Origin of the sequence: Amycolatopsis sp. WAC 01376, from assembly GCF_003947415.1 — a bacterium.
GTDB lineage: Bacteria > Actinomycetota > Actinomycetes > Mycobacteriales > Pseudonocardiaceae > Amycolatopsis.
This window is the reverse complement of record NZ_QHKL01000005.1, coordinates 57,093-110,399: the sequence shown is the minus strand read 5'-3', so window position 1 is coordinate 110,399 and position 53,307 is coordinate 57,093. Positions and strand designations below refer to the sequence as shown.

Here is a 53,307-nt window from a genome sequence, read left to right as displayed (position 1 = left end):
CGAGGCCGCCGTGGCCAGCGCGACCCACGGGTCCAGCGTGCGCAGGTAGCGGTCGTCGGGCAGCGACGAGTCGCCGGTGCGCGGATGCGGCGCTTCCCGTTTGACCGGGATGTGCGTGTGCTCGGGTACGTGGAAGGCGTCGAAGCCCGCGGCTTCCGCCGCCCGTGCGGCGGCCGCCGGGGTGATGCCCCGGTCGCTGGTGAACAGCACTATCCCGTGTCTCACAGGCGGTCACGTTATTAGAACGTGTTTCAGTTTGCAACCGTCGCCTGTAGCTTGACCGGCAGGGCGTTCAGTCGCCAGGTGCCCGGGTCCGGGACCCGCAGCGGGTCGCCGTCGAGCGTGAGATCGGGGAACCGGCGCAGCAGGGCGGTGAGTGCGATTTCCGTTTGCGCTCTGGCCAGCGAAGCGCCGAGGCAGAAATGCGGCCCGTGGGCGAACGCCAGATGCCAGGCCGGCCCCGCCGCGCGGCGGATGTCGAAGACGTCCGGATCGGGGAACGCTCGCGGATCCCGGTTCGCCGCGGCGATCGCGACGGTAACAGGTTCTCCTTCGGGGATCAGGACGTCGCCGATCCGCACGTTCGTGGTGGTGAACCGGGGGATGGTCAGCAACTGCGGGCTCTGCCAGCGCATCACTTCCTCGACGGCGCCGGGCATGAGCGCCGGTTCCTCGCGCAGCTCGGCCAGTTGATCGGGGTGCGAGAGCAGGATTTCGACGGCGTTGGCGATGAGATTGCCGGGCACCTGGCCGCCGAGGACGAGCTGCCAGACCAGGGCGACCAGTTCGGTTTCGCTGAGCCTGTCGCCGTCTTCGGCCTGGATCCGGAGCAGCTGTGAGACGACGTCGTCGGCGGGCCGGAGCTTCCGGTCTTCGATGGCGGCGAGGGCGCCCTCGACGATTCCCGGGACCGCCTTCGCGAGCCCCGCCCCGTCGCCCGCCGAGATCAAGGCGCCGTACTCGCGCCATCGGGGGCGATCGGCGGCGGGAATGCCGACCAGCGCGCAGATCACGTCGACCGGCAGCGGGCGCGCGAAGGCGCTGACCAGGTCGATCTCGGTTTTGCCGTCGAGGCCGTCGAGGAGGTCGTCCACGAGCCGCTCGATTCCCGGGCGGAGCGCGGCGGCCTTGCGCGGGGTGAACGCGGGGGCGACCAGTCGCCGGAGCCGGAGGTGTTCCGGGCCCTCGACCTCCTGCATCGTCCGCAGGTAGGGACGGCAGTGGCCGGGGACGTCCATTCGCTGGTAGCTGTCCGGGCTCAAGGCGAACCGAGCGTCGCTCAGCATCTTCCGCGCCTCTTCGTGGCGCAGGACCGCCCACATCGCGAACCCCGGCGCGACCAGCTTGGCGACCGGGGAGCGCTCGCGGACCGGGCCGTAGGCGGTGAACGGGTCGCGCAGGAGCTCGGAGTCGGTCAGGAGGATCTCGGGAACGTCGGACAAGGCGGGTCTCCCAGTTCGAATGTTGGCGCCATCTGAATGATGACGGTATCTCGATTTGAGGCCGAGAGCAATCGTGCTGGGTGACAGGAGGTTTGATGGCCCGGCTGAGCGGGGGCCTCGGGTGGAGTGTCCCGCGTGGACGGTGCTAGACCGTTGGTGTCGCGTTCCCGGTGGGAGGGTGTGTGGATATAGGGACGTTGAGTGTCCCTATATCCACACACCTCTCACTCGCTGTCAGGGCCGTCGCTGACTGTGTGGATTTGGTGCGTTGGATGACCAGAAATCCACACGGTCACCGCGCGGGGGAGCAAGGGACCTTTGCTCTTGCCTCCGGGTCAGTCCGCCCGGCCCGTCCAGGACACGGCCTAGACGATGTCCGTGTGGCGGATCCGGTACACCTGCAGGCGAAGCCCGTAGTATTTGTCGGTTTCCCCGACCCAGCTCATCCCGAGCCGTTTCGCGGTCGCGATGGCACGGGTGTTGTTCGGCCGCGCGACGGCGAAGAGTTCGTCCGTGTCCTGGGTGAACGCCCAGCCGATCAGCGCGCGGGCCGCCTCGGAGGCGTACCCCTCGCCCCAGGCGTCCGGATGCAGCTGCCAGCTGATCTCCAGGTCCTCTTCGTACGGTGGCAGCAGGTGGATGCCCAGCCCGCCGACGACCGCGCCGTCCTCCTTGCGCCGCACCGCCCATCTTCCCCGCGGGGGTACGAGATTCGGCTGCGCCTGTTGCCAGGCCTGCAGCACCGAACGCATGGCCGCCGTGTCGGTCACCCGGTCCATCGCCGGGGTGAGCCACCGGGTCACGTCGGTGGTGCCGTAAATCGCCAGTGCGGCTTCGGCGTCGTCCTCGGACCACTCGCGGACGACGAGCCTTTCGGTGGTCAAGTCCATAACAGAACGTTACGCGCACAGATGGGTTCATGGGGTGTCCGGATCATGACAAGTCGGCAACCCGCGTACCTTGGCTTCATGCGCGCCGACGCCACGACGACCCCCGTCCAGGCCTGCCCGATCGCCCCGGTGGTCGACCTCGTCTTCAGCCGCTGGACCACGCCGATCCTGTGGGCGCTCAACGAATTCGGCAGGCAGCGGTTCGTCGAACTCGAGCGGCGGATCGGCTCGATCACGCCGAAGGTGCTGACGCAACGCCTGCGGCAACTGGAACGCGACGGCCTCCTCACCCGGACCTATCACGCCGAGGTGCCGCCCCGGGTCGAGTACGAGATCAGTGATCTGGGCCGGAGTCTCGCGCCGCTGTTCGCGACGCTCGCGGAGTGGTCGACGGAGAACCTGCCGAAGGTGGAGAAGGCCCGGACGACTTACGACTCCGCTTCCTGAGCTTCCACCCCTCGCAAGTAGGTGACTACTCGCGGGGAGTGCTTTCTTGACCGATCGGTCCAGATGTGGCTAAGCTTCCTTCATGTCCCGGGTGAAGGAATTCGACGTCGACGCGGCCTGCGACGCCGCGCTGGAACTGTTCTGGCGGCAGGGGTATGAGGCCACCTCGGTCAGCGACCTCGTCGCCGAGCTCGGCATCGGCAAGGCAAGTCTCTACGCGACGTTCGGCACCAAGCATGAGCTGTATCTGACCGTCTTGAACCGCTACATCGCCAGGGGTAACGAGCGGTTCGTCGAGGACTTCGCCGGGCCGGGGCCCGCGCTCGCCGGGGTGCGGCGGCTCATCGACCGCTATCTTGCCGAAATACTCGGCGAATCGGCGCGCAAAGGCTGTTTCGTGGTCAACGCCGCTATGGAGATGATGCCGAGGGATCCCGAGGTCGCGAGGGTCGTCGAGCGCAGCTGGGACGCGCTCGAGCTGGCCTTGCGGATGGCGTTGAGCCGGGCCAAGGCGCAAGGCGAGCTCGGCGGCGACGCCGACCCCGAAGCGCTGGCCGGCTTCCTGCTCACCGTCCTGCAGGGGATGCGGGTGCTGGGCAAGGGGCCGGATCCCGCGGCGCGGGCCCGTGCGACGGCGGGGCAGGCCATCGCGGTTCTCGAAGCCGCTCGCAAGCACTGATACTAGAACGATCGGACCAGAAAGTTGGCTACTGTGGGTACTGCAGGGAAGCGATTCAGCGGCAAGGTCGTCTTGGTCACCGGAGGAGGGTCCGGGATCGGCCGCGCCACGGCGACGGCTTTCGCGCGTGAAGGCGCTCAAGTCGTCGTTTCCGGCCGGGACGGCGAGAAACTGCGTCAGACGGTGAAGGAGATCGAGGTCGAGGGTGGCACCGCCGACGCGGTGACCGCGGACGTGGGCGTCGGTGCCGACGTCGAGCGTCTCGTCGCCGAAACCGTGCGGCGGCACGGCAAACTCGACATCGCGTTCAACAACGCCGGTGTCCTCGGCAGTCCCGCGCCGACGGCGGATCTCGACGAGGACGGTTTCGACGCCGTCGTGCGGACGAACCTCACGGGCACTTGGCTGTCCATGAAGCACGAGATCGCCCAGATGCGGGCGAGCGGCGGCGGAGTCATCGTCAACATGTCGTCCAACATCGGCTCGCACCAACGCTTGCCGGGAATGGCCGCCTACGCGGCTTCGAAGGCCGCCGTGGACGTGCTGACCCGCACCGCCGCCCGCGACCACATCGCCGAGGGCATCCGGATCAACGCGGTCAGCCCCGGCGCCACCGACACCGGCATGTCGTTCCGGCCCGGTGAGACCGAGGCCGACCGCGCCGAACGGCTCGGCGCGGTCATCCCGATCGGCCGGATCGGCGCGGTCGAAGAGATCGCCGCGGCGGTCCTCTGGCTGGCTTCCGACGACTCCGCGTACGTCGTGGGGCACGACATCGTCCTCGACGGCGGCTCGAGCGCCTGAGGCTTGCCGAGGTCGTCCCGGATGTCATGAAAGGGTCGTTCAGGACGAAAAATGTCCTGAACGACCCTTTCATGACATCTCTCAGCGGCGCGAAGGCAGCAGTTCCTGCATCTTCGTCTTGATCCCCTGCGTCACCATGTGCCAGGCGTCGGGTTCGCCCTTGAGGACCGCTTCGGTCATCGACTTCATCTGCTCGATGGTGGCGTGCGGCGGGATCGGCGGCACTTCGGGATCGCAGCGGACGTCGAGCACGGTCGGCACATTGGCCGACAGCGCGACGTCCCACGCTTCGCCGAGCATGGCGGGATCGTCGACGGCGATCCCGCCGAGGCCGACCTCGAGGGCGAAGTCCGAATAGGACACTTCCGGCAGGCTCTGCGACGGCTCGAACTTCGGCGAGCCGCCCATGGCCCGCAGTTCCCACGTGACCTGGTTCAGATCGCCGTTGTGGAACACGCAGATGACGCATCGCTGATCGGACCACAGTTCGCGGTACCGGGCGATGGTCAGCAGTTCCGCCATCCCGTTCATCTGCATCGCGCCGTCGCCGACCAAGGCGATCACCGGCCGGTCGGGATGGGCGAACTTCGCGCCGATCGCGTAGGGGACGCCGGATCCCATCGTCGCGAGGGTCCCGGAAAGCGTGCCCCGCATCCGGCCGCGCATCCGGAGATTCCTGGCGTACCAGTTGGTGGCCGAACCGGAGTCGGCGGTGACGATGGCGTCTTCGGGAATCCGCTCGGACAGTTCGTGCACGATCCGCATCGGGTTGACCGGATCCGCCTCCAGCATCGCCTGGCGGGTCACCGTCTCGTGCCAGTCGCCGGCGTTCTTCTCGATCTTTTCCCGCCAGCCACGGCCGGTTTTGCGCTCCAGCAACGGAATCAGCTGTTGCAGGGTGCCCTTCGCGTCGCCGAGCAGGTTGACCTCGGTCGGGTAGCGCAGCCCGAGGAACCGGGGATCGATGTCGATCTGGACGGCGCGGGCCTGGCCGAATTCCGGCAGGAACTGGGCGTACGGCATATTCGAGCCGACGATCAGCAACGTGTCGCAGTCCCGCATCATCTCGTACGTCGGCCGCGTGCCGAGCAGGCCGATCGAGCCGGTGACGTACGGCAGATCGTCGGGCAGGACATCCTTGCCCAGCAACGCTTTCGCCACCCCGGCGCCGGTGAGTCCGGCGACTTCGCGGAGTTCGGTGACGGCGTTGCGCGCGCCCTGCCCGACCAGGATCGCGACCTTCTCACCCGCGTTCAGCACCTCCGCGGCGCGGGCGACCTCCTCCGAAGGCGGGATGACGCTGGCCCGCGGATGGTCGGGCGGTGAGGACGGCACGTGCTTGAACTCGTGCTGCGGCGGGTGGTAGGGCTCCTCCTGCAGATCCGCCGGGATGATCAGCGCCGTGGGCGCGCGCTGCGCGATGGCCGTGCGGAGGGCGCGGTCGAGCGCGTTCGGCAGCTGTTCGGGGACGTTCACCTCGACGAGGTACTCACTCGCGACGTCCTTGAACAGTGCCTGGAGATCCACCTCCTGCTGGTAACTGCCGCCCATCGCGCTGCGCGCCGTCTGCCCGACGATCGCCACCACCGGCACGTGGTCGAGTTTGGCGTCGTAGAGACCGTTGAGCAGGTGGATCGCCCCCGGGCCGGACGTCGCCATGCAGACACCGGGCCGCCCGCTGAGTTTCGCGTACCCGACGGCCGCGAACGCCGCCATCTCTTCGTGGCGCGTCTGCACGAAGCGAGGTTCGTTCTTCGCCGCGCCGAACGCGCTCACCAGCCCGTTGATCCCGTCCCCGGGATAGGCGAAGACCTGCTCCACGTCCCATTCGCGCAGCCTGGTCAGAACATGGTCCGCAACGGTTTCGCTCATGGTCGCCGGATACCGCCGCCCTCCGGCGGCTAAACGTCCTCGAGGATCTTGCTGATCCCCGCGACGACGTCCGGATGCCCGAGGGGCAGCGGCGGCGGCACCCGGTTGTACGGCTCACCGGTGCTGTGGGGGAGGACGGCCACCGCGGTGCCGGCGGACCGCACCCGCTCGGCCAGTTCGGAGGACTCGTCCGGCACCGGGTCGATCAGCAGGACATGGGACGCGGCGCCCGGGTGCCGCTCGGCCAGCCGGAGCGCGTCTCCCGCTGCCTCGCCGGAGGCCACGACGTCGATCGGAGGGCCGCCGGGTTCCGCGTCCCCGAGTACGTCTTCGGCCTGGGTGAGCGCGCCGTCGACAGGCAGCCTGCACCAGATCACCTGACGCTGGGCCGCGAGCGGCCGCCACGTCGCGGGGAGCTCGCCGTTCTTGCCCTCGCCCGCAGGATCGAGGACCAGGAGCTTCGCCCCGTCGTCGCCATCGGTGACCACCGAGGGGCCTTCGGCGCGGACGGGATCGGTTTCGGCGGTCATGGTCGTCTCTCCTCTAGCAGTTCGTGCGGGGGAGTTCGGGGGAATCGGTGTCCAGCGGCACCGAACCCGATCGTACGAGTCCTAATTGGACTGTCTGCCGCTTCGTCACCGCGTCGAGCGCCCAGTCGGTGGCGGTGCGCAGCCGGTTGCCCGGCATGGCCAGCAGATGGTAGCCGCGGGTGACCGCCTTGGCGGCGAATCCGGAAAGCGGGATGTGCAAGGGATTCGCCGCGGCCTGGCGGGCGCCGAGGTCGACGACGAAACCGAGATCGTGGTGCCGGTAGGTGCCGTGCGAACCGTGCCCGAGCGACGCGGCCACGTTCCGCCCGGCGAGTTTGCCCTGCCGTTCGGCGTGTTGTGCCGTCATCGGCGTGTATTCCCCGGGCCTGGTCAGGTCGGGGACGGCGGCCGCGTCTCCGCACGCGTAGACGTCACGTCGTCCGGGGACGTTCAGCTGCGCTGTCACGACGAGCCTGCCCTTGGCCGTCTTCAACCCCAGATCCTCGATCAGCGGATCCGGCCGGACCCCGACGCACCATACGAGGGTGTGCGTCGGCACGGATTCACCGGAGGTCAGCGTGACCCCGTTTTCGCCGGCATTGTCGATCGAGGTCTTCATCAGCACCTCGACGTCGCGTTCCCGCAGCACCTGGTCGGCGGTGTCGCCGAGGCGCCGGTCGAGTTCCGGCAGGACACGTTCGGCGAGGTCCAGCAGCAGCCAGCGGATCTTCTGATCCTTCAGTTCGGGGTGCCTGGCGGCGAGCGCGGCGGTGAACGCCGGCCCCTGCGCGGCGACCTCCGTGCCGGTGTAGCCGGCGCCGACCACGACGAACGTGCAGCGCGCGTCGCGTTCTGCCGGATCTTTCGCGGAAGCGGCGAGTTCTATCTGGCGGGTGATGTGGTCCCGCAGATAGAGAGCCTCGGGCAGACCACGGAAGCCGTGGGCGTACTCGGGCACGCCGGGGATCGGCAGCAGCTTGTTGACGCTGCCCGCGGCGAGCACGAGACGGTCGTAGCCGAGGGAGTGTTCGCGGTCCTCGGGGTCGACGTAACTCACGCTGCGGCCGTCGAAGTCGACGGATTTGGCGGTGCCGAGCACCAGCCGCACACCGCGCAACGTGCCGGGGATGGACACCGAAATCCGTCGTGGCTCAAGGATTCCGGCGGCGACTTCGGGCAGGAGGGGGAGATAGAGGAAATAGTCGGTCGGGTTCAGCACGACGATCTCCGTGTCGTCGCCGACCGACTTGAGGAGGGTTTTGGCCGCGTTGTAGCCGGCGAACCCGCCTCCGATGACCACCACGCGCATCGTCAGTCCTCCGTGGGCCAGTCGCCGGTCGCCTTGCGGTAGCCGACCGCGCCCGCCCGTTCGGTGGCGGCCTTGACCGCGCCGAAGATCGCGCCCTGCGCGGCGGCCGCGACGATCACCTGTGTCCAGGTGAAGTCGCGGTCCGTGGCGTCCGGCGCTTCTTCCTCGCCGCTCACGCGTTTCCAGATCTGCCTGAACGCGATCCCGGCGAGTATCCCGCCCGCGGCGCTGACGACCATGCTCAACGGCTTGTAGAGAACCTTGTTCACGACGAAGACCTCTTTCGCATGATCAGCCGGATCGTCACGAGCAGTGCGAGAACGCCCGCGAAGATCGGCAGGGGATTCGCGCGGACGACTTCGGTGCCCTGACGGAACTTCTCCGCCGCGGGCTCGGAGACCTTGTCGGAGATGGCGGCGCTCGCCTCGTCGACCTTGGTGTCGAGGTTGTCGTTCACCCTCGATTTGACGTCCAGTTTCCGGCCGAGCGCGTCGAGCGTCTCGGTGAGCTCCTCGCGGGTCACGTCGCGATCCGCGCGGGCTTCTTCCGCGTTCTTGGGGAAATCGTTCATGAGCGCACTCCTTGCTTGACGGTGTCGACGTCCTCGCGGACACCCGCGATGGCCTCTTCCGGCACCGGCGGGGTCCCGCTCGTGACCTCCTTCTTGCCGATGAGGGCGGAAATGCCGCCGATCAGCAGCAGCGCCGCACCGGTCACCACGGCCGCCAGCCACGCGGGCATGACCAGGGCGAGCGCGAGCACGGCAGCGGCGATCAGGGTCGCGAGGCCGAAGAGCGCGAAAATGCCGGCGGCACCGAACAATCCGGCGCCTGTCCCCATTTTCTTCCCTTTCTTCTGCAACTCGAAAACGGCGAGTCGCATTTCGTCGCGGACCAGGTGCTTGACCTCGTCGCTCAGGTCGGAAACCAGTTCGCCGACCGACTTCTCCCCGGACGGCTTCCGGTGGGTTTCTTCGATCATGGAGCACCTCCTCGGAGCGTTCTGCCAGCCGGGTACCCGGGCTACCGGTCGGTCAATCACGGCGTGTTTCGCCCCGCTGAGCGCCGGGTAGCCGGGGAGTGCCGGCTCGAAAAGACCGAACCGACAGGAGGATGCATGAGCACGATCACCGAAATGGTGGACGTCCAAGTCCCGGTGAAGACCGCGTACAACCAGTGGACCCAGTTCGAGAGCTTCCCCCAGTTCATGGAAGGTGTCGAGGAGATCCGCCAGATCGACGCCACGCATACCCACTGGGTGACCAAGTTCGGTGGGGTGAGCCGGGAATTCGACGCGACCATCACCGAACAACATCCCGACGAGCGCGTCGCGTGGACGTCGGACTCCGGTCCCGACCACGCGGGCGTCATCACCTTCCATCGCCTTGACGACAACAAGACCCGTGTCACGGCTCAGATGGAGATCGACCCGGAGGGCTTCGCCGAGAACGTCGCCGACAAACTCGGCGTGCTCGACCGCCGGGTCAAGGGCGACATGAAGCGGTTCAAGGAGTTCATCGAGAGCCGCGGCCGCGAGTCCGGCGCGTGGCGCGGCGACGTGGACCGCCCCGGCAGCTGACGACGACCCGGGACCTCCCCTGGAAGACGGCGTTTTCGCGGGGGAGGTCCCGGGTATCTCATGGGCGAGTCCATTACGAAGGGAGCGTTCCGGCATGACTACCAACGCATACGTGGCCTTCCTCGTCATCGGGGTGGCTCTGGTCATGCTCGACGGTCTGATCATCTACCAGAGCGGTAAGCGCTACCTGCGAGGTTCCCACGGCGACCCGGCCGCGGGCGCGTCCATGACGTGGCTCGTCACGGTGTTGTTCCATCTCGCGACCTTGGGTGTTCTGGCGCTGCTGTCGACCGTCGACATCGGGGGCAGCGACCTTCCGGGTGTGGTGGGCAGGCTGGGCGTTCTGCTGCTGGTCCTGGCCGTCGCGCACGCGATCACGCTCAGCGTGCTTTCGCGGATCCGTGGTGAGCAGGAGGCCGAAGCGGTCATCAACCGGCCGAAGCGCGTCGAGCCCGAGCAACAGGGCACGACGGTGACGCCGGTGCCCGGCCAGGACGGCCGTTACCCGGCCGCGAGCCCGTCCATCGAACAGCGGGCGCCGTACACGACGTAGTAGAAAGTCGAGTGCTGGCAGGAGGTTTCGCCGTGCACGAGATCGAAGACGAACTGTGGGAAGAATTCCACCGCGTGGTCAACATGACTTCGCGGGAACTGGCCGACTGGTTGCGCACGCGGTCGGCCGACCCCGAGGACGAAGCACTGCCGGACCAGGCGGGCACCCCGACCGGACGGCATGTGCTCGGCATCCTCGGCAAGCGCAGGACCGACCTCACCGCCGACGACGAACGGGTGATGCGCTCGGTCGTCCAGCGGGTCACGGACGAGCGACGCGACGATCTGGAACCGGTCGCGGGCGAGGCGCACTGGCGGCACAAGCTGATGTCGATCGGGCACGATCCGCTCAAGCCGGCTTGAGGGTTGAGTACGCGACAGGGGTCGTGAGTGTTATGTGTCGTTCTAACGACCCGAAACACTCACGACCACCCAGCGGGCGGCTCGTACAGTGCTTCCGGCGGTCCGGCGTCGCGCTCCTATGTCGTGAAGGGCCCCTTTGAGACCTTCAACGTCTCAAAGGGGCCCTTCACGACATACCCACGACCGCCTTGGCCCTAACCCGAATCGCCACTCACGACCCCCTTCACCGGCGCACCCGATAGCGCAAGTGAAGCACCCGGCCGCCCTGGATCACCACGTCGGGATCCTCCAGCAGATGCTGGGCGTCGACCGACCCGAAGTAGCGCTTTCCGGACCCGAACACCACGGGTACGACGTCCATGCGCACCTCGTCGACCAGGCCCGCGGCAAGTGCCTGGCCACCGACGTCGCCGGCGGCGACCTCGACCAAGCGGTCACCCGCGAGTTCCCGCGCTTTGGCCACGGCCGCCTCGACGCCGTCGACGAAGTGAAACGGCGCCTCCGGGTCCCAGCCCTCGGGCGACGGCCGGTGCGTCACGACGACCACGTGATCGATCCCGCTCGGTGGCTTCCCGTCCCAGCCGTCCGTCAGGTCGAAGACGTGGCGGCCGGCGATCGTCACCCCGATCTGGTCCCAGTACGGGCGGGTGTGGTCGTAGGAGGCCTGCGACACCTTCAGCGCGCCGCTCTCGTCCAACGGGACGTCACCGCCGGACAACCAGTCGAACAGCGGCCCCGGCTGGTCGTTCTCGTCCGCGACGAAGCCGTCCACCGACACCGAGCCGTACATGACCACCTTGCCCACGGGGCGCTCCTCTGCTTGGGGAGCCTCAAATTAGCGTGTCGTGAGCTGTCGCTCTTGTAAGAAATCAATCGGCGGGCAGCGGCCAGCCGTCCAGCGTGTGGCCGGGGTGTTCGCGCAGGAACCGCCGCCGGACTTCGAGGTACCGGGTCGGGGTGAGCCCGGTGAACTCCCGGAACTCGTGGCCGAAGTGGGCCTGGTCGAAGTAGCCCGCGCCACCGGCGAGGTCGCCCCAGTCGACCGGTCCGGCGGGGTCGATCGCGAACACGGTGGCGGTGAAGCGGTACGTGCGGGCCAGCCGCTTCGGCGTGACGCCGATGAGCTCCTTGAACCGCCGTGCCAGATGAGTACTGCTGACACCGGCCGCCTCGCTCAGGTCGCCGATCGCCACCGCCCCGCCCGCCGCCGCGATGACGCTGCTCGTATGGCGGACCAGCCCCAGGCCGTCGGTTTCGCACAGCCGCCGCATCAGCTCCTCTTCGAGCAGCGTCAGCATCTCGTGCGGTCCGTCCGCGCCGGCCAGCCGATCTCGCAGCTCGGTGACGGCGGGCCTGCCCCAGACCTGCTCCACCGTCGCCGGCCGGTCACACAGCTCGGCCGCGGGCATCGGCAGGAACGGCGCCGGCCCCCACGGCTTGAAGTGCACGCCGACGGACCGGGTCCGGGGTGGGTAGCCGAACTCCCACGCGCGCGTGGGAGTGGTGACCACGCAGCCGTCGGCGTACTCGGTCGTCTCGATGTCGGTGACGGCACGGATGCGGAACGGCGCCCCGAGGTTGACGATGAGCAACGCCGACGGCGACGGCGGCAGCGTCAGCCGGGCATACGGCGGCGAACCCTCCAGGTAGTAGAGGTCGTCGATCAGCCCGTCCAGCGGCGGTCGCGGCACTCGGGACACGTACTTCACGCACACAGCATCGCCGATGCCCGGTCCGGCTACTCCGAGAGCTTGCCCCGCAGCTGGTCCAGCGTCTGCGCGAGAAGGCGCGACACGTGCATCTGCGAGATGCCGATCCGTTCCGCGATCTGCGTCTGCGTGTAGCCGCCGAAGAAGCGCATCACGAGGATCGCGCGTTCCCGTTTCGGGAGCTCCCGCAGCAGCGGTTGCAGCGCCTCGTGGGTCTCCACCAGAGCCATCTCGTGGTCCTCTTCGCCGATCGTGTCGGCGAGCGAAAGGGCCTCGGTGGCGTTGTCGTGGACCGGCTTGTCGACCGACAACGTCTGGTACGCCTGGCCTGCGAGCAGGCCTTCGCGCACTTCGTTGACTTCGAGCCCGAGGTATTCGGCGAGTTCGGTCGGGGTCGGCGCGCGGCCGAGCCGCTGCGACAGCGCGGCCGTGCCCTGGCTGAGGGAGACGTGGAGTTCCTTGAGCCGCCTCGGCACCCGGACCGACCAGCCGGTGTCCCGGAAATGCCGCCGGACCTCGCCCATGATGGTCGGGACGGCGAAGGAGAGGAAATCGTGCCCGCGGCCGGGATCGAAACGGTCGACCGCGTTGATCAGGCCGATCCGCGCCACCTGCACCAGATCTTCGCGAGGCTCGCCCCGGCCGGAGAACCGGGTGGCGATGTGCTCGGCGAGCGGCAGCAGTTCGGTGACGAGGCGGGCACGCAGATCCTGGCGGCGTCCGGAGTCCTCCGGCAACGAGGACATCTCGTCGAAGAGGGCTTCGCAATGGGCGTAGTCGTCCGCCTGACGCGTGAGGGTCTTGCGCTCGCCGCTCACCCGTCGCTCGTTCCCGGGGCCAGGACGAGGTCGATCGTCGTCGTACCCCCCACTCCGCCGGGAATCGGCTCGCATCGTGCGGCCACCGAGCCGGCCAAGGTCGTCAGGACGTGCCAGCCGAACGTCGTCTCGCTCGGCAAGAAGGGCTTCGCCGTCCGTGTCGAGATCGAGACGGCGATTCCTTCCGGTACCTCGTGAAACACACAACAAAGAACGGCTCCCAGTGCAGCGGGCTGGACAAGTTGGGAACAGGCTTCGTCGACGGCCATCTTCGCGTCTGAAATGGCGTCCAAGCCGAAGTCCGCACGGGACACCACACCGTGGGTGAGCGTGCGGACGAGGGGAATCTGCTCCGCCTCGGCAGGAAGGCGGAGTTCGACCCGGTCGGACAGTCCGTCCGACTGTGGCCGGGTTTGGGGAGTCAGGCCGCCCCGTCCGTGTGCATCCATTACGAAACCCATCCGTCCGTGGCCGTAAGGTGATCGCGGCGGGGACCCGCCGCGAGACGCGTGATCAACGGCCCAGGGCGCGCTGAAGCTCCTTTTTGGACATCTTCGACCTGCCCTCGACGTTGCGTTGCTTCGCTTCGTTGTAGAGCTGGTCCTTGGTCGGGCTGTTCGGGCCCAAGCGGTTCCCGGACCGTATGCCGCCCCGCCGCTGAGGTGACATGTCCTGGAGGGACGTCCGGCTCGCCTCGCGTGACTCGCCCGCCTGCGCGCGGTTCTTGTTGACCGTGCGCGCGGCGATCTCCTCGGCCCGGTCGGTGCTCGCCCCTCGATCCTCGGCCGAATCCTTGATGTGTTCGTACTGACGTTCTCGTTTGTCGCTCCAAGCCTGCTGCGGCATCGCGCCTCCTCTCTTCCCCGGGTCAGGTACCCCGTTCGATTCACCGGATAAACGTCCGGTTGACCTCGGGAACGGGCGGGTACGCGGAGGTCGGACGCGAAGGAGGCTTCGATGCGCATCGGCTACACACTCATGACCGAACAGGCCGGACCGAAGGACCTGGTGGGCTACGCCGCCGGGGCCGAGAAGGCGGGTTTCGACTTCGAGGTGATGAGCGACCACTTTTCGCCCTGGCTGGACGCGCAGGGACATTCGCCGTACGCGTGGAGCGTGCTGGGAGCGGTCACCCAGAGCACCGAACGGGTCGAACTGATGACCTTCGTGACGTGCCCGACCATGCGTTATCACCCGGCCGTGGTGGCGCAGAAGGCGGCGACCGTGCAAGCGCTGTCGGATGGCCGGTTCACGCTCGGGCTCGGTGCGGGGGAGAACCTCAACGAGCACGTCGTCGGCCGCGGCTGGCCGCCGGCGAACGTCCGCCACGAGATGCTCGCCGAGGCGATCCAGATCATCGGCGGGCTGTTCGACGGCGGGTACTTCAACTACGCGGGTGACCACTTCCGGGTGGACTCGGCGAAGCTCTGGGACCTCCCGGAGCAGCGTGTCCCGATCGCCGTCGCGGTGTCCGGGTCGCAGTCGGTGACGCGGTTCGCGCCGATCGCCGACGCGATGATCGCGGTGGAACCGGACGGATCGCTTGGCCGGGAGTGGGACGCCACCAAACTCGGCCCGCCCACCAGGAAGATCGCGCAGATGCCGGTGTCCTGGGGTGAAGACCGCGACGCCGCGATCCAGCGGGCGCACGAACAGTTCCGCTGGTTCGCCGGTGGCTGGAAGGTCAACGCCGAGCTGCCGGGGCCCGCGGGGTTCGCCGGGGCCACCCAGTTCGTCAAACCGGAGGACGTCGCCGCGGGCATCCCGTGCGGCTCCGACGTCGACCGGATCGTGAAGCAGGCGGGTGAATTCGAGGCGGCCGGGTTCACCGACCTCGCCCTGATCCAGATCGGCGGCGACCAGCAGGAAGGCTTTCTCCGGTTCGCCGAGGACACGCTGCTCCCGGCGTTGCGGGGGTGATTCACCCGGAACCGGAGTGTGCGAGCCCGCGGACGCGGGTACCAGTGCGGCACGTCATCCTTCACCCAAGGGGGAACTGATGAACAACGAACTCGGGCTTCATCCGGTACCCGACCTGTTGCCGGAAGGCCAGGACACGCCGGAGCAGGAGGCGATCCGCCGCAAGGCGGCCCTCGCCGTGGCTTCACAGGCGAGGAGTGCCGAAGACTGCGCGACCTTGCTGGACATGCTCGGCCTGCACGACGGCGGCGGCAGCAGCCGCAGCTCCGAAGTGGCTTGATTCAGCGACCGCGCGCCGTGACGAGGTCCGCGACGAAGGCCTGATAGGCCTCGTCGCGGTCCGGCGCGCGCAGCACCGCGGACGGGTGCACCGTGGCGACCGCGGTGAGGTCGAACTCCGCCAGCTCGATCCGCTCCCCGCGGCTCCGGGTGATGCGGAAGTCGTCGCCGAGCAGTGCCTTCGCCGCGGTCGCGCCGAGGAAGATCAGCAGCTCCGGATGGACCGCCGCCAGCTCGGCGTGCAACCACGGACGGCAGGCGACGATCTCGGTCTTCGACGGCGTCTTGTGGATACGCCGTTTGCCGCGTTCGTCGCGTTTGAACTTGAAGTGCTTGACCGCGTTGGTGACGTAGATCTTTTCGCGGTCGAAGCCCGCTTCGTCGAGAGCCCGGTCGAGCAGCCGCCCGGCGGGCCCGACGAACGGGGCGCCCGCCCGGTCCTCCTGGTCGCCGGGTTGTTCGCCGACCACCATGATCTCCGCTGTGCGCGGGCCTTCACCGAAGACGGTCTGGGTCGCGTCACGGTAGAGGTCGCATCCGCGGCAGCCGGATGCCGCCGAACGGAGCTTGCCGAGATCGGCGGTCTCCGGTGGGGCCGCCCCGGGTGCCTTGGTCGCCATGGGGCCCGGATTCCCCGCCCGGCCGTGGGACAAACCGGTTACGCGAACGCCGCGACGGGTAGTCCGTCGGTATGGCGACCAAGACCGAACCAGCCATCGCATCCGTCCAGGACACCGTGCGTGTCGCACTGCGGGTCGTGCTGCCCACGCTCGCGGGCGGCGTGATCAAACGGCGGCCGCTGGGGATGGCCGCTGCCCAGAAACTCCAGCTGGACCGCTCCGCCGTGCGCCTGTTGTGCGGGCTTCGCTCGCAGTACGGTCCGGGGCCGCTGCGCCTGCGAGTGCCCGGCCGCTCGATCGATCTCGCGTTGTCCGGCGAAGACGTCGGCGAGGTGCTCGCCGCCAGTCCGGTCCCGTTCAGTCCGTCGACCAAGGAGAAGCGGGCGGCGCTGGGACATTTCCAGCCACACGGCGTGCTGATCTCGGACGCGGTGGACCGGCCGCCGCGCCGCGAACTCAACGAGGAAGTCCTCGAACCGGGCAGGCCGCTGCACGACCTCGCCGTCCCATTCGCCTCGGCGATCGCCGAGGAAGCGGCGTCGCTCTGGAACGGCGGCACCCTCGACTGGGACACCTTCAACGTGGCCTGGTGGCGGATGGTCCGCCGGGTCACTCTCGGCGACTCCGCGGCGAGCGACGACGGCCTCACCGACGCGCTCGCCCGCTTGCGGAAGGACGCGAACTGGGCGTATGCGCACCCCCGGCGCGACCGGCTCCACGATCAGTTCCGCACCCGGCTCATCGGTCACCTGGAACGGGCGGAGCCGGGCAGTCTCGCCGAAGCCATCGCCTCGGCGGGCCCGTCGGGCGAGCGGACGACGGAGGTCGTCGCCGACCAGGTCGCCCACTGGCTCTTCGCGTTCGACGCCGCCGGGATCGTCACCTTCCGCGCGCTCGCGTTGCTGGCGACCCATCCCGCCGCGCTGGAACGCGCCGGCGAGGAGGTCGCCGCCGCCGACCTGACCGTGCCGAACCAGTTCACCTACCTGCGCGCGTGCGCCCTCGAATCGGTGCGGCTGTGGCCGACCACTCCGGCCCTGCTGCGCGAGAGCACGGCCGAGACCGCCTGGGGTCCCGCGGGGACGACGATCCTCATCTTCACCCCGTTCTTCCACCGCGACCCCGAATCCCTGCCCTACGCCGACCGGTTCGAACCCGGGATCTGGCTCGACGGCAGCGCGGCGGCGAATCCCGCCCTGGTCCCGTTCAGCGCCGGACCGGCCATCTGCCCCGGCCGGGATCTGGTGCTGTTCTGCGCGAGCACGATGCTGGCGCACCTGATCCGGGATCACCGCTTCGAGCTGGCCTCCGGCGCCGTACTCGGGCCGGAGCGGCCACTGCCCGCGACGCTGGACAACTTCCACCTGAAGTTCTCGACGGCTTAAGACTCGTCTTCGACCCACTCGAGCAGATCGCCGGGCTGGCATTCGAGCACCCGGCACATCGCTTCGAGCGTGCTGAACCGGACGGCCTTGGCACGCCCGTTCTTCAGCACCGCCACGTTCGCCGGGGTGAGCCCGACGAGTTCGGCGAACTCGCCGACACTCATCTTGCGCTTGGCCAGTTCGACGTCGATGCGGACGACGATCGGCATCAGATCACCTGTTCCAGATCGGACCGCAGGGTGGTGGCCTGGCGCAGCAGCGTGCGCATCACGACCATCAGGAGGCCCAGCACGGCGACGCCGATCAACGCCAGGAACAACAGCAGCGGCAGACCCGGGTCTTCGGCGTTGAAACCGACGTAGAGGAACACGCCCGCCAGCACCAGCCAGCCGGCGAGGATCGCCCACACGATGGCGTCCACCCACCGCAGGGACGCCTCGGTGAAGATCCGGTCCTTCTTGACCAGGGTGAGCAGTTGCCACGTGGCGACGACCACGACCTGCACGCACAGCACCCAGAAGATGGAGACCGCCGTCGCCGGCCAGCGTAGATACGCCATTTCGGGATCCTGCCGTGCCATGTGCGCGAACTGCCCCGGCAGGGACATGGTCTGGAAGAGGACCAGGATCCCGAACAGCAGCAGGAGGAACACTCTGAGCGGCGCGACTGCCCGTTGCCCTGTGATCATACATCGAGTTTCGCGCGTTATCTATCGAAAGTCAATCGGTTGGTATCGAGGCGCGGTGGTTCGGGGGCGGCTGGGGTGGCGTGGCGGCCCGGGTGGGGTCGGGATCGCGAGGTCGCGCCGGTCCTGAGCCGAGGTCACGCGTATTCGAAGTCCGGGCATACGCGGACACAAAACCAGCATTCACGACGAGTCCATGAGGGAATCGCTCACCGCATTCGGTGAAGGGTTGAATTTTCGTTGCGCGAAGGAATTCACCCGGCGGTTGCTCAGCCGTTGTCGCGCCAGGAGGGGTCTGCCAGGATGCTCGTGACCCGACCAGAAGGAGCGTTCCAGTGGCTTCCCGTCTCAATCCTTACATCAGCTTCGCCGGTGACGCCCGGCAGGCCATGGAGTTCTACAAGTCGGTGTTCGGCGGAGAACTGACGCTGAATACGTTCGGTGAATCCGGGATGGCCGGTTCGCCGGTGGAGGACCAGATCATGCACAGCCAGCTCGACACGCCGAGCGGCTACACGATCATGGCGTCGGACACGCCGCCGGGAATGGAGCACAAACCGGGCACCAACCTGTCGGTCAGCCTCAGTGGTGATGACAGCGGGGAATTGCGCGGATACTGGGAGAAACTGTCCGCCGACGGCACGGTTTCGGTCCCGTTCGAAAAGCAGATGTGGGGTGACGAATTCGGTGCCTGCACCGACAAGTTCGGCATCTCGTGGATGGTGAACGTCATCCAGTCCTAGGGCTTTCCGGCCCGATCCACCCCCTGCCGAAGCTCCCGACTTCCGGGGACTTCGGGCCTCGATCACGCGATTCTTGTCATGGCACCGGTGAAAACGCCGTTCTCCTCCGTAGAGGGTCCGGCGGTTTCATCGGGAGGCAAGGATATGAACAGGATTATCGCGGCACTGCTGGTTTCGGCGGGTGCCGTCGTTTCCGTCGTGGGACTGGGCGGTTGTGGGACACCGACCGCCGGTACACCGATCACCGTGGTGCGCGAGATCGCACCTCCCTCGACCACCACCGCTGTCGTCCTCGCGCCGCCGCCCACTTCGGTGGTCGTGGTGGAGCCACCGATGACGGTCACCCGGGCGCCCGCCGTCCAGCGCCTCACTTCGTGCCAGCGGCTTCTCGCCGAGGGCTACTCCTTCGAGTACGCGTTCAGCGCCTGGGTGAACGCGGGCCGTCCGCTGAGCTGGGACGCCGACCGTGACGGATACCCGTGCGAGCAGTCCTACGGGAACCGGAACTAGGCGGGCCGAGATCACCAGGCCGCGACGTCGGCGAGGCCGCGCAGGCCGCGTGGGTGGCGGGCGCGGACGCCGTCACCGTGGACGGGGCCGAGGGCGGCACCGGCCGGGCGCCGTCGGTGTTCCTCGACCAGGCGGGGTTGCCGCTGGTGGAATGCCTGCGCCGGATCGGCAAACACGACGCGTCGCTACTCGTGTCGGGGCGGATCTGGGAAGGGGCGCGTGCGCTGCCTCGAACTCGAACTGCGGTTCCTGGCCGGCGCGCTCGGGAAGTACGACCTCGCGGATCTCACCTCGGACGACCTGTGGTTCCCGACTCGACCGGAGCAGAACGGATGATCAACTCCGACGGGAAACGGTTCCGCAAGGTCAGCACCGACCCGGACGCGCCGGTCACCCTGTACCGGCAGAAGGACGACCTGGTGTGGGCCGAACTGACCGGCGGCGGGGTGCGGCTCGGGTCGCTCACCGGGAAGTGCGGCGAGGACGGGACCATCGACATGGCGTACTCGATCAAGTGATCGGGGGCACAGCACGAACACGCCGGAGATCCTGCCGGACGGGCGGATCCGGCTGAACGAGGTCTGGGATCGGTACGGAACTCCCGGCTCTCGCGGAACCTCCGCCATCGAAGAGGTCGCCGGGCGGGGTGGGACTCCGTGAGGGCCTCCTTCCCTACGCTCAAGGTAGGGAAGGAGGCCCTCACGGACTTACCGGCGGCGGAAGGCGTTCGGTACAGGAGTCGGCGAGGGGCCGAAAGCGTCCTTCACCGCATCAGACGCGGCGAAGGGAGCCTTCAGCCCACCGCTGGGCCCGCCCCCGAATCCAGGCACCCCGCCCCTTTTCTGTCGGCCGAATGGCGATTCACGCGACCGAAAAGGGCAGTCGAGGGGGCTGAACGGCGCACGCCGAAAGGAGGATTTCACCGCGGGTTCTTTTTCAGGTATTCCGCCCAGACCTTCTTGGGTACGCACATTCGCCACGAGTCGACGATCAGCTCTCGTAACTCCTCGTAATCGATCGCGGACAGCCGGACGCGAACCCACTGATAGCGCATATCGGAGGGAATCGGCATCATGAACTTGTCCGGCTCGCCTGCCACCAGCGCTTCCCGCTCCTCTTTGGGATAGCCGAATCCCATCACGGTTTCGTCGGGTGAGAGCGAAAGGAAGACGATTCGCCCCACGCGGAACTTCGCCCGGTCCCGGACCAGTGCCTCATAGGCGCGGGGAAGCTCCGAAGCGACCTTTCTGACGTCATCCCCGGTTACCATTTTTCCACCATTCTCCGCTGTCTGTTCCCCAGTCACCCTTGGCGCCCATGGTGAAGGCGACGTAGAGGTATTCGTCGAGGACCTTCGCCAGTGACACGGGCCTGCCCACCAGGGCGGGGATGTCCTCCCCGTCGTCTCCCGCCTCCGTGATCACCGCGGCGGCCCAGTCGCGGCCGAGCCGGAGGTGCCTGCCGAACGCGGCGCCGTCGCGGGCGCCGTGGAGGGCGGCCGCGATGGCGGCGTCCCACGGCATGACCGTGTTGGGCCGCAACGCATACAGTGCCTTGGCCGCGGCGGTCGGACCGAGTGTGCGCCGGGCCCGTCCGGCTGAGACGACGACGCCCGAGAGGTCCGCGTACGCCTTCGCGGCGGTGTCGATCCCCGCGTCGGTCAGGTCGGAGAGGGCGACGGACGGGAGAGTGGCGCCCCAGGTCTCCCACCAAGCCTGGACCCCCTCGTCGAAGGGGGCGGGTTCGCCGTCCCGAGGGTATCGGATCCGGCATCCCCACGAGTTCAACCAGCGAAGAAGAATTGTGCGATGTGCGGGCTGTGACAGGTCGATCGCGGAGAGCCCGTTTTGATCGGACACTTCCGCTAGGAGTCGAAGCCAAGAGGTGTCGGCATTCGCGAAGCCGTTGAACACTTCGGCGGCCCGCCGGAGTTCGGCGAGTGGCGGCAGGGCGTCAGACATGGGCGAACCCTATCCGGTGCCACCAAGGGGGTGAATTTCCGCGTCCAACTATTGGACTTTGTACATTGAGTCACCTATTTGTATCTGCTGCATGGTTGATTGGTCCTTTAGGGTTGTGGACAGGAAGGCCGCAGGGGTGGCGGTCACGCAGCGCGATTGCGTTACCCCATCCAGGGGAGGAGATGGCATGGGCAGACCCGAGCGACCGTTGGACGGTACAACCGGTCCGATCGCCGCATTCGCTCACGATCTGCGCGTTTTGAGGAACCGAGCGGGAAACCCGAGCTACCGGGAACTCGCGAGGACGGCACTGTTCGCACCTTCCGTGCTGTCCAGCGCGGCCAGCGGCCACCGGCTGCCCACTCTCGCCGTGACCTTGGCGTTCGTCTCCGCGTGCGGTGGGGATCGTGCGGCGTGGGAACGGCGTTGGCGGAGTCTCGCCGGGCAGACCGGGAGCGGCGCCGAGGTCCGGGAGGACCGTGCGCCCACGTCACCGCAGGCGGAAGTTCCGCCGCATGGCGCGCCCGCGATGGCATCCGGCGTCATCCGCCTCGCCCATCCGGCTCAGCTGCCCATGGGATCGAGGACTTTCGTCGGCAGGGAAAGGGATCTGGCCGACGCCGCCGGGATGATCGGGGCGACCGGGCCGGTCAAGGTGCCGTTGCTCGTCAGCGGGCCGATCGGCGTGGGGAAGACGGCTTTCGCCTTACGGCTGGCCGAAGAGGTGGCGGCGGACTTCCCGGACGGGCAGCTTTACGCCGATCTGGGGGACGGCGGAACCGGTGGCCGGTCGGCCAACGGGATCGTGCGGGGTTTCCTGCGCGCACTCGGCGTGCCGGCGCATCTCGTGCCCGACGACCCGATGCAGCGGATCGGGTTGTACCGATCCCTGCTCGCGGAACGCAGGTTGTTCGTGCTCCTCGCGGGCGTCAGCGACGAAGGACAGGTGCGGCCGCTGCTGGGCCGGGCCCCGCACAGCCAGGTCGTGGTGACCAGCCGCGCCCGGCTGCTCGGGCTGGAGGACACGAACCGGATCGAGCTGGACACGTTCTCCCGCAAGGAATCGCTGGCATTGATCGGCAGGATCGCCGGCCAGGGCCGGGTGCGGTCGGAACACGGCGCCACCGACATGATCGCCGAGTTGTGCGGGGATCTGCCGTTGGCGATCAACATCGTCGGCCGCAAGATCGCCGCACGTCCGGAATGGGCGATCGCGTACACAGCGGGCCAGCTCGCCGATCGCGAGCGGCTGATGGACAGTCTCGCCGTGGGAGACGTCAATGTCCGGGACCGGTTCACCTCGGCGTATGAACGGCTTTCGGCCGCCGAACGGGAGGCCATCCATCACTTCGGGCAGAGCGGGGCGGGCTGGACGACGTCGATCGGCATCGCGGCGGCGATGGGCATCATGATCGAGACCGCCGACGAACTCCTCGAATCCGTAGTGGACGCCGGACTTCTCCAGCGTGCCAACGTCGCCGGCCGGTACGCGGTCTCCCGGTTGGTCAGCGCGTTCGCCGCCGAGCGGCAACGCGAACCGAGCCCGTTCGCCGCCGCCGTCCCGATGGTGGGCCGCAGGGCAAGGAAGAACGCGTTCGAATCGCTGCGCCACGAGGCTGTGCGCACGCTGCCGGGTGGCTCGTCCGAAGGTTGATTGTTCTCCCCGTGCGGCGCTTCCGGTCAACGGGCCGCGGCGGTGTGAATGAGTCGATGAAAGATGGCGAGCGAAATCCGGTGACACAAGGCTGATTCTGTCGATTAAGGAGGGTCACGATGCCGGGATCGTGGCGATCGAGGACGGCAAGCTGCTGTTCGCGCTGGAGTCGGAAAAGGACACCTACCCGCGCTACGACCGGATCACCGGTGAGCTGATGGCACGTGCGGCGGGGCACTGAGGCTTCCGGACCACCTGTACCGAACGGACGACACGTGTGATCCGACGGACGACACCCGTGACTGGACGGACGACACGTGTGACTGGACGGACGACACGCGTGTCGTCCCTCTGATCACGGGTGTCGTCCATCTCGACACGAGTGCCGTCCGTCCAAGCACACGCGACCGCGCTTTCGCAACGCTTGACCTGGGGCGCCGCGGCGCGGGACGGGCATGTTCGAGAAAGCGGCCATCCGGGTAACCGTCGGCGAAAGCACCCGACGGGAGGATTCCGATGCCAGACAAGTTACGGCCACCGCAGCAGCAGGAACCGCCGGGCGTGACGTCGAAAATGGACCCGCCGCCGCGCGACTCCATGGAGGACTACGAGGGCCGCGGCCTGCTGAACGGTAAGCGTGCGCTCATCACCGGCGGTGACTCCGGGATCGGCCGCGCGGTCGCCATCGCCTTCGCGAAAGAGGGCGCCGACGTGGCGATCGCCTACCTCAACGAACACGAGGACGCGAAGTACACCGAAGAGCGCGTACGGGCCGAAGGGCGCGAGTGCCTCCTTCTTCCGGGTGACCTGGCCGAGGCGGCGCAGTGCCGCGAGATCGTCGACCGGACGGTGAACGAGCTCGGTGGCTTGGACATCCTGGTCAACAATGTCGCCACGCAGTGGCCGGTCGATTCCCCGGAAGAGCTCACCGACGAGCAGTGGACCCACACCTTCGACGTGAACATCCACAGTTTCTTCCGGGTCACCAACGCCGCCTTGCCCCACCTGGGTGAGGGCTCGGTGATCATCAACACCGGTTCGGTGAACGGCTTGCGGGGCAACAAGTCCCTGATCGACTATTCCGCCACCAAGGGTGCCGTGCACGCCTGGACGTACGCGATGGCGCAGGCACTGGCCGATCGCGGGGTGCGGATCAACTGTGTCGCGCCCGGTCCGGTGTGGACACCGCTGATCCCGTCGACGTTCCCGCCCGAGAAGGTGGAGAAGTTCGGCCTCCAGGTCCCGTACGAGCGCGCCGCCCACCCCGACGATCTCGCGCCGTCGTACGTCTTCCTGGCGTCCAACCGGCTTTCGTCGTACTACAGCGGCGAGGTCATCGCCGCGCTGGGCGGCGAGACGACACCCGGCTGAGGTTCGCGACCGCGTCAACGACGGCTTCAGGCGCGATACGGTCCAGGCACGGATGGCCGGGCACGGGGCAGACCCGGGCCCGGCTGTCCCTGCAGGCCGCGTGCTGGTCGCCGAGCACTTCGGACGGCACTCCGTACGGCGCCCAGCGCGACGACGGCACGACGGGGGCGAACAGGGAGACCACCGGAGTCCCGACGGCGGCCGCGAGATGGGCGGGGCCGGTGTTGGGTGCCACCACGACGTCCGCCCCGGCGAGCACGGCCGCCAATTCGGACAGTCCGGTGCGGCCGCCCAGATCGAGTGCGCCCCCGGCGACTTCCTTGGTCAGCGTGCTTTCCGACGGGGCCCCGGTCACAACCACGTGATGCCCGGCCTCCAGCAGCGCCCGCACGATCGCGGCCGACCGCTCGGCCGATGGTTGCCTGGCCGGGACCGACGCGGCCGGATGGACGACGACGTAGCCCTCATCGCCGACGAGCCCGACGAGCTCGTCCACCGGGGGCAGCGTTTCGCGGATCGCGAGACCGCCGTCGTCGCCGGGCGGCAGCGAGAATCCCGCTGCCTCGGCCAGGGAAAGCATCCGGACCGGCTCCGGCGGGTCACCGGAAACGCGGTGGCGCAGATCCAGCAGCGATCCGGGGTAGTCCTCGCTGATCGCGCCGATCCACGGCACGCCCGCCATCCGCAGCAGCAGCGCCAGCGGCAGCGGCGACTGGTGGAACGACGTCAGGATCAGGGCCGCGTCGAGGGAAAGCCCGCGGAAGTGCCGGACGAGCGCGTCGGTGTCCTCCTGGGTGACCGGCGGAGGTTCGGGGTCGATCCACGGCGCGCACCAGCTGATGACCTCGTCCACGCCGGGCAGCAGTTCGCCCGCGGCGCGGCCTCGCGGCCCGGTCAGCAGGATCACCCGTTCCGCGCCGGTCGCGACCGCGCGGACGCAAGGGCCCGCGAGCAGGACGTCGCCGAGGTTGTCCATCCTCGCGACCAGGACGTTCCCCCTCATCGAGAACCCGCGACGGCCAGGTGGACGGCTTCGGCCAGGTCGCGGGCGACGGTCGCGCGGCGGCGGGCGCGATCGACCTCTTCCGGCAGGGTCCGCGCGGTCGGGATGAGGATCCCGCGGGCTCCTGCGGCGAGGGCGGCATCGACGTCGGCACCCGTGTCGCCGATGACGACACAGCGGCGGACGTCCACGCCGAGTGCTTCCGCGGCCTGGCGCACGAGCCCCGGTGCGGGTTTCCGGCAGGCGCATCCGTCGCCGTCGTCGTGCACACAGACCTGCCACGTGCCGAACGGGCCGAGGACCTTCTCGACGCGGGCGTTCACCGCGGCCAGCCGGTCCGGCGTGATCAGTCCTTTCGCCACCCCGGACTGGTTGCTGACCACGCCGATCCTGATCCCCGCCGCCCGCACGCCGTGCAGGAGTTCCTTGGCGCCGGGAACGGGGCGGACGCCGTCGGGATCGTCGAGGTAGGGCACGTCGACGATGAGGGTGTCGTCCCGGTCGAACAGCAGCGCCTGCGGCCGCCGGGACAGCCGGTGCCGCAGCTCCCCGCGCAGCCGGTGATAGCAGGCCGCGGGCGGGATGAGTACGCTGGTCAGGAGCATCCGCGACACCTCGCCAGGGGTGAGCGGCCCCGGGACGATCCGGCGGGTGGCGAACTCGGCGGTCACTCCCGCCCACACCCCGGCCGCCGCGGCCGCGGCCTTACGCCGCCCCAGCGCGAACAGCGCCGCGGCACCCACCGCGCTCACCGTGGCCAGCGCGTGCCGTTCGAGCCGTCCGTGGCCGGCTCCGGTCTGCTGCCGCCAGAGGACACCGTGCTTGTGCCGCATGAGCGCGTCGTCGGCGTTGCCCCGCTGGGCGCGCAGGCTCGCGAGCGGGCCCGACCGTTTGGGCGGATGGACGGTGACGCGCTCGCCCCGCGCGATGAGGTAGCCCGCCTTGGCGACATGCAAGGCCAGATCCGAGTCTTCCCGGTAGGCACCGGGGAAACGCTCGTCGAAGCCGCCGACCTCGGCGAGCACCTCCCGGCGGTAGGCCATGTCCGCGGTGATCCACCGGGCCGTCTCCAGACCGGCGGTTCCGCGTTCGTCGTCGGTCGGACGGCGGTCCGGCGGCAACGGGACGACGAGCCGCGCCTGCGACGCCGCCGTCTCCGGACCGAGGGAGAGGAGGTCGTCGGCGAGTTTCCGCGGCCAGTCCGAGCCGATCACGACGTCGTCGTCGAGGAAGGCGATCCACTCGGTCCCGGCGCGCCGCCAGCCGGCGTTGCGGGCCGCGGCGGGACCGCGTCCGCCGGAGCGGACGACTTCGACCTCCGTACTGGACGGGGGGAGCCGCAGGTCGTCACCACCGGGCCGGTCGTCGGCCACGACGATCCGCGCGGGCCGGGGTTCGCCGGCGGCTTCGATCGCGGCCAGGAGGGTATGGAGATTCTCCCGGCCGGTCGTCGGAATCACGATCGTGTAGTCGAGGTCGCTCACCCTCTTCCGGTACCCGGGTGCCACGGCCGCAAACGCCGGTCACGCCGGGATCGCGTCGGTCTTCCGCTGCCACGAGCGATGTTCGCCCAGTTGCGCGAGGAACGAGGCGAGGAAGCCGTCGGGCAGGGTGGCCTCGGCCGCCGTGGTGGTCACCACGCCTTGGTCGACGAGGGTTTCGGTGTCGTCGGCCAGCTTCGAGGTCACCCCGGCCCGGCGCAGCAGGTCCAAACCGGAGCCGAAGGCGGCCACGGGCTTGGCGTGCTTGTAGGCCTCGGCGACGAAATGCACCGCGTACCCGTCGCGTTCGAGGAGGTTGATCGCGCCCGGGCCACACGGGACGACGACGGCGTCGTAAAGCACCGAAGCCATGGTGTTGAGCTGTTTGTCGGGCCGTAGGGGATCCCCTTCGCCACCCGGCCGGAGTTCGGCCTCGGTCGGCGCGAGGACCTCGGCGATCGCGCCCTGCTCGGTCAGCGCCTCGACCACGCGGCCGACGCCGATCGTGTCGACGCCATCGGCGGCGAGCACCGCGACCTTCCGGCCGGTCGGGGCGACCGGGGGCTGGTTGAGCTGGGAAAGCGCGGGGGAGGAGCGGTCGTGGTGCGGCGTGGCCGGGGCGGCGGGCACGCTCACCCCGATCCCCTCGGCCACCCGGGCCGCCAGGTCGTGGTCGACGTTGTTGAGCTCGGCGACCGTCCGCGCCCGGACCTCCCGGTCCTCGACCTTGCCGAGTTCGAACCGGAACGCGGCGACGATGTGCTCGCGTTCGACCGGGGACATGCTGTTCCAGAACAACGTCGCCTGACTGTAGAAGTCCTTGAAGCTCTCGCTGCGCTCCCGGATCTTGTGGCCCGCCACGGCTTCGGTGTAGTGGCGGAAGACGCCGGAATCGGCGATCGCCGGGCAGCCGCCGCCGAGCGAGTTCGGGAAGTAGCTCGTCCGTCCCTTGTGGACATTCTGCTGGCCGTACCCGTCGCGCTGGTTCGTGTGCACGTTCGCGATCGGCCGGTTCACCGGGAGCTGGGAGAAGTTCGGGCCGCCGAGCCGGATCAGCTGCGTGTCGAGGTACGAGAAGTTCCGTGCCTGCAACAGCGGGTCGTTGGTGAAGTCGATGCCGGGGACGATGTTCGCGGTGTGGAAGGCGATCTGCTCGGTCTCGGCGAAGAAGTCGTCGGGATTGCGGTCCAGTACCATCCGCCCGACCGGCCGCACGGGCACCTGTTCCTCGGGGATGATCTTCGTGGCGTCCAGCAGGTCGAAGTCGAAGTCGTGCTCGGAGCTCTCGTCCACCAGCTGGACGCCGAGTTCCCATTCCGGGTACTGCCCGGCCTCGATCGCGTCCCACAGGTCACGCCGGTTGAAGTCGGGGTCCTTGCCCGCGATCTTCTGGCATTCGTCCCACACCAGGGAATGCGTGCCGAGCACGGGCTTCCAGTGGAACTTCACGAAGGTGCCCTTGCCGTCGGCGTTGACGAGCCGGAAGGTGTGCACGCCGAAGCCCTGCATCATCCGGTAGCTGCGCGGCAGCGCGCGATCGGACATCAGCCAGAGCACCATGTGCAGGCTCTCCGGTTGCAGCGAAACGAAGTCCCAGAACGTGTCGTGCGCCGACTGCGCCTGCGGGATCTCGTTGTGCGGTTCGGGTTTAACCGCGTGCACGAAGTCGGGGAACTTGATGCCGTCCTGGATGAAGAACACTGGCATGTTGTTGCCGACGAGGTCGTAGTTGCCCTGCCGGGTGTAGAACTTGGTCGCGAAGCCGCGGACGTCGCGCACGGTGTCGGCGGAACCGCGTGAACCCGCGACGGTGGAGAACCGCACGAACACGGGGATCTTCTCGCCGCTGGTGAGGAATTCGGCGACCGTGTGGTCGGACAGCGCGTCGTCGTAGGCCTCGAAGAAACCGTAGGCGCCCGCGCCGCGCGCGTGCACGACCCGTTCAGGGATGCGCTCGTGGTCGAAATGCGTGATCTTCTCGCGGGCGTGGAAGTCCTCGAGCAGCGTCGGGCCACGGGCACCCGCCATCAGTGAATCGTTCGTGTGATCGACCCGGACACCCTGCTGGGTCGTCAGCGCGGACCCTTCCGGATCGACGCGGCTGCCGCCCAGTTGTTCGTCCTTCGCGTCCTCTCGATGCCGTGCCACAGCTCTCGCTCCTTCGTGGTGGTGGGTTCACTCGCGGCTACCCCGGCGCGGTTTTCGCAAAACCGCCACGTGTGCGAGGCGACGACACCGGGTAACCGGCGGGCGGGAACTTCGAGGAGGTGCGAATGACGACGGTGGACCGGCCTGCCGTACTGGAGATCCGCGACCCCGCCGACGACAGTCTCGTCGGCAGCGTCAAGACGGCGACACCCGATGGTGTGACGACGGCGATCGCGACGGCGAAACGGCGGGCCCCGGGCTGGGCCGCCACGCCTGCCGCCGAACGCGGGGTCGCGCTGAAGGACGCGGCGAGGTCGCTGCGGGGACGGGCGGGTGAACTCGCCGTCCTCATCGAAAGCGAGACCGGGAAGCCGCGCGACGAGGCCGAAGAAGGTGTCCTGGCCGGAGCCGGAACCCTGGAGCAGTACGCGGAACTGGGGCCGGTGCACCGTGGACGGTCATTGCTGGGCGATCCGTCGGCCACCGATCTGATGGTGCCGGAACCGCGGGGCGTGGTCGTCGCGCTGACGCCGTGGAACGACCCCGTCGCCGTGGCCTGCGGGCTGCTGGGCGCCGCGCTGGTCACCGGGAACACGGTGGTGCACAAGCCGAGCGAACGCTGTCCGCACACCGGAGCCTGGCTGGGGAGTGTGCTGTCGGAGGCGTTCCCCGAAGGTGTGCTGCAAACCGTGCAGGGTGACGGGAGCGTCGGCGCGGAACTGGCGGCCCACACCGGCGTCGACCTCATCGCGCACGTCGGCGGCACCGCTGCGGGCCGCTCGATCGCCGCGAGCGCGGCGCGGACGGGCGCCAAGGTGCTGCTGGAGAACGGCGGCAACGACCCGCTCGTCGTCGACGCCGGGGTGGATCCGGTCTGGGCGGCCGAGCAGGCGGCGACCGGGGCCTTCGCCAATTCCGGGCAGATCTGCGTCTCGGTCGAACGGATCCATGTGCACCAGGACGTCGCCGACGCCTTCCTCACCGCTCTGGTCGCCGAAGCGGGCAATCGCGACCTGGCCCCGCTCGTCGACCGGCGTCACCGCGAGGGCGTGCACGCGCAGGTCACGGAGGCGATCGCGCAGGGCGCCGATCCGCTCGTGGGCGGTGTGCTGCCGGACGGCCCCGGTGCCTTCTACCCGGCGACCGTCCTCGCGGGATGCACCCCGGGGATGCGGGTCCTCACCGAGGAGACCTTCGGCCCGGTCGCACCGGTGACGGTCGCCGCGGACTTCGAACAGGCACTCGAACAGGCCGCCGCCGGCGACTACGGTCTCGCGGCCACGGTGCTCACCCCTTCGATGGCGCACGCGCAGCGGGCCTGGCGCGAACTCCCGGCCGGCACCGTGAAGATCAACAACGTCTTCGGCGGCGCGCCCGGCGGGGCCGCCCAGCCACGAGGAGCCAGCGGCAGCGGCTACGGCTACGGGCCGGAACTGCTCGACGAGATGACCCAGACCAAGGTCGTCCACCTGGCGCCGCCTGGGCCGTGATGGACCTCCGGAGCCGATGGGCGGCGCCGTTCGCCTGGGCCGCCCGGGCTTTCCGGGTTCCGGGGGAAGAACGCCGGAGTCTCATCCAGACCACGAAAGCCACCGCGGCCGCGGTGATCGCGTGGATCATCGCGTCTTCGGTGCTACGGCTGCCCCAGCCCTTTCTGGCGCCGTATGCGGCGGTGTTCCTGGTGCAGGCCACCGTCTACCGCTCGTTGCGCGGCTGGGCGCAGCAGGTCGGCGCGGTCGGGGTGGGAGTGCTGCTCGCGGCGGGCGCCGGGCAGTTCATCCCCTCGATGACAGTGGCGCTCGGACTGGTCATCTTCATCGGGTTGCTGATCGGCGCGTGGCGCGGTTTCGGCGATTCGGGGGTCTGGGTCGGGATCACCGGCATGCTGCTGATCTCCTACGGCAACGCGACCGAACCCATCCTGCTCGCCGACAGGCTGCTGGAAACCGCGCTGGGCGCGGCGACCGGCGCGGTGCTGAACGCGGTGATCCTGCCCCCGCTGCACGGCGAACGCCTGCGGGCGGCGACTTCCCGGCTGGCTTCGGCGATCGCCGACGTCCTCGCCGAGACCGCGGCACTGGTCCGCGACGGCGAGCCGCCCGAGGCGACCGAAGTCCTGTACGACCGCGTGCGTGACGTCCGCAGCCTGGTCGCGGAGGCGGAGGACGCGATCGGCTGGACCAGGGAAGGCCGGTACTTGAACCTGCGGGGACGGCGTGAGGCGGGAGAGGAGCCCTTGTCGAACCTCATCTCCCTGTGGCAGCCGCTCGCCCAGCTGATCGACGCGGTGAGCGAAGCCGCCCGGAGCGAGCTGCCGTTCCGGCATCCCGGCGAATACGCGCGCGGGGTGGTCGGCGACCTGCTCGAAGCGCTCGCCGAGGTGGCCCGTTCGGGCGACGCGGACAAGCTCGACCGATGCCGCAAGCTGCTCGACGAGATCGACCACCTGCTCGTCACGCCGACGGAGGAGGTCACGACCTCGATCGGGCTGGGGGCGATGGCGTTGCCCGCCCGCCGTCTGGTCGAGCGCCTCCGCGCCGATTAAGCCGGGGCGACGGCGGGTAACCGTACCCATGACCAGCAGCGGTAAGCGGATCGTGGTCACCGGCGCCACCGGCAACGTCGGGACGGCGGTGGTCCGTGCATTGGGCGCGGACCCCGAGGTCGGCTCGATCGTCGGCGTGGCGAGGCGCCCGAGTCGCTGGGAGAGCCCGAAGACCGAGTTCGTCACCGCCGACGTCGCGCGTGACGACCTCCGCGCCGTGTTCGACGGGGCCGACGCGGTGATCCACCTGGCCTGGCTCTTCCAGCCGACGCACCGGCCCGAGATCACCTGGCGCTCCAACGTGCTGGGGTCGATCCGGGTCTTCGAAACCGTCCAGGCGATGAGGGTGCCGGCGCTGGTGTACGCGTCGTCGATCGGGGCGTACTCGCCGAGGGACGACGACCACCCGGTGACCGAGGACTGGCCGACCCACGGCTCGCCGAGTGCGGCGTACACCCGTGAAAAGGCTTATGTGGAAAGGGTTCTCGAGGCGTTCGACCGGAGTCATCCGCGGCTGCGGGTGGTGCGGGTGCGTCCGGGGTTCCTCTTCCAGAAGGCCGCCGCACCCGAACAGCGCCGTCTTTTCGGCGGACCGCTCGTACCGGGCAAGCTCGTGCGGCCGTCGCTGATCCCGGTGCTCCCGGACCTCCCGCAGCTGCGGATCCAGACCGCGCACACCGACGACGTGGCCGACGCGTACCGCCGCTGCGCGCTCCAGGACGTCAAGGGCGCCTTCAACATCGCCGCCGATCCGGTGCTGGACACCCGTGCGCTCGCGCGGATCTTCGGCGCCAAGCCGGTGAAGGTCCCGGCGATCTTCGTCCGGCGCGCGCTCGCCGCGGCCTGGTCGCTGCACCTGATCCCGGCCACGCCAGGACTTTTCGACGCAGTCCTGCACCTTCCGGTGATGGACTGCACGCGTGCCAGGGAAGAACTGGGCTGGACGCCGCGATACTCCTCGGAGGACGCGATCGAAGCGTTCCTCAAGGGGCTGCGGGAAGGCGAAGGATTCCCGACCGAACCGCTGAAAGCCGACGTCGGCAGGGGCCACGAACTGGCCACCGGAGTGGGGGAGCGGCCGTGAACGAGAAGGAACTGCTGCACACGCTGACCAAGGTGGTGTCCACTTTGGACAGGACGTCGGTGCGATTCGCCGTCGCGGGCGGACTCGCGGTGTACGCGCGGGGCGGCCCGCCGTCGGATCACGACGTCGACCTCTTCCTCAAGCACGAAGACATCCCCGAAGCGGCGAAAGCCCTGGAAGCCGCGGGGCTGAGACGGGTGTGCCCACCCGAGGACTGGCTCACCAAGGTCTACGACGGCGACTGCCTCGTCGACCTGATCTTCCGGCCCAACCATCGCCCGGTCACCGACGAGATGCTCGACCGCGCCTCGCTGATGCGGGTCGGGCCGACCGCCGCCCCCGTGCTCAACGGGACCGATCTGCTCGTCGACAAGGTTCTCGTTCTCAGCCCGCACCGCTGCGATTTCGGGCCGCTGCTGCGGATCGCCCGCGACCTCCGTGAACAGGTCGACTGGCACCGGGTGGCGGAAGAGACCGCCGAATCCCCGTACGCGTGGTCGTTCCTGACCCTGCTCGCGGCACTGTCCATCATCGACGGAAAGGAGCTCCCGATGCCCGCGGAAGCACCCCAGTACCTGGTCGCCAGGCTGACCAAGGCGCTGGCCGAAGATCCGAGGACCGCCGAACTCGGCGTGCACGTCACCGTGCGCGGCGACCAGGTCCGGCTCAGCGGCGAGGTCCCGTGCGCCAACCGCAAGGCCGACATCGAGGCGGTCGTCTGCGAACACATCGCGGCCGAACTGGTGCACAACGACGTCCGGCTGGCCGACGTCCGTGAACCGGCGCACGCCGAGGAGATCCGGTGATCCGGGTCGCCGCGGTCGGGGACGTCCACCTCGGGGAGGACAACCGAGGCCTGCTGCGGCCGGCACTGGACAACATCGCCGAACACGCCGACGTGCTGCTGCTCGCGGGTGACCTCACCCGGCACGGCAGCATCGAGGAGGCCAGGGTGGTCGCCGACGAGTTCGCCGGACTCGACGTCCCCGTGGTGTCGGTGCTCGGCAACCACGACTACCACTCGGACGAGGCGGAGGCGATCAGCGGACTGCTGGAGGAAAGCGGGATCACCGTTCTCGAAGGCTCGGCCACCACGGTGGAACTGGAAGGCGGGAAGCTCGGCGTCGCCGGGGTGAAGGGTTTCGGCGGCGGGTTCGCGGGCAAATGCGGGAGCCGGTTCGGCGAACGCGAGATGAAGGACTTCATCGAGCACACCATGGCGGCCGCCAAGCGGCTGCGCACCGCGCTGGAAGGGCTCGAACACGAGCAACCCGACATGATCGTCGCGCTGACGCACTACTCGCCGATCCCCGGCACACTGCACGGCGAACCGCCGGAGATCCACCCGTTCCTGGGGTCGTATCTGCTGTGCGAGCCGATCGACGACGCCAAGGTGGCGCTCGCGGTGCACGGGCACGCGCACTACGGCAGCGAGCAGGGCGTCAGCCCGGGCGGGGTCCCGGTGCGCAACGTCGCCCAGCCGGTGATCCGCGCGGCGTATGCGACATACGTCCTCGAACCCGCGAAGGTGCCGGCATGAGGGAGCGATTCCACGGGCAACTGAGCGGCCTCGGCGAACGCCTGTCGGGTATGTGCGGCATGGCGTGCGAGGAACTACGGCTCGCCAACCGGGTCTTCCTCGACGGGGACGCCGAGGCCGCCGCCGAGCTGGCGACGGTCGAGGCGAAGCTGAACGCGGCACGGACCGAATGCGAAGAGGCCGCGCAGAAACTGCTCGCCCTGCAGGCGCCCGTCGCGCGGGACCTGCCGGCCGTGCTCGCGGCGGTGTACTGCGCCGACCGGCTGGAGCGGATGGGCGACCTCGCCCAGCACATCGCCGAACAGGCCGCGCGAGCGCCCGAATTCGCCGTCCCCGACGCACTCGCCGGACGCTTCGGCGAGATGGCCGGGCTGGTCGTTTCGATGGCGGAAGATCTCGGTGTGGCGATCGAGGGACCGACGGCGGAGGTGTTCCCTTCGCTGGCCCGGTCCGATCAGCGCGTCGACGCGCTGTACGAGGAGCTGATGACGCTGGTGACCGCGCCGGACTGGGCCGACGGTGTCGCGCCCGCGATCTCGGTGGCGCTGCTGGCGCGGTTCTACGAGCGGTTCGCGGACCAGGTCGTGTCCGTGGCGCGACGGGTGGACTTCGCGCTCACCGGGGAACTGCCCGAATCTTCGGTGCGGGATGTTCCTGCGGGGCTCTGAGGTCGCTGGGTCTCCTGCGACAACGGAAAACGTTCCATGAGGGCCTCCTTCCCTACCTTGAGAGTAGGGAAGGAGGCCCTCACGGATTGGGGCACTCAGGTGGCGCGGTCTTCCAGCGCGTCCCGGATCTTGTCGATGAAAGCCGTTCCCGGCGCCAGTATCCGGTTCGCCGGCGGGCGGTCGGGTGCGGCGGGGTGCGGCCGGGTGGGGGCGATCTCCTTGGCCCGCACCACTTTCTCGCCCAGCTCCCGCAGGTCTTCCGGCGAGCAGGCGGCCTGCAGTTTCGGCAGCAGGTCGCTTTCCTCTTCGATGTGGTGCCGGACGTCCTCGATCAGCTTGCCGACCAGTTCGTCGAACCGCTTGTCCGTCGGTTCCAGGCCGATGAGGTCGTTCATCACCCGCTCGGCTTCGGCGTGCTCCTCGATCTCGTGGTCGGCGACCTTGTCACCGTCGGGGAGGTGCTTCCGCGCGGCGGGGTACATGTGCTGCTCTTCCGCGATCGAATGCCGGACGAGTTCGGCGATCACGTGGTCCGCGAGGTCCTTGCGGTGCTGATCACCGCCCTTACCGGACTCGAGTTCCTTGAAGATCCGCTCGAAGGCCCGGTGATCCTCCGTGATCACCGAGACGAGGTCGTGTTTCGTGGTGGTGGTCATGGACACTCCTGTCCGTGGTCGTCAGTCCGACGCCTCACGGATACCCGCCGTCCGCGGTTCAATCACCCGGATTCGTCGGTGACGTGATGGGGTGCGCCGACGGGTTTCGATTCCGGGGATCCGCGCTGGCGCAGGTACACGCTGAACACCGCCATCGAGCCGATGGCGAGGAATTCCGACTGCCAGTTCTGCAGGGTGCGGTTCCAGAAGTCGGACGACACCAGATAGCCGGACCACGACTCCGGATCGCCGAATTCGGTGAGCTGTTCGGCGTTGTAGGCGCTCATCCCGGCCACGGACTGCGCCAGCCACGACAGCAGGAACAGTCCCAGCATCACCAGGCCGAGTGACATCGAGAAGATCCCCGTCCGCCAGCCGCCCGCCCGCGCCCATTTCGGCGACCCGGCCGTCACGTGCGGGCCGATCTGCTGGTCCTTGTCCGTTTCCAGCCCGACCCGGCCCGCCGGTTTCGATTCGGGTGAACCCCGTTGCAACAGCCACACGGTCGCGAACACGTACAGGAAGAACTGGAGGTATTCCGATTGCCAGTTTTCGGCGACGTCGACGGCGAAGTCCGCGGACGTCACGTAGTCGAGCAGGCCGATCGGTTCGGCGGCGTGGCTGAGTCGCCTGTCGTTGTAGTCGGCGAGGCCTGCCAGTGCCTGCCCGGCGAGACTCAGCAGGAACAGCAGCCCGAAACTCAGCGAAAGGGCGTTGTCACGCAGAAACCGCCGCATCATCCGCCCCTTTCACCGGTGCAGCAGACCCAGTAGGACGCAATAGCCGAGGACGGCCACGACGAAGACGAGATAGACGGTGAACACCGGACGCGCTTTCATGGCCCACCCACCGCGCAGTCGTAGACCTGTTCGTTGCGGTGGCGGCAGCCCGCTCCCGTGATCAGCCAGCCGGTGGAGGACTCGTGCAGGAAGAGGGTGTCGCGGGCGGTCTTCACCTGGGCTTCTTCGCTCCAGATCGCCACCGTCTCGGGGGTTCCATCCGGGACGTTCGCGCCCGACAGGCCGCGTTCGCAGCTTTCCGGCGCCCAGGATTCCCGCGCCCGTGGTGCCAGCAAGGCGCATGCCGAGCGATGATCACCCGACGCGAGTGCGTCGAGGAACCGCCCGGCCGTCTCTTTCACCGGCTCTTGCCCGCTCGCTCCGGTACAACCGCCGAGCAGCAGGCAGAAACCGAACGCCAGCGTTTTGACGATCACGGAACCGGGGTACCCCGCTGTGCCCTGGTTCACACCTGGGGTCAGGAGGCGGGGTAGTGGTTCTCCCGCAGCAGGTTCGCCAGGTGGACGGCGTTGCGCGCCAGGGTCGCGTTGGTCGATTCGACCGCTTCCGGCGTTTCGTCGAGGTCGTTGTAGTCGCCGCCCTGCATCGCCTCGCCGTTCCAGTAGGTCCCGCCCTGTGCGGGCACGGTGAAGCCGACGTCGTCGAGGGCCTGGAACAGGTCCGCGGTGATCTTGTGCGCGCCGTCCTCGTTGCCGACGACGGCGGTGACCGCGACCTTGCCGAACATCGCGGGCCTGCCCTCGTCGTCCGTTTCGGACAGTTCGGCGTCGAGCCGTTCCAGTACGCGCTGGGCCACACTGGACATGTGGCCGACCCAGGTCGGCGTCGAGATCAGCAGGATGTCGGCCGCGGCGATCTTGCGGCGGATCTCCGGCCAGGCGTCGCCGTCACCCATGTCGGCCCGCACCCCCGGTTTGACGTCGTGGTCGACCACGCGCACGAGTTCACCGGTGGCGCCGCGTTCGGCCAGCTTGTCGAGGAGCTGCTGGGCGATCAGCGCGCTGCTCGACGGCGCGGGCGACGGTTTGAGCGAGCACACCAGTGCGAGGGCCTTCAACGGCTGGGTCATCGTGTCCTCCTGTTCGGATCGGTACCGAGCCCCGTATGGGTGAAGCCCGCCTCGGCGACGGCCGCCGGGTCCAGGAGGTTCCTGGCGTCGACGACGACGGCGCGTTCGGTCGCGGCGGCGAGCCGCTCCCAGTCGAGCTCGCGGAACTCGGGCCATTCGGTGAGCACGACCAGCGCCGCCGCGTCCTTCGCCACCAGGTACGGGTCGTCGACGACCTGCACGATGTCCGGTTCGACGGTTTCGACCCCGGGGTCGTACGCGGTCAGCACCGCGCCGCTCCTGGCGAGCTCCCGCGCCACGGCGAGGGCGGGCGAATCGCGCAGATCCCCGGTCCCCGCCTTGAACGCCAGCCCGAGCAACCCGATGCGGATGCCCGAGAGCGAGCCGTCCGAAACACCGGTGATCGCGCGGCGGATCTTCCGCACCACGGCCGCCCGCTGGCGCGCGTTGGCCTTCATGGCGTCACGGAGGATGCCGAAGTCGACGCCCGCGTGTTCGGCGGTCCGCAGCAGCGCGGCGGTGTCCTTGGGCAGGCACGAGCCGCCCCAGCCGGGGCCGGGGACGAGGAAGGCGGGGCCGATCCGGGAGTCGAGGCCCATGAGCCGCCCGACGTCGCGGATGTCGGCGCCGTAGTGCTCGCACAGTTCGGCGAGGACGTTCACATAGGACACTTTCAGTGCCAGGAAAGCGTTGCTGGCGTATTTCGCGAGCTCGGCGCTCGCCGGATCGGTGAACCACAGCGGCGCGTTCGTCTCCCCGTACAACGCCGCCACCCGCTCGGCCGCCGCCCGGTTCTCCGGCACCGAGCCGATGACGATCCGGTCGGGGTTCAGGAAGTCTTCGACGGCGTGCCCCTCCCGGAGGAACTCGGGGTTGCTCACCACGGGCAGATCCGGCCTTCCGAGCAACTCCGCCAGCCGGGTCCCGGTGCCGACCGGGACGGTGGACTTCGTGACGACGACACAGCCGGGTGCCAGCAGGCCGGGGAGGGTGGCCACGACCTCCTCCAGCACCCGGACGTCGGGGTCGCCGTCCTTCCCTTTCGGGGTGGGCAGGCAGAGCAGTACGACGTCCACATCGGACAGCTCACGGCCGTCGGTGGTGAACCGGAGCCGTCCACAGCTCAGCCCGTCTCGGACGAGTTCCGTGAGCCCGGGCTCGGCGATGGTGACCTCGCCCCGGCCGAGCTCGTCCACTTTGGACCGATCGTTGTCGACGCAGACCACTTCATGCCCGAGATGAGTGAAGCACGCGGCGCTCGTGAGCCCGACGTAGCCGGCACCGATCACCCCCACCCGTTCAGTCACGGGAAACCCCCGTCCGGAGGAGGTCTTCGGCCGCGGTGAGGACGCGTTCCTCGCGCAACAGCAGCAGTCCCGGATCCGGGTCGCCGCCATGCGGGTCGCCGACGTCACCCACCCAGAGGACCGTGTGCTGCCGGGCTTCGGGAGGCGGGCCCCAGAACTGCGGCGGGGTCGGCCCGAACAGCAGGACGGATGGCGTGCCGTACGCGGTGGCGAGGTGCCCGACCCCGGTGTCACCACAGATCACCAGCCGCGCCTCCGCCACCGTCGCGGCCAGTTCGGCGAGCCCGGCGTCGCCGGCGAGCACCGCTTCGTCGGGCAGGCCTGCCGCCTCCGCGATCTCGCGGGCGAGCGGGACCTCCGCCGCGTTTCCGGTGACGACCACCCGATGCTGCTCGGCGAGCGCCCGCGCCACCCGCGCGTACCGGTCCGGCGGCCAGCGCCGGGCAGCGAACGCGGCACCGGGATGGATCACCACCGCGCCCGCCGCCGGGCTGGGCCCGGGAGGCGGCGGCAGCGCGAGGTCGGTGCGGTCGGCCGGGATGCGGGCGGCCTCGACCAGACGGCACCAGCGGTCGACTTCGTGCACTTCGGCAGGCCAGTCCGGACCATCGACGCCGGGGAAGTCCGGATGCCGGTGGGTGATCAGTTCGAGCGGGTCCTGTGCGAGCAGATCGTGGATGCTCTCCGGGCCGCGGCCGTGCAGGTTCACCGCCAGCCGCGGCGGCTCGCCGGGCCAGGACAGTTCGCCGAGCCCGGCCGTCGGGAGCAGTTCGTCCACCGCGTCGATCAGTTCGACGATGTCACGGAGATTCTCGGGGGCGGCCAGCACCAGCCGCTCGCCGTCGAAGGCGCGCCGCAGGGCCCGCAGCGCGGGAACCGCGGTGAGCAGATCCCCCAGGCCGAGGGCGCGCAGCACGAGGATGCCACCGGTCACGGCCAGGACCCTTCTTCCGAAGCGCAGACCACGAGTTCGCGGACCTCACAGCCGGGCGGCTGGGAGAGGGCGAAGACCACGGAGGCCGCGACGTGCTCGGGCTGGTTGAGTTTCGCGTCCGGCGGCGGCTTGTACTGCTCGGCCCGGTCGTCGAAGAACGCCGTGTGCATGCCGCCGGGTACGAGGAGGGTCACGCCGACGCGGCCCGCGAGCTCCATGGCGAGTGCCCTCGTGAAGCCGACGACACCGAATTTCGAGGCGCAGTAGGCACTCGCGTCCCCGGCCACGCGCAGCCCGAGTGTCGACGCGCAGGTCACCACCGTGCCGTGGCTCAGCCGCAGATGGGGCAGTGCCGCGCGGACGACCGCGGCCGTGCCGAGCAGATTGACCCGGATCACGCGTTCCCAGTCCGCCGTGGACACTTCGTCGAGCGGGCCGCACGCGTCGGTCCCCGCCGCGGTGAAGACGCCGTCGATCCCGCCCGCACGTTCGGCGAGTTCGTCCACCGCCCTCGCGGCCTCGGCGGAATCGGACAGATCGGCCAGGACGAAGGCGACGTCGCCCGCCGGTTCGGCGCGGTCGATGACCAGTGGGGTGCCACCCGCCTCGCGGACGGCCTCGACGGTCGCGGCGCCGAGGCCGGAGGCACCGCCGGTGATCAGGATGTTGCCGAGAGGACGCATCATGCTCCTTCCGCCGCGGCCACCAGCCGGGAGGTGGAATAGCCGCGGATGGTCGGGATCAGGACGATCTCGCCGCCGTGCCGGCGGACCACGGCGCTTTCGGGGAGTTCCGTGTCCGCGTAGTCGCCGCCCTTGACCCAGACGTCGGGGCGCAGGCGATCCAGCACGGCGGCGGGATCGGGTTCGTCGAACACCACGACGGCGTCGACGGAGCTGAGTTCGGTGAGCAGTCTGGCGCGGTCGCGGGCGGTCACGATCGGCCGTCCCGGTCCTTTCAGGCCGCGCACCGACGCGTCGGAATTGAGACAGACGACGAGGGCGTCACCCAGGGCCCGTGCCTGCCGGAGCAGGCTGGCGTGGCCGGGGTGCAGCAGGTCGAAACAGCCGCCGGTGGCGACCAGCCTGCCGCCCCGCGCGCGGACCCGCGCCGCCACGTCGAACGCGGAAGCACCGTGGTGGCCGCTCTCCGGCACGGGTGTGTTGTCCACAGTGGACAAGGTGGCGGCACCGCCGGTCGCCACGAACCTGGCCGCCGTCTCGACCCCGGTGGCCACCGCGTCGGCGGTGGACGCGCCGTCGAGCAGTGCGGCGGCGACCGCGGACGCGAAGCGATCACCCGCGCCGCAGGTGTCCTTGGCGACGATGCCCGACGGAGGCCGGAACGTCGTGCACGCCCCGCCCTCGGTCAGGACGGCGCCGCGCGAACCGGTGGTGACGCTGACCGCGTCGGCCTTCCAGAGCGCGTGCAGCTGCTTCGCCAGGTCTTCGGCGTCGGCGCGGGTCTCGGTGAACTGTTCGGCTTCGGCGAGATTCGGGGTGGCCACCCGGATCCCCGTCACGGGCTCCGTGCCGCGAGGATGCGGATCCCAGACGATCGGGATCGTGGCCGCCAGTTCGGCCAGCAGCGCGCGGATCTCCGGATGACCGGTCACGCCGCGACCGTAGTCGGCGACGAGGATCGCGCCCGCCGAGCGCAGCGCCTCCCGGACTTCGGCGGTCAGCGGAGAGAACTCGGCGTGGCCGTCGCCGCTGTCGAGCCGGACGAGCGATTGCCCGGCCGCGCGCACCCGCGTCTTGGTGACCGTGGTGCCGCACAAGGGCATCGGCACCACACGGAGTTCGCGTTCCAGCAGCCCGGATAGGGTCCGGCCCGCCTGATCGCCGCCCAGCGGGGCGACGAGGACCACCTCGGCGGTGGACCGGGCCGCGAGCAACGCGGCCAGCCCGGCGCCACCCGGCCGCCGCCATTCGCGGGCGAGGTCGACCACGGGCACCGGCGCGTCCGGGCAGAGCCGGTCCGAGGTGCCGTCGACGTCGACGTCCAGCAGGGCGTCGCCCAGTACGACCAGCGGCCTCACGTCGGCACCCCGAGCGCGTCGTCGAACGCGGTGCACAGGGCGTGCACCAGCGCGAGGTGGACCTCCTGCACGGTGGCCATCGACGGCGCCTCCACCGGGATCGCGTCGGCGCACAGCGCGGCGAGCGGATTGGGGGAGGGGCCGGTGATCGCCCAGGTGGTGACGCCCAGTTCGTGGGCGGCCTTCGCGGCCGCGACGACGTTCTGGCTGCCCCCGCTGGTCGAAAGGCAGACCAGGATGTCGCCGGGACGGCCGTGCGCGCGCACCTGCCTGGCGAACACCTCGTGCTCGCCGTAGTCGTTGACGATGGCCGTCACGGCGGAGGTGTCCGCGTGCAGGGCGATCGCCGAGAACGGCTGCCGGTCGTTGCGGAACCGGCCGACCAGTTCCCCGGTGAGATGCTGCGCTTCGGCGGCGCTCCCGCCGTTGCCGCAAGCGAACAGCCGCCCGCCGGAGGACAGCACGGTGGCCAGATGGTCACCCCAGTCACGGATCTTCGGCGCCCAGGAAGCGGACTTCCCGGCTGCCTCGCTCAACGCTGCGAAGTGTTCTTCGATCACGACACACCTCCAAGGGGTCAAGGGCGGCGGACCACGAAAGGCCCGATGGCGAGCAGGTCGATGGGGGCCGAACCGAAGCACTCCAGCGCGTCCCTCGGGGAGTCGACCATCGGCCTCCCCGCGGTGTTGAGGCTGGTGTTGACCACGGTGGGGAGCCCGGTACGCCGTTCGAACGCGCCGAGCATCCTGGCGACGAGCGGTTCCTCGCCCGCGTCGACCGTCTGCACGCGGGCCGTGCCGTCGACGTGGGTGACGGCCGGGATACGGTCCCGCCATTCCCGCGCGACGTCGTGCACGAAAAGCATGTACGGACTGGGAAGCGGGCCCCGGGAGAAGATCTCGCCCGCGCGTTCGGCGAGCACCATCGGGGCGACCGGGCGGAACTGTTCGCGCCCCTTGACGTCGTTCAGCCGCTCCAGGTTGGCCTCGTGCCCGGGATGCGCCAGCAGCGACCGGTGGCCGAGCGCGCGCGGGCCGAACTCCGACCGGCCCTGGAACCAGGCCACGATCCGGTCTTCCGCCAGCGCTTCGGCGACGACCTTGTCGACGTCGTCCGGCCGCTCGTAACGGACGTTCGCGGTCCGGAGCGCGTTCTCGATCTGATCGTCCGTCCAGCCGCGGCCGAGGCCGGCGCCGGTCATCGGGGCGCCGCGCTCGCCGAAGTCGGCGGCGAGTTGCAGGGCCGCGCCGAGCGCGGTGCCGGCGTCACCGGCGGCGGGCTGGACCCAGATCCGGTCGAACGGTCCCTCGGCGTGGAGCCGGGTGTTGGCGACGCAGTTGAGCGCGATCCCGCCCGCCATCGCCAGATCGGCGTGCCCGGTGTGTTCGTGGAGCCCGGCCGCCAGTTCGAGCAGCACGTCCTCCAGGCATCGCTGCACGCTCGCGGTCAGGTCGGCGTGCACCTGTCCCGGTTCCTGCCCCGGCTCGACGGCGGGCGCGAACGACGCCCAGTCGATCTCGTCGGTGCGGAACCCCATCCCGTTGGTGTGCACGCTTTCGGCGATCTGATGGAGGAAGCGGGGCTTCCCGTACGACGCCAGCGCCATCACCTTGTACTCGTCGCTGGACCGGGCGAAACCGAGATGCTCGGTCAGGTCCTCGTACATCAGCCCGAGCGAATGGGGGAGCCGTTGCTCGGCGAGCTCCTCGAACTTGCCGTCGCGGTACTCGCCCGCGAGATACGACGTGCTCTCGCCGCGGCCGTCGGCGACCAGCACCGCGCAGTCCCCGAACGGCGCGGCGAGCGCGGCCGAGGCGGCGTGCGCGACGTGATGCCGGACGAACCGGACAGTCGCGGGATCGAGCCCCGGCAAGGCCGCTTTCAGGAACGCGGGTGCGCGACGGGCGAAGTCGGTGCGGAGGCACTCGTTCTTCCCGTCGTGCCCCGCCAGCCCCGGCTCGACGAGCGCCGGATCGTACGAATAGCCGACCGCGTCGAGATCCTGAGCGGCGATCCCGGCCTCGGCCAGGCACCAAGCGGCGGCCTCCGCCGGTTGCTCCCAAGCGGAGAACGGCACCGGCCGTTTGCCGTGTTTGCGACGGCTGAACCGTTCTTCCTCAGCCGCCGCCACGATTTCGCCGTCGATGACCAAGGCCGCGGCCGGGTCGTGGAAGACGGCGTTGACACCGAGAATGCGCACCGGGCCACCTCTCCGGTCGGGGATGCGGGACGTGACCCGCGCTTACTCCCGTAGCGCTACCCGGTGCAGTCGTGGATAAACGACGCGGCGGAAAACCCCAGGACGTCGCTACTCAGCGAAGCGTCTCTCGGGGGATCCGGCGGCATTCGCGTCTTACGCCCAGCCGCACGTGAGTCGCGGGTTATTGAGGGGTAAGGCAAAGGTGGGCGGTTGCGAAAGCCACTTTCGCGACGCCTGAGGTCCCGAAAGTGGCTTTCGCGACACGGCCTCCCCGCGGCCGCGAGCGAATCCCCGCGACCGGGCACCTTTGCCTTACCCGTTCAGAAGCCGGCGGCGGACCGCTGCCGCGTGAACCAGGCGATCGTGCGCGGAAGTCCTTCTGTCATCGGGACCTCCGGAGCCCAGCCGAGTTCGCGACGGGCGCGGGAGATGTCCGGGCAGCGGCGGGCCGGGTCGTCGACGGCGGCCTCGACATGCTCGATCCGGGACGAGTTGCCGGTGGCGGCGACGATCTCCTCCGCGATCCGCAGCACGGTGAGTTCGTGCGGGTTGCCGAGATTCACCGGGCCGGGCACGTCGGAACCGGCCAGCGCGATCAGTCCGCCGACGGTGTCGTCGACGTAGCAGAGCGAGCGGGTCTGGCTGCCGTCGCCGGTCACGGTGAGCGGCTCGCCCGCCAGCGCCTGCCCGATGAACGTCGGGATCATGCGGCCGTCGTCGGGACGCATGCGCGGGCCGTAGGTGTTGAAGATCCGCGCTATGCCGGTGTTCACGCCGCGCTCCCGCCGCATCGCCGAAGTCAGCGCTTCGGCGTACCGCTTGGCCTCGTCGTAGACGCTGCGCGGGCCGATCGGGTTCACATGGCCCCAGTATTCCTCGCGCTGCGGGTGCTCCTGAGGATCGCCGTAGACCTCGCTCGTCGAGGCGAGGACGAACCGGGCACCGTCGCGTTCGGCGATGTCCAGCGCCCGTTCGGTGCCGTACGAGCCCGCGCGCAGCGTCTCGAGCGGGAGGCGGAAGTAGTCGCGCGGCGAGGCGGCGGACGCCAGGTGGAAGACGACGTCGAAGGGGCCCGGCGCGGTCATCGGCGCGGTGACGTCACGGGAAAGGAGCCGGAAGCCCTGCCGGTCGAGAAGATGCGCCACGTTGGCCGTGACGGCGGTCGCGAAGTTGTCGGCCGCGACGACCTCCGTGCCCGCCTCCAGCAGTCGTTCGCACAGATGCGAGCCGACGAAACCCGCACCCCCGGTCACCAGCGCTCTGTCCATGGTGACGGGCTACCCGCTGCGGGCGCCGGAAAAACCGTGTGAACCTGCGGATGCCGGGTAAGCCTCCGGTATGCGTGCATTGGTGATCGGCTGGGCGAGCTTCCGCCACGGCGAGGCGACCGCAGGGGACGTCCTCAGTATGCGAAGGGTCGACGAGGCGCTGTCCACCATGGGGTTGCCGCATGATTTGGCCTGGAGTCCGGTCTACCGGCCGGACGACGTGAATTACGAAGAGGTGGATCCGGCGCGGTACAGCCACGTGGTGTTCGTCTGCGGGCCCGTGCACGGATGGCAGGTACAGGAGGTGCATCGCAGGTTCGCGCATTGCCACCGGATCGCGGTCGGGGTCTCGGTGATCGATCCGGAGGACGACACGGTCACGGGCTTCGACCAGGTGTTCGCGCGGGATCACGACGGGGTCGGCACGCCGGATCTCTCCCTCGGCGTGCGGACCGGCGAGGTGCTGGTGACCGGGGTGATCCTGGCGCCACCGCAACCGGAGTACGGCGACTCGGGTCACCATTCGGCGGTGCACGGCTCGGTGCAGAAGTGGATCGCCGGGGTCGACTGCGCCAGGGTGCCCCTCGACACCCGGCTGGCGTATTCGGACTGGGAGCGTTGTGAGACACCGGATCAGTTCATGTCGATCCTGTCGCATCTGGACGTCGTGGTCACGACGCGGCTGCACGGGCTGGTGCTGAGCCTTCAGGCGGGGGTGCCCGCACTGGCGATCGACCCGGTCGAGGGCGGTGGCAAGGTCACCGCCCAGGCCGACGCGCTCGGCTGGCCCGCCCTCGTCCGTGCCGAAGAGGCGGGTGATCGGGCGGTTCTCGACTCCTGGTGGCGCTGGTGTTCTTCGGTGCAGGGCCGGGCGGTGGCCGCGCTCCGCGCGCTGCCGGTGGACGACGGGCTCTTGCGCGACATGGTGAAGGCGCTCAAATCCCGGCCGGTGCGATGAACACGGCCAAGACGACGGTGGTGATCGCGACTCGCGACCGGGCACCCGAACTGGAACGCACCTTGCGGGAGCTGACCGCGCTGCGGCCGCCACCGCCGATCGTGGTGGTGGACAACGGCTCTTCCGACGGCACGGCGGACCGGGCGGCCGCGTTCCCCGGCGTCCACGTGATCCGGTTGCCGCGCAACATCGGTATGGCGGCCAGGAACCTCGGTGTCGCGGTGGCACGGACGCCGTACGTCGCCTTCAGCGACGACGATTCGTGGTGGGCCGACGACGCGCTCGCCGAGGCCGAACGCATCCTCGACACCCACGACGACATCGGCCTGGTGGCCGCGAAAACCCTGGTGGGCGAGGAAGAACGCGAGGACCCGGTCGTCTCGTTGATGGCCGACAGCCCGCTCGGCAGGCCCGACGGGCTTCCCGGACCGGCGGTGCTCGGGTTCCTCGCGTGCTCCGCGGTCGTCCGGCGGACGGCGTATCTGCAGGCCGCGGGTTTCCATCCCCTGCTGCATTTCGGTGCCGAGGAGAAACTGCTGTCCTACGACCTGGCGGCGCGCGGCTGGTGGCTTTGTTACGCGGAGGCGGTGCGGGCGCACCATCATCCGTCGCCGGTGCGGCCGTCTTCGTCCTGGCGTGAACGTGCCGAACTCCGCAACCGGATGCTGATCACGGTGATGAGGCGGCCGCTGCGCCGATGTCTCGCCGAAGGATTCCGTGCGGTGGCAAGGGTCCCGCGGGAGCCGCGCGTGCTCGGCGCGCTCGCCGGCGTGCTCCGGCGGTTGCCGCGGGCGCTCGCCGACAGACAACGGCTGCCCGCCTCGGTGGAGCGCCGGATCCGGGTTCTGGAACACGCACAGGGAGGCTGAAGTGGAAGACCGGATCACGGTCGTGGTGATCACGCACAACCGGCGCGCGCAGCTGCTGGAGACGCTCGCCTCGATGACGGCGCTGCCCGACGCGGCCCCGATCGTGGTGGTGGACAACGCTTCCACCGACGGCACCGCGGACGCCGTCGAGGAGCGGTTCCCCGCGATCCGGCTGATCCGGTCGCCGCGGAACCTGGGCGCCGTCGCGCGCAATCTGGCCGTCCGCGAGGTGAGTACGCCTTATGTCGCTTTCTGCGACGACGACACCCGCTGGCAGCCGGGCTCCCTGCGCCGCGCCGCCGACCGGCTCGACACGTATCCCGGGCTGGGTGTGGTGACCGGACGGTGCCTGGTGGAGCCGTCGTTGACCGAGGACCCGATCACCCCGGAACTGCGGTACTCCCCGGTCCCCGGCCCGGACTGGCTCCCCGGCCCGGCGCTGCTGGGCGTGATGGCGGGCCTGTCGGCCGTCCGGGTCCGCGCTTTCCACGACGTCGGCGGCTTCTCCGAGCGGATGTGGCTCGGGGGAGAGGAGGAGCTGTTCGCCCTCGACCTCGCGGCCAAGGGCTGGTGGATGTGCTGGGACGAGGAGATGGTGATCCACCATGCCCCTTCGACCGTCCGGGACCCGCGGCGACGCCGCCAGCTCGGCATCCGGAACACCCTGTGGACGTTGTGGTTGCGACGTCCGCTCGGCAGCGTCCTGCGCCGGATGATCGCGGTACTGCGCTCGGCGCCCTTCGACCGGGCGACGTTCGCGGCGGTGGCCGAAGCGGTGCGGGGGATCCCGTGGGTGCTGCGGGAACGCGCGGTGGTCCCGGCGGCCGTCGAACGCGGGCTGGTGCTGCTGGAGGAGTCGCAGCGGAACTCGGTCGCGCGGCGCTACGTCGGGTGAGCCCCGGTCTTGGCGGTGTTCGGCGGCCCGGGTCTCCTGGTAGTGAGGGCCTCCTTTCCTACTCTGAGGGTAGTGAAGGAGGCTTTCGCTACCGTCGGATGTGATCGCTGGTGACAGTGTGACAGTTGTGACTTCGGCGGCTGGGCGTGGAGTACATGAAGGCCCCCTTCCTTGCGCTAGACGCAAGGAAGGGGGCCTTCATGTACTTCGGTAAGGCGCATCACGCGCAGAATCGGTCACGTGGACTTAAATCCGGCATCAAGTCGGCACGCGGAACTCACGACGTGAACTTCGGCCTTCACGGACGTACATGCGGGAGGTCTCAGGAAGGGGAGGCGGCCGCCGCCACTTCGGTGTCCTCATCGCTCAGAACGCGGCCATAGGCGCGCAAGGTGTCCGCCGCCACCCGGTCCCACGAGTACCGCGCCCGCACCCTGTCGGCCCCGGCGATCCCGAACGACTCGCACGCCGAAATATCACTGAGGAGCCGCCGCAGCGCTCCCGCCAGTTCCTTCGGATTGCGCGGCGGGACGAGCATTCCCGTGACGCCGTCGACGACGGTGTCGGTCAGCCCGCCGACCGCAGTCGCCACGACCGGGACTCCGCAGGCCATCGCCTCCAGCGGCACGATGCCGAACGGTTCGTACCAGGGCGTGCAGACCACCGCGTCGGCGGAGCGCAGCAGCGCGGGCATCTTTTCGCGCGACACCAGTCCCGGCAGGCGCACGCGGTCGGTGACGCCCAGCCGGTCGGCGATCGCGAGCAGCCGCCGCACCTCCGGAGCCTCGGTGAGCGGACCCGAATCAGGACCGCCCGCGATGACCAGTTCCGTGTCCGGTAGCGAGGCGAGCGCGGCGATGGCGAGGTCGAAACCCTTACGCGGCACCAGCCTGCCGACACTGACGATCCGGCGTGCCGCCGTGCGGGGAGCCCGTTCACCGTCCGGGGTGAACTTGGTCAGGTCCACTCCACAAGGGACCACGGAGGCGCGTGAACGCGGCAGGCCCATCCGCACGAGTTCGAAGACCTCGTCCGAGCAGGTCGCGATCACCCGGTCGGCCTGTTTGGCGATCATCCGTTCGAGCCGCGTCCGCTCGGCCGGGCTTGTGTCGTTTTTGCCCTGATAGCGCCGTTTCACCACGCCCAGCGCGTGAAAGGTCTGGGTGACCGGGATGCCGAGATCCTTCGCCGCGAGAACCGAAGCCAGGCCGGACATCCAGAAATGCGCGTGGACGACGTCCGGCCGGTCCTTGGTCCAGCGGGAACGCAGCACGCGGCCGAACTCTCCCATATGCGGCAGCAGTTCGTCCTTCGGCAGTTTCCTCGCCGGCCCGGCCGTGACGTGGACGACGCGGTAGCCGTCAGGCGTTTCGACCGTCGCCGGGACGCGCCGGTTCTCACGGCGCGTGTAGACGGTGACGTCGTGTCCCTGCCTGCTCAACGCGGCGGAAAGCTCGGCCACGTGAACGTTCTGCCCGCCCGCGTCGGCTCCGCCGAGGGCGGCGAGAGGGCTGGCGTGCTCGGAAACCATCGCGATCCTCATCGGACTCCTTCCCGCCGCGGTCGGCGAAGTCAAGCGATCACCTCTGCCAGCAGGGTGTCCCAGCGCTCGAGGAACGCATCGAGCCCGTAGTGGCTCAAGGCGTACTCGCGTGCGGATTTTCCCGCCAGCACGGCGAAATCGGGTTCATGGATCAGCTCGCGATAAGCCTTCGCGAGCGCGTCGACGTCCGTCGAGACGGCGCCGGCATCGGAGGGGACCGCGAGGACCGCTTCGGTCGTCGCCAGCGCGACGACCGGCATGCCGAGGTGCATCGCCTCGAGGAGCGACAGGCCCAGCGACGTCCACCGTGCGGTGTGCAGGTAGACGCGGCGCCGGGCGGCTTCGGCGTGCAGTTCCCGGCTGCGCAGGTCGCCGCCGGGACGCAGCGCGGGATGACGGCCGTCGAGGTCCTCGCTGCCGATCCCGTACAGGTCGACCGGCGCGATGTCCGCGAAGGCGGGCAGGAGGTCGCTCCCGGTGATCCGCCCTCGCCGCGCCGGTTCGTTGATCAGGGCCACGCCGTGCGGCAGTTCCCCGGTGTAGCGCTCACCCGGATCGGGGATCCCGTGCGGGACGACCACCGTGGGGGCGAGACCGGAATCCCACATCAGGTCGTTGAAGTGGGTCACGTGGACCAGCCGGATGTCGGCACGGTCGGCCAGCGGATGCCGGGTGGTGGCCGCGTGCTCCCGGGGCGTGTTGTGTTCGACATAGACGGCGGGTACTTCCTTGCCGGGGCGGCGGTGCAGCCATCGCGCGGCCAGGTGGACCTCTTCCGGCCGCTGGAGGATGACGACGTCGATGTCGAGATCCTTCAGTTCTTCGACCGGTACTTCTTCGGCGGAGGGCCACTCACGTCCGCTGAGCCCCCGTCCCCACGGCCCGCCTTCGGCGAGCAGCGGGAGGTAGCAGCGATGGCCACCGCGCACGAACGATTCGGTCCAGGAACCGTGGACGTGCCACAGAAGGATCCGGAGCGGGGCCACTTTCGTCATATCCGCAAAGTTGCCCGTAGTGGACGGACTAAACGTTCTCCGCGGTCTTACTTCGGTTCCCGCCGGAAACCCTCGTGGCCGCGATACCGACCACGAGTGCCGCGAGCGCGGTCAGCGCGTGGAGGGCGTTGTCGGCCCAGCCGAAGTTGACCGCGTCACCGGCGGTATCCGTACTCGCGGAGAGGATCCCGAATGCGGTCAGACCCGTGAACGCCACGAAAGCCATCCAGCTGTAAGCCAGGATCGCGGACGATTTGAACACCGCTAACAAGCCGAGGACACCGAGCACGGTACGGATGACATCGAGCATTCCGGTCGCGCTGAAAACCCATAGTGTGTTCTCGCCGGCCTGGTTCGCCTCGGGAAGGAAAAAGAAGCCGAGCACACCCAGTACGAGGTGGACCAGCGCGATGACCAGTACCACTGCCCGCAGCGGGGAGCCTGCCGTACGTCGGTTCATCGGGAACGCCTCCGTTTCGCCGCCAAGTTCGTCGGATACCCGGGAAGACGTCGTGAAAACGCCCCCGGCCAGTGGGAGCCGGAGGCGGTTCCGCCGCGTGCTCAACCCGATTGCGGGTCGGTGTCGTCGTGCGGGTCGCCGGACGACGTACCCTGTTCCCCGCGGACCTCTTCGCGGTCTTTCTCGTCCTCTTTGTCTTCACTTCCGGACTTGTGCTGGGCGTCCATGACGCTTCTCCTTCGGTCGCTTTCCTTGCGGCTACCCCTTTCGCGCCGTTTCAACCCTGCCGCGCCAGACCTTTGTGGACGTTTGGCGCCACACGACCGGGGTAGTCATCGGCAACGACGGTGAACCGGAGGGGACATGACCGCGATCTCCAGTGCAGCGATTCCACTTGTCCGGACGCGGCCGTGGCTGCTGCGGCCACCGGGCGTCTATCGCCCGCAAGACGACACCTGGCTACTGGCGGAGGCGTTGAGCGCGTCCGGAATGCCCGCCGGGGCAAGAGTTCTCGACCTCTGCACCGGGACAGGGGCGCTCGCGCTGACGGCCGGGGCGCACGGCGCGGGGTCCGTGACCGCCGTGGACATCTCCCGGCGGGCGCTGGCCGCGGTCTGGCTCAACTCGCGGCTGCGCCGTCTTGCGGTCCGGCCCCTGCGTGGTGGCCTGCCCGAGGCGGCCCGTGGAGGCCCCTTCGACGTCGTGCTGGCGAACCCGCCCTATGTGCCCTCGCCGGTGCCGGCGGCCGGGGCCGCGCGGGCGTGGGACGCCGGACCGGACGGCCGGATCGTGCTCGACCAGGTCTGCGCACGGGCGTCGTCCCTGGTGGCGCCCGGCGGGTACCTGATGATGGTCCACTCCGCGGTCGCGGGGCCGGACAAGTCGCTGGATCAGTTACGGGCGGCGGGATTGACGCCCGCGGTGGTCGCCACCCGATCGATCCCGTTCGGACCCGTGATGCGGGCGCGGGCGGCCTTCCTCGAAGCGGCGGGCCTGATCGTGGCCGAGCAGCGGCACGAAGAACTGGTGGTGATCCGTGCCGACCGGCCGTAGGACCAAGGTCCGGCTCGACCCCGGCGGGCCCCTCCTGGTGGAGGGGCCGGTCGAGATCGTCATGGACGACGGCGAGACGGTGACCTCGGACCGCTTCCTGGTCGCGCTCTGCGCCTGCCGTCGCAGCAAGCGCTACCCGTTCTGCGACACCAGCCACCGCCGCCGCTCACGGCAAGGGGTGCAGCGGCCTGAGGAGTGAGGTCTCCCCGGCTGACCAAGCGCCCAGCAGGTGCTCGGTCAGCCGGTCCTCCAGCAGGTCGGTGGCCTGGATGCCCAGCGCGATGTCCGCCGCCAGTTCCGGCTCCCGGTCGAGCAGATCCCCGACGACGTCGTGCCGCAGCACTTGTTCGTGCACCGCGTCGGCCTCGATGTGCTCGGTGTAGAAGTACCGGCATTCCCCGGGCGCGCCGAGGCGTTCCAGCGCCTGGTCCATGCGCCGGGCGGCGGGCGCGGTGGTGATCTCGGCGGCGGCGAAATGCCCGACGAGCGCGCCACGCAGGCTCCGGTGCAACCCGAACAGCGACATCATGTTCACCGTCGCGAGCATCTCGGCCGGGACGTGGTCGAGGTAGGCGAGGTAGCCGCCGGACAAGCCCGCCGCGGTCAGCAGGTCGGCGAACAGGCGGGAATGCGCCTGGTCGGCCCGCCCGCCTCCGAACTCGTCGAACTCCACGGCGACCAGTGCCGCCTTGGCCCTGCCCCGCAGCCGCGGGATCACCCAGGCGTGCGGGTCGGCCTCTTTGAGGTGGTAGATCGACCGATGGGCGAAGTACTCCTCGACGTGCCACCATTCGCCCTCGTCACGCAGGAAGTGCGAAACGCCCGCACCGTCGACCGGTTCGGTCAGCAAGTCGTCCAACAGGCCGTGGACGTCGTCCCCGCCGGGTACGGCGGCGCGGATGCCGTCGAGGAACGCGTGCTCCAGAACGGCCCGGAAGCCGAGCAGGCGGGAGTCCCATTCCCATTCGGAGTCGACGCCGTCGAAGCCCTGGTAATGCAGCTCGTAGCAGACATGCAGCGCCAGCTGGAGATCCTCGCCGAACGGATCGGCGTCGGTCGCCGCTTCGAGGTCGAAGTCGTCACGGCGTCCGCCTGCCAGGGTGTCCACCACGGCGGCTGAGAGCGGGCCGCGGATCTCGGGCAGCCTCGCGGCCACCTCACGGTCGATCGTCGTCATGCCCGGGGAGTACCCGATCTAGCCGTGCGGAACCGTCTCTTCGGTCAGCATCCGCAACACCGCGACCTCCCCGTCGGCGGCGGCCCGGCGCTGCCGTTCGGCGCCGGTGCCCTCCCGTTCCAGCCGTCCGAGGAGGGTGTGCACGAGATTCAGGTCGCCGGTGTCCTCCAACGCCTGCTCGGTACGTGTGAGCAGCGCGGCGACCCGGTCGCCCACCGGCACCGGCTTTCCGGCCACCGGATCGACGGCAGGCCCGGAAAGGCCGTGACGCGCGGCCGACCACACCGAGGCGGCGGCGATCTGCGGATCCAGCGGGACGGCCTCCGTCCCGTGGTCCAGGTCGGCGAGCGCGGTGCGCACGAGCGCGCGCGTCAGCAGTCCCTGCAGGACGGCTTCGTCCACAGTCGACGCGGTGTCGGCGACGCGGACCTCGACGGTCGGCCAGCGCGTGGACGGCCTCGCGAGCCAGAACGTCTGGTTCTCGTCCACCAG

63 protein-coding genes and 1 pseudogene (2 of these 64 running past the window's edge) are annotated in these 53,307 nt (G+C 69.3%); 26 read left to right on the top strand and 38 right to left on the bottom strand.

What is annotated here, in order from left to right; all coding sequences use genetic code 11:
- The 3 genes from DMH03_RS26690 to DMH03_RS26680 form a co-directional block, all read right to left on the bottom strand.
- Nucleotides 1-225, bottom strand: partial view of an LLM class F420-dependent oxidoreductase gene (locus DMH03_RS26690; protein WP_125794763.1) — the beginning only. Its footprint begins 633 nt before the window's first position; only the first 225 of its 858 coding nucleotides appear in the window; it begins with the start codon at nt 223-225; the stop codon falls past the left edge of the window.
- A gap of 26 nt (nt 226-251) precedes the next feature.
- A complete protein-coding gene (locus DMH03_RS26685; protein WP_125794762.1) occupies nt 252-1,442 on the bottom strand; it encodes a cytochrome P450 in 1,191 nt (396 codons plus the stop codon).
- Nucleotides 1,443-1,807: 365 nt separating this feature from the next.
- Nucleotides 1,808-2,332 (bottom strand): GNAT family N-acetyltransferase, encoded by a 525-nt coding sequence (locus tag DMH03_RS26680; RefSeq protein ID WP_125794761.1) that lies wholly within the window; start codon nt 2,330-2,332, stop codon nt 1,808-1,810.
- 78 nt (nt 2,333-2,410) lie between these two features.
- On the opposite strand from DMH03_RS26680, the gene DMH03_RS26675 reads away from it, so the two are divergent.
- From DMH03_RS26675 to DMH03_RS26665, 3 genes are all read left to right on the top strand, one after another.
- Nucleotides 2,411-2,779: a helix-turn-helix domain-containing protein gene (locus DMH03_RS26675; protein WP_125794760.1), complete on the top strand. Its 369-nt coding sequence runs from the start codon at nt 2,411-2,413 to the stop codon at nt 2,777-2,779.
- A gap of 82 nt (nt 2,780-2,861) precedes the next feature.
- The gene (locus tag DMH03_RS26670) at nt 2,862-3,458 is read left to right on the top strand and encodes a TetR/AcrR family transcriptional regulator (protein WP_125794759.1); all 597 of its coding nucleotides are present in this window, start codon (nt 2,862-2,864) and stop codon (nt 3,456-3,458) included.
- Between the two features lie 33 nt (nt 3,459-3,491).
- Nucleotides 3,492-4,262, top strand: coding sequence for an SDR family NAD(P)-dependent oxidoreductase (locus DMH03_RS26665; protein ID WP_125794758.1), 771 nt, complete (start codon nt 3,492-3,494; stop codon nt 4,260-4,262).
- Nucleotides 4,263-4,343: 81 nt separating this feature from the next.
- On the opposite strand, the gene DMH03_RS26660 is transcribed toward DMH03_RS26665, so the two are convergent.
- Genes DMH03_RS26660 through DMH03_RS26635 form a run of 6 tightly spaced genes read right to left on the bottom strand, consistent with a single transcriptional unit; the run spans nt 4,344 to nt 8,954 of the window.
- A complete protein-coding gene (locus DMH03_RS26660) occupies nt 4,344-6,134 on the bottom strand; it encodes a thiamine pyrophosphate-requiring protein (protein WP_125794757.1) in 1,791 nt (596 codons plus the stop codon).
- Between the two features lie 29 nt (nt 6,135-6,163).
- Nucleotides 6,164-6,664, bottom strand: a complete 501-nt coding sequence (locus tag DMH03_RS26655; protein ID WP_125794756.1) for a hypothetical protein — start codon at nt 6,662-6,664, stop codon at nt 6,164-6,166.
- Between the two features lie 13 nt (nt 6,665-6,677).
- Complete coding sequence (locus DMH03_RS26650) at nt 6,678-7,973, bottom strand: NAD(P)/FAD-dependent oxidoreductase (protein ID WP_125794755.1); 1,296 nt, start codon at nt 7,971-7,973, stop codon at nt 6,678-6,680.
- A 2-nt stretch (nt 7,974-7,975) separates the two neighbouring features.
- Complete coding sequence (locus DMH03_RS26645; RefSeq protein WP_125794754.1) at nt 7,976-8,242, bottom strand: DUF4235 domain-containing protein; 267 nt, start codon at nt 8,240-8,242, stop codon at nt 7,976-7,978.
- On the bottom strand, nt 8,239-8,544 hold the full coding sequence (locus DMH03_RS26640; protein ID WP_125794753.1) for a DUF3618 domain-containing protein: 306 nt from the start codon (nt 8,542-8,544) through the stop codon (nt 8,239-8,241). Before DMH03_RS26640 ends, DMH03_RS26645 begins: the two co-directional genes overlap by 4 nt.
- Entirely contained in the window at nt 8,541-8,954 is a 414-nt protein-coding gene (locus DMH03_RS26635) for a phage holin family protein (RefSeq protein WP_125794752.1), read from the bottom strand. Before DMH03_RS26635 ends, DMH03_RS26640 begins: the two co-directional genes overlap by 4 nt.
- A 135-nt stretch (nt 8,955-9,089) precedes the next feature.
- Between DMH03_RS26635 and DMH03_RS26630 the strand changes: the two genes are divergently transcribed.
- From DMH03_RS26630 to DMH03_RS26620, 3 genes are all read left to right on the top strand, one after another.
- Entirely contained in the window at nt 9,090-9,551 is a 462-nt protein-coding gene (locus tag DMH03_RS26630; protein ID WP_125788301.1) for an SRPBCC family protein, read from the top strand.
- A 94-nt stretch (nt 9,552-9,645) separates the two neighbouring features.
- Nucleotides 9,646-10,104 carry a hypothetical protein gene (locus DMH03_RS26625; protein WP_125794751.1) on the top strand — a complete coding sequence of 153 codons (459 nt, stop codon included), beginning with the start codon at nt 9,646-9,648 and terminating at the stop codon, nt 10,102-10,104.
- A 32-nt stretch (nt 10,105-10,136) separates the two neighbouring features.
- Complete coding sequence (locus tag DMH03_RS26620; RefSeq protein WP_125794750.1) at nt 10,137-10,466, top strand: DUF3140 domain-containing protein; 330 nt, start codon at nt 10,137-10,139, stop codon at nt 10,464-10,466.
- 223 nt (nt 10,467-10,689) lie between these two features.
- Here DMH03_RS26620 and DMH03_RS26615 read toward each other — a convergent pair whose 3' ends face one another.
- From DMH03_RS26615 to DMH03_RS26595, 4 genes are all read right to left on the bottom strand, one after another.
- Nucleotides 10,690-11,271, bottom strand: coding sequence for a dihydrofolate reductase family protein (locus DMH03_RS26615; protein ID WP_125794749.1), 582 nt, complete (start codon nt 11,269-11,271; stop codon nt 10,690-10,692).
- Between the two features lie 64 nt (nt 11,272-11,335).
- Nucleotides 11,336-12,157 (bottom strand): helix-turn-helix domain-containing protein, encoded by an 822-nt coding sequence (locus tag DMH03_RS26610; RefSeq protein WP_125794806.1) that lies wholly within the window; start codon nt 12,155-12,157, stop codon nt 11,336-11,338.
- 47 nt (nt 12,158-12,204) lie between these two features.
- A complete protein-coding gene (locus tag DMH03_RS26605; protein ID WP_125794748.1) occupies nt 12,205-12,993 on the bottom strand; it encodes a SigB/SigF/SigG family RNA polymerase sigma factor in 789 nt (262 codons plus the stop codon).
- A 513-nt stretch (nt 12,994-13,506) separates the two neighbouring features.
- A complete protein-coding gene (locus DMH03_RS26595) occupies nt 13,507-13,839 on the bottom strand; it encodes a plasmid stabilization protein (RefSeq protein ID WP_125794746.1) in 333 nt (110 codons plus the stop codon).
- 111 nt (nt 13,840-13,950) lie between these two features.
- On the opposite strand from DMH03_RS26595, the gene DMH03_RS26590 reads away from it, so the two are divergent.
- Both DMH03_RS26590 and DMH03_RS26585 read left to right on the top strand, forming a co-directional pair.
- Nucleotides 13,951-14,913: a TIGR03557 family F420-dependent LLM class oxidoreductase gene (locus DMH03_RS26590; protein ID WP_125794745.1), complete on the top strand. Its 963-nt coding sequence runs from the start codon at nt 13,951-13,953 to the stop codon at nt 14,911-14,913.
- A 79-nt stretch (nt 14,914-14,992) separates the two neighbouring features.
- Complete coding sequence (locus DMH03_RS26585; RefSeq protein WP_125794744.1) at nt 14,993-15,193, top strand: hypothetical protein; 201 nt, start codon at nt 14,993-14,995, stop codon at nt 15,191-15,193.
- Nucleotide 15,194: 1 nt separating this feature from the next.
- Here DMH03_RS26585 and DMH03_RS26580 read toward each other — a convergent pair whose 3' ends face one another.
- Nucleotides 15,195-15,812, bottom strand: coding sequence for a UdgX family uracil-DNA binding protein (locus DMH03_RS26580; protein ID WP_125794743.1), 618 nt, complete (start codon nt 15,810-15,812; stop codon nt 15,195-15,197).
- A gap of 71 nt (nt 15,813-15,883) precedes the next feature.
- On the opposite strand from DMH03_RS26580, the gene DMH03_RS26575 reads away from it, so the two are divergent.
- A complete protein-coding gene (locus DMH03_RS26575) occupies nt 15,884-17,197 on the top strand; it encodes a cytochrome P450 (protein ID WP_125794742.1) in 1,314 nt (437 codons plus the stop codon).
- On the opposite strand, the gene DMH03_RS26570 is transcribed toward DMH03_RS26575, so the two are convergent.
- Nucleotides 17,194-17,406, bottom strand: a complete 213-nt coding sequence (locus DMH03_RS26570) for a helix-turn-helix transcriptional regulator (protein ID WP_125788292.1) — start codon at nt 17,404-17,406, stop codon at nt 17,194-17,196. The two genes, DMH03_RS26575 and DMH03_RS26570, sit on opposite strands and share 4 nt — an antisense overlap.
- On the bottom strand, nt 17,406-17,885 hold the full coding sequence (locus DMH03_RS26565) for a DUF2975 domain-containing protein (protein WP_125794741.1): 480 nt from the start codon (nt 17,883-17,885) through the stop codon (nt 17,406-17,408). Before DMH03_RS26565 ends, DMH03_RS26570 begins: the two co-directional genes overlap by 1 nt.
- Nucleotides 17,886-18,217: 332 nt before the next feature.
- On the opposite strand from DMH03_RS26565, the gene DMH03_RS26560 reads away from it, so the two are divergent.
- The 4 genes and pseudogenes from DMH03_RS26560 to DMH03_RS42625 all read left to right on the top strand — a co-directional run bounded on the left by DMH03_RS26560 (nt 18,218) and on the right by DMH03_RS42625 (nt 19,653).
- Nucleotides 18,218-18,625: a VOC family protein gene (locus DMH03_RS26560; protein ID WP_125794740.1), complete on the top strand. Its 408-nt coding sequence runs from the start codon at nt 18,218-18,220 to the stop codon at nt 18,623-18,625.
- 144 nt (nt 18,626-18,769) lie between these two features.
- Entirely contained in the window at nt 18,770-19,135 is a 366-nt protein-coding gene (locus DMH03_RS26555; protein ID WP_233611660.1) for a hypothetical protein, read from the top strand.
- A pseudogene (locus tag DMH03_RS43055) lies at nt 19,105-19,239 on the top strand (hypothetical protein); the annotation flags it as partial. The gene DMH03_RS26555 and the pseudogene DMH03_RS43055, both read left to right, overlap by 31 nt.
- A gap of 228 nt (nt 19,240-19,467) precedes the next feature.
- Nucleotides 19,468-19,653, top strand: coding sequence for a hypothetical protein (locus DMH03_RS42625; RefSeq protein WP_233611667.1), 186 nt, complete (start codon nt 19,468-19,470; stop codon nt 19,651-19,653).
- Nucleotides 19,654-20,054: 401 nt separating this feature from the next.
- On the opposite strand, the gene DMH03_RS26540 is transcribed toward DMH03_RS42625, so the two are convergent.
- Together DMH03_RS26540 and DMH03_RS26535 are read right to left on the bottom strand one after the other, a co-directional pair.
- Nucleotides 20,055-20,405 (bottom strand): MmcQ/YjbR family DNA-binding protein, encoded by a 351-nt coding sequence (locus tag DMH03_RS26540; RefSeq protein WP_125794739.1) that lies wholly within the window; start codon nt 20,403-20,405, stop codon nt 20,055-20,057.
- Nucleotides 20,389-21,096, bottom strand: coding sequence for a hypothetical protein (locus DMH03_RS26535; protein WP_125794738.1), 708 nt, complete (start codon nt 21,094-21,096; stop codon nt 20,389-20,391). Before DMH03_RS26535 ends, DMH03_RS26540 begins: the two co-directional genes overlap by 17 nt.
- Before the next feature lie 259 nt (nt 21,097-21,355).
- Between DMH03_RS26535 and DMH03_RS26530 the strand changes: the two genes are divergently transcribed.
- Nucleotides 21,356-22,750, top strand: coding sequence for an NB-ARC domain-containing protein (locus DMH03_RS26530; RefSeq protein WP_233611659.1), 1,395 nt, complete (start codon nt 21,356-21,358; stop codon nt 22,748-22,750).
- Between the two features lie 516 nt (nt 22,751-23,266).
- Nucleotides 23,267-24,121 carry an SDR family oxidoreductase gene (locus DMH03_RS26525; RefSeq protein WP_125794736.1) on the top strand — a complete coding sequence of 285 codons (855 nt, stop codon included), beginning with the start codon at nt 23,267-23,269 and terminating at the stop codon, nt 24,119-24,121.
- On the opposite strand, the gene DMH03_RS26520 is transcribed toward DMH03_RS26525, so the two are convergent.
- From DMH03_RS26520 to DMH03_RS26510, 3 genes are read right to left on the bottom strand one after another with little or no spacing between them, the layout of a single operon-like run.
- Nucleotides 24,084-25,124, bottom strand: coding sequence for a glycosyltransferase family 9 protein (locus DMH03_RS26520; protein ID WP_125794735.1), 1,041 nt, complete (start codon nt 25,122-25,124; stop codon nt 24,084-24,086). The two genes, DMH03_RS26525 and DMH03_RS26520, sit on opposite strands and share 38 nt — an antisense overlap.
- Nucleotides 25,121-26,608, bottom strand: coding sequence for an HAD-IIIA family hydrolase (locus DMH03_RS26515; protein ID WP_125794734.1), 1,488 nt, complete (start codon nt 26,606-26,608; stop codon nt 25,121-25,123). The genes DMH03_RS26520 and DMH03_RS26515 overlap by 4 nt, the downstream gene beginning before the upstream one ends.
- A 39-nt stretch (nt 26,609-26,647) precedes the next feature.
- Nucleotides 26,648-28,753: a catalase gene (locus DMH03_RS26510; protein ID WP_125794733.1), complete on the bottom strand. Its 2,106-nt coding sequence runs from the start codon at nt 28,751-28,753 to the stop codon at nt 26,648-26,650.
- A gap of 125 nt (nt 28,754-28,878) precedes the next feature.
- On the opposite strand from DMH03_RS26510, the gene DMH03_RS26505 reads away from it, so the two are divergent.
- From DMH03_RS26505 to DMH03_RS26480, 6 genes are read left to right on the top strand one after another with little or no spacing between them, the layout of a single operon-like run.
- Nucleotides 28,879-30,243: an aldehyde dehydrogenase gene (locus DMH03_RS26505; protein ID WP_125794732.1), complete on the top strand. Its 1,365-nt coding sequence runs from the start codon at nt 28,879-28,881 to the stop codon at nt 30,241-30,243.
- Complete coding sequence (locus DMH03_RS26500) at nt 30,243-31,298, top strand: aromatic acid exporter family protein (RefSeq protein ID WP_125794731.1); 1,056 nt, start codon at nt 30,243-30,245, stop codon at nt 31,296-31,298. Before DMH03_RS26505 ends, DMH03_RS26500 begins: the two co-directional genes overlap by 1 nt.
- Before the next feature lie 28 nt (nt 31,299-31,326).
- The gene (locus DMH03_RS26495; protein WP_125794730.1) at nt 31,327-32,382 is read left to right on the top strand and encodes an NAD-dependent epimerase/dehydratase family protein; all 1,056 of its coding nucleotides are present in this window, start codon (nt 31,327-31,329) and stop codon (nt 32,380-32,382) included.
- Nucleotides 32,379-33,188 carry a nucleotidyltransferase family protein gene (locus tag DMH03_RS26490; RefSeq protein WP_125794729.1) on the top strand — a complete coding sequence of 270 codons (810 nt, stop codon included), beginning with the start codon at nt 32,379-32,381 and terminating at the stop codon, nt 33,186-33,188. Before DMH03_RS26495 ends, DMH03_RS26490 begins: the two co-directional genes overlap by 4 nt.
- Nucleotides 33,185-33,922 carry a metallophosphoesterase gene (locus tag DMH03_RS26485; RefSeq protein ID WP_125794728.1) on the top strand — a complete coding sequence of 246 codons (738 nt, stop codon included), beginning with the start codon at nt 33,185-33,187 and terminating at the stop codon, nt 33,920-33,922. The genes DMH03_RS26490 and DMH03_RS26485 overlap by 4 nt, the downstream gene beginning before the upstream one ends.
- Complete coding sequence (locus DMH03_RS26480) at nt 33,919-34,590, top strand: PhoU domain-containing protein (RefSeq protein ID WP_125794727.1); 672 nt, start codon at nt 33,919-33,921, stop codon at nt 34,588-34,590. The genes DMH03_RS26485 and DMH03_RS26480 overlap by 4 nt, the downstream gene beginning before the upstream one ends.
- Nucleotides 34,591-34,685: 95 nt before the next feature.
- Here DMH03_RS26480 and DMH03_RS26475 read toward each other — a convergent pair whose 3' ends face one another.
- The 11 genes from DMH03_RS26475 to DMH03_RS26425 form a co-directional block, all read right to left on the bottom strand.
- Complete coding sequence (locus DMH03_RS26475; protein WP_125794726.1) at nt 34,686-35,246, bottom strand: hemerythrin domain-containing protein; 561 nt, start codon at nt 35,244-35,246, stop codon at nt 34,686-34,688.
- A 62-nt stretch (nt 35,247-35,308) separates the two neighbouring features.
- Complete coding sequence (locus DMH03_RS26470; RefSeq protein ID WP_199749038.1) at nt 35,309-35,983, bottom strand: DUF6766 family protein; 675 nt, start codon at nt 35,981-35,983, stop codon at nt 35,309-35,311.
- 98 nt (nt 35,984-36,081) lie between these two features.
- A complete protein-coding gene (locus DMH03_RS26465) occupies nt 36,082-36,462 on the bottom strand; it encodes a hypothetical protein (RefSeq protein ID WP_125794724.1) in 381 nt (126 codons plus the stop codon).
- A 41-nt stretch (nt 36,463-36,503) separates the two neighbouring features.
- Nucleotides 36,504-37,115 (bottom strand): flavodoxin family protein, encoded by a 612-nt coding sequence (locus DMH03_RS26460; protein ID WP_125794723.1) that lies wholly within the window; start codon nt 37,113-37,115, stop codon nt 36,504-36,506.
- A complete protein-coding gene (locus tag DMH03_RS26455; protein ID WP_125794804.1) occupies nt 37,112-38,410 on the bottom strand; it encodes a UDP-glucose/GDP-mannose dehydrogenase family protein in 1,299 nt (432 codons plus the stop codon). Before DMH03_RS26455 ends, DMH03_RS26460 begins: the two co-directional genes overlap by 4 nt.
- A 4-nt stretch (nt 38,411-38,414) precedes the next feature.
- Nucleotides 38,415-39,356 carry a glycosyltransferase family 9 protein gene (locus tag DMH03_RS26450; protein ID WP_370310856.1) on the bottom strand — a complete coding sequence of 314 codons (942 nt, stop codon included), beginning with the start codon at nt 39,354-39,356 and terminating at the stop codon, nt 38,415-38,417.
- Nucleotides 39,353-40,039 carry an SDR family oxidoreductase gene (locus tag DMH03_RS26445; RefSeq protein ID WP_125794803.1) on the bottom strand — a complete coding sequence of 229 codons (687 nt, stop codon included), beginning with the start codon at nt 40,037-40,039 and terminating at the stop codon, nt 39,353-39,355. Before DMH03_RS26445 ends, DMH03_RS26450 begins: the two co-directional genes overlap by 4 nt.
- Nucleotides 40,039-41,397, bottom strand: coding sequence for a PfkB family carbohydrate kinase (locus DMH03_RS26440; RefSeq protein WP_125794721.1), 1,359 nt, complete (start codon nt 41,395-41,397; stop codon nt 40,039-40,041). The genes DMH03_RS26445 and DMH03_RS26440 overlap by 1 nt, the downstream gene beginning before the upstream one ends.
- Nucleotides 41,394-41,957, bottom strand: coding sequence for an SIS domain-containing protein (locus DMH03_RS26435; RefSeq protein ID WP_199749035.1), 564 nt, complete (start codon nt 41,955-41,957; stop codon nt 41,394-41,396). Before DMH03_RS26435 ends, DMH03_RS26440 begins: the two co-directional genes overlap by 4 nt.
- A 17-nt stretch (nt 41,958-41,974) precedes the next feature.
- Nucleotides 41,975-43,597 (bottom strand): carbamoyltransferase C-terminal domain-containing protein, encoded by a 1,623-nt coding sequence (locus DMH03_RS26430; RefSeq protein ID WP_125794720.1) that lies wholly within the window; start codon nt 43,595-43,597, stop codon nt 41,975-41,977.
- Between the two features lie 320 nt (nt 43,598-43,917).
- Entirely contained in the window at nt 43,918-44,865 is a 948-nt protein-coding gene (locus DMH03_RS26425) for an NAD-dependent epimerase/dehydratase family protein (protein WP_125794719.1), read from the bottom strand.
- Between the two features lie 70 nt (nt 44,866-44,935).
- Between DMH03_RS26425 and DMH03_RS26420 the strand changes: the two genes are divergently transcribed.
- The 3 genes from DMH03_RS26420 to DMH03_RS26410 are packed head-to-tail and all read left to right on the top strand — an operon-like array spanning nt 44,936 to nt 47,587.
- Nucleotides 44,936-45,823: a polysaccharide pyruvyl transferase family protein gene (locus tag DMH03_RS26420; RefSeq protein ID WP_199749034.1), complete on the top strand. Its 888-nt coding sequence runs from the start codon at nt 44,936-44,938 to the stop codon at nt 45,821-45,823.
- Nucleotides 45,820-46,692, top strand: a complete 873-nt coding sequence (locus tag DMH03_RS26415; RefSeq protein WP_125794718.1) for a glycosyltransferase family 2 protein — start codon at nt 45,820-45,822, stop codon at nt 46,690-46,692. The genes DMH03_RS26420 and DMH03_RS26415 overlap by 4 nt, the downstream gene beginning before the upstream one ends.
- 1 nt (nt 46,693) lies before the next feature.
- Complete coding sequence (locus tag DMH03_RS26410; RefSeq protein ID WP_125794717.1) at nt 46,694-47,587, top strand: glycosyltransferase family 2 protein; 894 nt, start codon at nt 46,694-46,696, stop codon at nt 47,585-47,587.
- A gap of 322 nt (nt 47,588-47,909) precedes the next feature.
- Here DMH03_RS26410 and DMH03_RS26405 read toward each other — a convergent pair whose 3' ends face one another.
- The 4 genes from DMH03_RS26405 to DMH03_RS42900 form a co-directional block, all read right to left on the bottom strand.
- Nucleotides 47,910-49,130 (bottom strand): glycosyltransferase, encoded by a 1,221-nt coding sequence (locus DMH03_RS26405; protein WP_125794716.1) that lies wholly within the window; start codon nt 49,128-49,130, stop codon nt 47,910-47,912.
- Nucleotides 49,131-49,159: 29 nt separating this feature from the next.
- Nucleotides 49,160-50,125, bottom strand: a complete 966-nt coding sequence (locus DMH03_RS26400; protein WP_125794715.1) for a glycosyltransferase — start codon at nt 50,123-50,125, stop codon at nt 49,160-49,162.
- A 28-nt stretch (nt 50,126-50,153) separates the two neighbouring features.
- The gene (locus DMH03_RS26395) at nt 50,154-50,585 is read right to left on the bottom strand and encodes a DUF4383 domain-containing protein (protein WP_125794714.1); all 432 of its coding nucleotides are present in this window, start codon (nt 50,583-50,585) and stop codon (nt 50,154-50,156) included.
- A gap of 101 nt (nt 50,586-50,686) precedes the next feature.
- A complete protein-coding gene (locus tag DMH03_RS42900; RefSeq protein ID WP_255431255.1) occupies nt 50,687-50,812 on the bottom strand; it encodes a hypothetical protein in 126 nt (41 codons plus the stop codon).
- 136 nt (nt 50,813-50,948) lie between these two features.
- On the opposite strand from DMH03_RS42900, the gene DMH03_RS26390 reads away from it, so the two are divergent.
- Together DMH03_RS26390 and DMH03_RS26385 are read left to right on the top strand one after the other, a co-directional pair.
- Complete coding sequence (locus DMH03_RS26390) at nt 50,949-51,638, top strand: methyltransferase (RefSeq protein ID WP_125794713.1); 690 nt, start codon at nt 50,949-50,951, stop codon at nt 51,636-51,638.
- The gene (locus tag DMH03_RS26385) at nt 51,622-51,837 is read left to right on the top strand and encodes a CDGSH iron-sulfur domain-containing protein (RefSeq protein ID WP_125794712.1); all 216 of its coding nucleotides are present in this window, start codon (nt 51,622-51,624) and stop codon (nt 51,835-51,837) included. The genes DMH03_RS26390 and DMH03_RS26385 overlap by 17 nt, the downstream gene beginning before the upstream one ends.
- Here the strand turns inward: DMH03_RS26385 and DMH03_RS26380 are convergent.
- The gene (locus DMH03_RS26380; protein WP_125794711.1) at nt 51,805-52,815 is read right to left on the bottom strand and encodes an iron-containing redox enzyme family protein; all 1,011 of its coding nucleotides are present in this window, start codon (nt 52,813-52,815) and stop codon (nt 51,805-51,807) included. The two genes, DMH03_RS26385 and DMH03_RS26380, sit on opposite strands and share 33 nt — an antisense overlap.
- A gap of 18 nt (nt 52,816-52,833) precedes the next feature.
- Nucleotides 52,834-53,307 carry the end of a glutamate--cysteine ligase gene (locus DMH03_RS26375; protein WP_125794710.1) on the bottom strand. 639 nt of this gene lie beyond the right edge of the window, so 474 of the gene's 1,113 nt are visible here — the last part of the coding sequence; the start codon falls outside the window, past its right edge; its stop codon occupies nt 52,834-52,836.

What these genes read in the sequence shown, in the direction of transcription:
- DMH03_RS26680 (WP_125794761.1), bottom strand. Translation starts at nt 2,332, where the DNA reads ATGGACTTGACCACCGAAAGGCTCGTCGTCCGCGAGTGGTCCGAGGAC.
- DMH03_RS26675 (WP_125794760.1), top strand. Translation starts at nt 2,411, where the DNA reads ATGCGCGCCGACGCCACGACGACCCCCGTCCAGGCCTGCCCGATCGCC.
- DMH03_RS26670 (WP_125794759.1), top strand. Translation starts at nt 2,862, where the DNA reads ATGTCCCGGGTGAAGGAATTCGACGTCGACGCGGCCTGCGACGCCGCG.
- DMH03_RS26660 (WP_125794757.1), bottom strand. Translation starts at nt 6,134, where the DNA reads ATGAGCGAAACCGTTGCGGACCATGTTCTGACCAGGCTGCGCGAATGG.
- DMH03_RS26655 (WP_125794756.1), bottom strand. Translation starts at nt 6,664, where the DNA reads ATGACCGCCGAAACCGATCCCGTCCGCGCCGAAGGCCCCTCGGTGGTC.
- DMH03_RS26650 (WP_125794755.1), bottom strand. Translation starts at nt 7,973, where the DNA reads ATGCGCGTGGTGGTCATCGGAGGCGGGTTCGCCGGCTACAACGCGGCC.
- DMH03_RS26640 (WP_125794753.1), bottom strand. Translation starts at nt 8,544, where the DNA reads ATGAACGATTTCCCCAAGAACGCGGAAGAAGCCCGCGCGGATCGCGAC.
- DMH03_RS26635 (WP_125794752.1), bottom strand. Translation starts at nt 8,954, where the DNA reads ATGATCGAAGAAACCCACCGGAAGCCGTCCGGGGAGAAGTCGGTCGGC.
- DMH03_RS26630 (WP_125788301.1), top strand. Translation starts at nt 9,090, where the DNA reads ATGAGCACGATCACCGAAATGGTGGACGTCCAAGTCCCGGTGAAGACC.
- DMH03_RS26625 (WP_125794751.1), top strand. Translation starts at nt 9,646, where the DNA reads ATGACTACCAACGCATACGTGGCCTTCCTCGTCATCGGGGTGGCTCTG.
- DMH03_RS26595 (WP_125794746.1), bottom strand. Translation starts at nt 13,839, where the DNA reads ATGCCGCAGCAGGCTTGGAGCGACAAACGAGAACGTCAGTACGAACAC.
- DMH03_RS26590 (WP_125794745.1), top strand. Translation starts at nt 13,951, where the DNA reads ATGCGCATCGGCTACACACTCATGACCGAACAGGCCGGACCGAAGGAC.
- DMH03_RS26585 (WP_125794744.1), top strand. Translation starts at nt 14,993, where the DNA reads ATGAACAACGAACTCGGGCTTCATCCGGTACCCGACCTGTTGCCGGAA.
- DMH03_RS26580 (WP_125794743.1), bottom strand. Translation starts at nt 15,812, where the DNA reads ATGGCGACCAAGGCACCCGGGGCGGCCCCACCGGAGACCGCCGATCTC.
- DMH03_RS26575 (WP_125794742.1), top strand. Translation starts at nt 15,884, where the DNA reads ATGGCGACCAAGACCGAACCAGCCATCGCATCCGTCCAGGACACCGTG.
- DMH03_RS26570 (WP_125788292.1), bottom strand. Translation starts at nt 17,406, where the DNA reads ATGCCGATCGTCGTCCGCATCGACGTCGAACTGGCCAAGCGCAAGATG.
- DMH03_RS26565 (WP_125794741.1), bottom strand. Translation starts at nt 17,885, where the DNA reads ATGATCACAGGGCAACGGGCAGTCGCGCCGCTCAGAGTGTTCCTCCTG.
- DMH03_RS26555 (WP_233611660.1), top strand. Translation starts at nt 18,770, where the DNA reads ATGAACAGGATTATCGCGGCACTGCTGGTTTCGGCGGGTGCCGTCGTT.
- DMH03_RS42625 (WP_233611667.1), top strand. Translation starts at nt 19,468, where the DNA reads ATGATCAACTCCGACGGGAAACGGTTCCGCAAGGTCAGCACCGACCCG.
- DMH03_RS26540 (WP_125794739.1), bottom strand. Translation starts at nt 20,405, where the DNA reads ATGGTAACCGGGGATGACGTCAGAAAGGTCGCTTCGGAGCTTCCCCGC.
- DMH03_RS26535 (WP_125794738.1), bottom strand. Translation starts at nt 21,096, where the DNA reads ATGTCTGACGCCCTGCCGCCACTCGCCGAACTCCGGCGGGCCGCCGAA.
- DMH03_RS26525 (WP_125794736.1), top strand. Translation starts at nt 23,267, where the DNA reads ATGCCAGACAAGTTACGGCCACCGCAGCAGCAGGAACCGCCGGGCGTG.
- DMH03_RS26520 (WP_125794735.1), bottom strand. Translation starts at nt 25,124, where the DNA reads ATGAGGGGGAACGTCCTGGTCGCGAGGATGGACAACCTCGGCGACGTC.
- DMH03_RS26505 (WP_125794732.1), top strand. Translation starts at nt 28,879, where the DNA reads ATGACGACGGTGGACCGGCCTGCCGTACTGGAGATCCGCGACCCCGCC.
- DMH03_RS26500 (WP_125794731.1), top strand. Translation starts at nt 30,243, where the DNA reads ATGGACCTCCGGAGCCGATGGGCGGCGCCGTTCGCCTGGGCCGCCCGG.
- DMH03_RS26495 (WP_125794730.1), top strand. Translation starts at nt 31,327, where the DNA reads ATGACCAGCAGCGGTAAGCGGATCGTGGTCACCGGCGCCACCGGCAAC.
- DMH03_RS26480 (WP_125794727.1), top strand. Translation starts at nt 33,919, where the DNA reads ATGAGGGAGCGATTCCACGGGCAACTGAGCGGCCTCGGCGAACGCCTG.
- DMH03_RS26475 (WP_125794726.1), bottom strand. Translation starts at nt 35,246, where the DNA reads ATGACCACCACCACGAAACACGACCTCGTCTCGGTGATCACGGAGGAT.
- DMH03_RS26470 (WP_199749038.1), bottom strand. Translation starts at nt 35,983, where the DNA reads ATGCGGCGGTTTCTGCGTGACAACGCCCTTTCGCTGAGTTTCGGGCTG.
- DMH03_RS26460 (WP_125794723.1), bottom strand. Translation starts at nt 37,115, where the DNA reads ATGACCCAGCCGTTGAAGGCCCTCGCACTGGTGTGCTCGCTCAAACCG.
- DMH03_RS26445 (WP_125794803.1), bottom strand. Translation starts at nt 40,039, where the DNA reads ATGCGTCCTCTCGGCAACATCCTGATCACCGGCGGTGCCTCCGGCCTC.
- DMH03_RS26425 (WP_125794719.1), bottom strand. Translation starts at nt 44,865, where the DNA reads ATGGACAGAGCGCTGGTGACCGGGGGTGCGGGTTTCGTCGGCTCGCAT.
- DMH03_RS26420 (WP_199749034.1), top strand. Translation starts at nt 44,936, where the DNA reads ATGCGTGCATTGGTGATCGGCTGGGCGAGCTTCCGCCACGGCGAGGCG.
- DMH03_RS26415 (WP_125794718.1), top strand. Translation starts at nt 45,820, where the DNA reads ATGAACACGGCCAAGACGACGGTGGTGATCGCGACTCGCGACCGGGCA.
- DMH03_RS26405 (WP_125794716.1), bottom strand. Translation starts at nt 49,130, where the DNA reads ATGAGGATCGCGATGGTTTCCGAGCACGCCAGCCCTCTCGCCGCCCTC.
- DMH03_RS26400 (WP_125794715.1), bottom strand. Translation starts at nt 50,125, where the DNA reads ATGACGAAAGTGGCCCCGCTCCGGATCCTTCTGTGGCACGTCCACGGT.
- DMH03_RS26395 (WP_125794714.1), bottom strand. Translation starts at nt 50,585, where the DNA reads ATGAACCGACGTACGGCAGGCTCCCCGCTGCGGGCAGTGGTACTGGTC.
- DMH03_RS42900 (WP_255431255.1), bottom strand. Translation starts at nt 50,812, where the DNA reads ATGGACGCCCAGCACAAGTCCGGAAGTGAAGACAAAGAGGACGAGAAA.
- DMH03_RS26390 (WP_125794713.1), top strand. Translation starts at nt 50,949, where the DNA reads ATGACCGCGATCTCCAGTGCAGCGATTCCACTTGTCCGGACGCGGCCG.
- DMH03_RS26380 (WP_125794711.1), bottom strand. Translation starts at nt 52,815, where the DNA reads ATGACGACGATCGACCGTGAGGTGGCCGCGAGGCTGCCCGAGATCCGC.